We start from the raw sequence: 54,989 nt of genomic DNA on the forward strand, positions 1-54,989 counted from the left end.
CGGCGGTGCCGAGGGAAAGAACGAGGAGCGCCGCCAGCGCGGCGCTCCCCAGTATTTGTGCGATGCGTGAGTTCACGGTGCGTGCTTACCAGTCTTCCGGGTTGGTGACGTCTTCGCCGAACCACTTGCGGGAGATTTCACCCATGGTTCCGTCGGCGATCATGGCGTCGATGGTTTCCTGAATCTTGGCGCGCAGGGCGTTGTCTTCCATGCGGAAGGCCACGCCGAAGGCTTCCTTGGTGATGTAGCCGGGCAGTGCGCGGAACTTGCCGGGGCGGGAAGCCATATAGTAGCGGCCGGTCACGTTGTCCACCACCACGGCGTCGAGGCGATCGGCTTCGAGGTCCAGAAACGCCTTGGGGTTGGTGTCGTATTCGCGAATCTCGGAAGCAGCCTTGGGCAGCTTCTTTGCGGCTTCCAGAGCCGGGGAGCCAGCCTGCACGCCCACGATCTTTCCGCCGAGGTCTTCGTGCTTCTTGATGTCGGCTTCATCCATGCGGACCGCGGCGATCTGGCCGTCCATGATGTAGGGCTTGGTGAAAGCGACCTTTTTCTGGCGTTCCGGCGTGATGGTCATGCCGTTCCAGATGCAGTCGAATTTCTTGGCGTAGAGGGAGTTGATCACACCCTTCCATTCGGTGGGCTGCCAGACGATGTCGATGCCGAGGCGCTTGCCGACCTCTTCGGCCGCGTCCACGTCGAAGCCGACGATTTCACCGTCATCGTTGCGGAAACCCATGGGCGGGAACGCGTCGTCGAGACCGATGGCGAGTTTTCCGGCGTCCTTGACGCGCTGCCAGGAGTTGTCCGCGGCAAAGGCGGAGGCGGCGCTCAGGCACATGACCATGACCAGAACAGCAGTGATAAGACGTTTCATCCCAATTCCTCTCCTGTGTTTCAAAAATGGTAAATATCAGTGAAATGGGGCTTACAGGAAAGATTGAAGCTTGGCAATATGAAATAAAAGCAATTTATTTCAATGTCTTGAAAGTGCTTAATAAGCTCTGAAATGTATAGTCATTCCGCATTTCGAGCAAAAGCGCACTGATTTTTCGGAAAACGAGCCTGAAGCTCAAGAGGGTGGGGGATGTCGTAATCAGGTGATGTAGCGGTACATCACAATGTAATGACATGCGCTGCCAGCCATGACGAAGACATGGAACAGCTCGTGGAATCCGAAAACCTTGGGGAAGGGGTCGGGGCGCTTGAGGGCGTAGATGATGGCGCCAATGCTGTAGGCAAGGCCACCTGCGAGCAGCCAGAGCAGGGCACCGAGCTGGAGATTCTGCACCAGAGGGTAGACCCCGAAGATGACCATCCAGCCCATGCCGAGATAGAAACCTGTGGAGACCCAGCGGGGGGCGTGCATCCAGAAGAGTTTTACCGCGATGCCGAGGACGGCAAGGCTCCATACTGCGCCGAAGATGCTCCAACCCCAGGGGCCGCGCAGGGGGATCAGGCAGATGGGGGTGTAGGTGGCCGCGATATAGATGAAGATCATGCAGTGATCTATCCGCCGCATCATCGCGAGGGCTTTTTCCTTGAGCGGCAACCAATGGTAGAGCGTGCTCGTGATGTACAGCAGGATCATGCCGCCGCCGAACACGGAGAAAGTTACGATGTGCCACGGCTGGACGGGGGACACGGAGCGCAGGATCAGCATGACCGTTCCCCATACGGCAAGGGCCGCGCCGATGCAGTGCGTCAGTCCGCTGAGTGGATCTCTGAGGATGTTGGTCATGATGCCTCCCTAGTACACGGACATAATGCTGCCGCGGGAAGGTGATGTCAAATGCCTGTTTCCCGTTTTACTATTCACTCGGCGGCGCGGAGTGTCTGCAGGTCTGCACCCGTTATGGCTTCGAGATTTCTGGTGATTTTTTCGATGTCCCAATTCCACCAGCGAATCTTCAGCAGTTCTTCGACAACTTCCGGGGCAAACCGTTTTCGAGCTTCTCTGGCCGGGTTGCCCGCAACCACACTGTATGGCTCCACGTCCTTTGCGACCACCGCTTTGGCCGCGATTACGGCTCCGTCGCCGATGGTCACGCCCGGCATGATGGTGGCGTCGTGGCCTATCCAGACATCGTTGCCGATGATGGTGTCACCTTTATACGGAAGTTCGTCCGGCGCGGTGTGTTCCCAGCCTGCGCCGAAGATGAAGAAGGGGTAGGATGAGAACCCGTCCATGGCGTGGTTTGCGCCGTTCATTATGATATGGGTTCCCCGTGCGATGGCGCAGAACTTCCCGATCTCCAGTCGGTCTCCGATGAAATCGAAGTGGTAGAGGATGTTTCGGAAGAAGCTTTCAGGGTCATCCGGGTCGTCGTAGTACGTGTATTCCCCGATCTCTATGTTCGGGTTCGTATTGAAATTCTTTATGAAAGTTATTTGGGGAAAGCGTTTTGCCGGATACTTGGAGTTGGGGGCTGGTCCATTCATTGAGAGAGGATACAGGAAGGAGTGGTGCGCGGTAAACCAAAAGAAAGAGGCATTCGTTTTTCATCGAATGCCTCTTTACGGAAATGTGGTAGCGGGGGCCAGATTTGAACTGACGACCTTCGGGTTATGAGCCCGACGAGCTACCGTACTGCTCCACCCCGCGTCACCATGGAAATTTTTGCTGAATCCGGAGGTGCGACCGTTCGGCCTTCCGGTTTAATGATCGATGGTAGCGGGGACAGGATTTGAACCTGCGACCTTCGGGTTATGAGCCCGACGAGCTACCGTACTGCTCCACCCCGCGTCATTTCTTGATGTCTGTCTGCCGATTCAGCGTCGGCGCTTCCCGTTTTTAGGGAAAAAAGAAACCCGCTCGAGAACGGGTCTCCGTTAATGCTATGGTAGCGGGGGCCAGATTTGAACTGACGACCTTCGGGTTATGAGCCCGACGAGCTACCGTACTGCTCCACCCCGCGTCACGTTGCGAAGAGGTAACTAGGCTTTCTGCTGCCGACTGTCAAGCCTCTATTTACAACTTTCTCCAAATTCCGTATTTCTTTTCGGCTATGCAAAACAACGACTCCTTCACCGTGGTCCTGCCGGTTTTCAATGAGCAGGACAATCTCGACGCGCTCTTCCGTGAGATTCGAAACGCCGCGGAAAGCACCGGGAAGAAATGGCAGGCCCTGTTCGTGGACGACTGCAGCTCCGACGGCAGCCTCGACGTCATAAAGAAAATAGCCGACGAAAACCCCGAAACCGCACGCTACGTGACATTCATGGAGAACCGCGGCCAGTCCGCGGCTTTTTGTGCCGGGTTCGACGCCGCCGAGACGCCAGTGGTCATCACCATGGACGCGGACGGCCAGAACGACCCGGCAGACATCCCGGCAATGCTGGACGAATTCTGCCGCGGATTTGACATGGTGGTGGGGTGGCGGGCGAACCGCAAGGATACGCTCTCCAAGCGCATCGCCTCCAAGCTCGCCAACAAGGTCCGGGACGCGTTCACTGCCGACGGCGTTCGCGACACGGGCTGTTCCCTCAAGGTCATGCGGCGCGAGCTGCTTCTCAAGCTCCCGCGCTTCCGGAACATGCACCGTTTTCTGCCCGCGCTCATGCGTCTGCAGGGCGCGCGCATTTCCGAGGTCAAGGTCAACCACCGTCCGAGAGTCACCGGTGTTTCCAAGTACAGCAACTGGGAACGGGGCGTTCAGGGCATTTACGATCTGATCGGCGTGCGCTGGCTCATGAGCCGCAACCTCGAATACTCCATACGGGAACGCAGATAGCATGGTCCTGCCCGCGTACTGGTGGCTTCTGCTGCCTGCGATTCTCGGGCAGTCCGCATTTTTCCTGCTCTCCGGGGCTTTGCTGCCGGGCGAAAAAACGCTACAAGGCGGCCCGTGGCTGCTGACGGTCCTCGCGGCGTCGCTTCTGTCCGGCCTTGCCTACGGAGCGGTGCAGCGCGACCCTGTGTTTATTACCGCCCAGTTCTTTCTGGCTGCGACAGTGTTCCGGATATGGAGAAAACAGTGATGAAAGGTCCAGACCGCGCGGAGAGAAGCGGCATACGATCGGCCGTCAAGGGCGTGATCATGCTCTGCATCTTCGGCGCGGGCGTTTGGATGGCGAGGAGCTCCGGGCTGGAAGGCCTGCTGCGGGATACCGCGTGGTTCGACTCCCACGTGCTGGGCTCCGGCCCCATGTCCTGTCTCATCTTCATGGGCATCACGGCCTGTCTTACCGCGCTGGGGCTTCCGAGGCAGCTTTTCGGCTTTCTCGGCGGTTTCGCCTTCGGTGCGGTCGGCGGAACCCTGTTGACCACCCTCGGTTGCGGCCTCGGCTGCGCGCTGGCCTCCCTTTACGGCCGATTCTCGGGCCGCGACTTCGTCGCCCGCAAGTTTGGCCACCGTCTGGGGAGGCTCGATGCGTTTCTCAGCGGTCAGCCGTTTCTCATGGCGCTGGCGATTCGCCTCTTCCCGCTGGGGAGCAACCTGTTGACGAACCTCGCGGCGGGCGTGAGCAGTATCCCGCTGTTGCCGTTCGTGCTGGGGTCTTCTCTCGGCTACATTCCGCAGAACTTCGTGTTCGCTCTTTTCGGAGCTGGAATGAACGCGGAGTCCACTCAGGGCGTGGTGATAGCTGTGAGCGTAAGCGTCGTGCTGCTCATGATTTCCGGCTGGCTCGGTGTGGTGATGTACCGCCGCTACAGGGCCGAAGCCCTGCTTGAGGACGAACTTTCAGCGGAGTAGTGAGCGGAGCGCCGCCGGGATCAGGGCTGGTCGTGAGTCACCCTTTCGACCGGCGGAGCACGGCCGGATTCACGAGTCTGCTCCATATAAGCCAAACGGTCAGCGCGACCACAACGCCGAAGAGCCATCCCATGAGCACGTCCAGCGGATAGTGCTTTCCCAGGTATACTCTTGAGTAGCCCACCACGAGGGGCACCACGAACATCCACCGGCGCGCGGCTGGCCAGAGCAGGCCGACCAGAATTGCCAGACACATGGTGTTGGCCGCGTGTGCGGAAGGGTATGAGGAGCCGTGCTCCTTGGTCTGCACGAAATCCGGCCCCCGCTGCTGCCATTCGCCGTCCTCCACGAAGTGGGTCCCAGCGATGGCGTTGAGCGGACGCACTCGTCCCACGCCGTCCTTGACGAAGTTTGTCGTGAAGTCGGCCATCCCAAGCCCAGCGACGAGTACGAGGAAAAGCACGAGCTGCCTTGGTCCGCGTCGATACACGAGCAGCGCGATAATCGGTATCAGAATGAATATGAGCGTCTTCATGTCCGAAACGACGGGCATGAGCAGGTCAAGGAACTCGTTACGCCACTGGACGTTGATGAGTCTTTGCAGGGTCAGGTCGAATTGCGGGGTCTGAAAGAACATGGGGACTCCGTCAGGTATATTGCAGAAGCGGCAGCTGTGCCTGTGGTGAGCCCGTCAGGCTGGTGGCTTCGGGGTCGTGCCTGCGGTGGTTTTCGGCGGAGCGGCCGAAGTCCGCGTTGGCGTAGCAGTAGAGGCACCCGTGAGTGCAGGTGTCGTAGGCGCCGATGTCCTTTGAGCGGGTGCAACGGCACCTCGGCCTCTGACCGCCGTCCTTATTGCATGGAACCGAGGTCTTGAAAAGGTGGTTGATGCGCTCGCCGTCGATGCACGGGGCGTTGTCGATGCCCAGTACGGTGATCGCCTCCGGCTGGGAGCAGCAGGAAATCTCCATGCCGTGCCGTGAGGCCGTGTCTGCGAATCCTTTCATTATCTCGGGCAGGTCCGGGGCATTAAAGTTCGGCGCGAGGCCATGTGGATCGAGCCGTGCAAGCCTGCTGCGGTTGCCGGGGTAGTCCTCGGCAACGCTGATGATGCAGCGTTTTGTTGCACCGTCCAGTCTGTCTGAAAGCATCGCGAAGCTGTTGAGGTGGCGCTCCATGTCAAAGGTCCGGGAGATGACGACAGGATCGTACCGCCAGATGACGCGTTCCGGTCCGAGACGGGCCGCGAGCTCATGAAAGGTGCGGATGCGCTCCTCTTGCGGGGGAAGTCCCGGTTCCATGGTTTCGGGGTAATCCAACAGGGTGAACAGAAATACGGAATTGCCCAGCCCGAGCCTCTCAAGTTCAGCCAGATACGGAAGCAGCGGGGCCGGGTTGCGTGTCCAGAAAACCAGCGCGTCCACATCTGCCGGGCGCAGGGACACGGTGTCATGGGTTTTGCGGTCCCTCGGACGGGGCACTGTGCAGAATCCGGCCCGGACCCTGTTCATGAACCACTCCGGATACAGGGCCGGGATGTCTGTCCGGCGACTGGCGCTGATGATCAAGGTGAAGTTCTCCCGTTCGTGTCGGTTTGCCGCAAAAAATCTTGCGGTCTCCAGCGATGCCTGTCAATCTTCCTCCGTGACTGACAAAACTGCAAGAATTGCCGTCGTCATGCCCCGTCTGAGCCGCTACGGCGGCGCCGAGAGCTTTGCCTGGAGGTTTTCCGGGGCTCTTGTCGAAAAAGGGTATGACGTCGATTTCATATGCGCCAGATGTGAGACCGAGCCGCCCGAAGGCGTGCGCCCTGTTGTACTTGGTCGGTTCGGGCCGTTCAAGTGGTTCAAGGTGTTGCATTTTGCCCTGAAGGCCGAAGCCGCGAGGAAACGTGGCGGCTACGACCTGAGTTTTGGGCTGGGCAAGAGCCTTGGCCACGACATCATCCGCGTGGGGGGCGGCCCTCAGCGAAATTTCTGGGACCTCTCCATCAACGCTTGGCCTGCCGGACCTCAGCGTTTCATGAAGAGCCTGCGTCGAAGGATTTCGCCTGCCAACCGCATTATCCAGTGGCTCGAACGCAAGCGGCTGGAAAGCGACCCGCTCATCATCTGCGTTTCCGATCTCGTGAAGGGCTGGATGTGTCGGTCCTTTCCGCAGCTTGACCCCGAACGCATCAAGGTCATCTACAACAAGCCCGATCTTGGGCGGTTCAGCCCTGTGGCGGAAGACGAGAGGGCGGAACTCCGTCGTGAAGCCGGTATTGCTCCGGATGAGATGGTCATCTCCACGGCGGGAACCAATTTCGCGCTCAAGGGAGTGCGCACCTTGGTGCGCGTGATGCCGTTGCTTCCCGGTAATTTCAGGCTCAAGGTGGCTGGCGGGCGCAATCCCGAGAAGTATGTGAAGCTCGCGGAAGAGCTTGGCGTGGCGGACAGGGTGGAGTTCCTCGGCAAGGTGGAGGACATGCCTGCGCTGTACCGTGTTTCGGATATCTTTGTCCTTCCGACCTTCTACGACGCGTGCTCCAACGCCGTGGTCGAAGCGCTCGCCTGTGGCTGCCGCGTCATCTCTTCGAGCAGCAACGGGAGTTCGGTCTTTCTGCCCGGAGACATGGTTATGGAAGACCCGGGAGACGAGCATGGCTTGGCCGAGATGGTTTTGAAGGCCGCCGCTGAACCGAGGACGGACGGTTTTCGGTGGCCCGACGATGTCGAGTGCGGCATGGAGCCATACATGGACATCGTTGAGGAGATGATCAGGAAAAAGCCACGTCAGACATGAAGATACTGTTTCTCACCCCGGCGGATGAAAGACTTCCGGCCGTCCGGTTCCGGGCGCGTCCGTTTGCCGAGCGCGGCTCGGCCAGAGGTCATGACGTACATCGGATGGGCCTCTCCTTCAGCGCGGCGCTGCGAATGCCGAGGATGGCGACAATGCCTGAGGCGGACATCTGCGTTGTTCAGCAGCACCTGCTCTCGCCTTGGGAGCTTCGGCTGATAAAGCGTCGTTGCGGTGCCCTGGTCTTCGATTTTGATGAAGCCGTGTGGACGCTGCCGGGGGACGGTTCCGGCCGACACGCTGGAAAAGCGGCCACCCTCGGCCGTCGCTTTGCGGCGCAGGCCGGAGCGGCCGACCTCTGCGTGGCGGGCAATGACAGGCTCGCGGCAGGGGCCTCGGAGTATTCCGCAAACGTGCGGCTTGTCTCCACCGGACTGGACACCTCGGTTTTTGCTCTCGGCTCCCGTAGCGCAGAGTCCGACTGTTTTCAGGTGGGCTGGATGGGAAGTCGCGTCAACATGGCGCTTTTCGAGGGCTGTATGGAGCACCTCCATCGCCATGCGGGCATACTCCAGTTCTCCGTGGTCTCGGATGCGCAGTATCACGGTTGCGGCGAGGATTACGTCTTCTGGTCCAAATGGTCGCCGCGTCAGGAAGTGCGGCAGCTTCAGTCAATGGACGTGGGGCTTGTGCCGCTGGAAAGCGACGAGTTTTCCCTGAGCCGCTGCGGTTCCAGAATCTTGCGTTACATGGCCTGCGGCGCCGTGCCCGTGGCTTCCGCCCACGGCGTCAACACGGAGATCGTCGAGCACGGCGTCAACGGTTTTCTCGTGTCCGATCCCGAAGAGTGGAGCGAGTCCGTCATGCGACTGGCCGCCGACAGGGAACTCCACGGAGCCATGCGTCAGGCGGCTCGTGAGACGGTAACATCGCGTTTTGATCACGGCGTGGTGGGGCAGCAGTTCTGGGAAGCGCTTGAAAGCCTGACCCCCTGACGCGAAAACGCCGGGAATCCCCCGGCGTCATCGCAGTCTCTCTAGGCGTCAGCCGTAAGGGCCTTGAAGTAGTCGATGGTCTTTTTCAGACCGTCGCGCAGCGGTACGGTGGGTTCCCAGCCGATGGCGCTTTGGGCGAGAGAAATGTCCGGTTTGCGCTGCATGGGGTCGTTTTCCGGAAGGGGATGGTGGATAATCTCAGACTTGGAGCCGGTCAGTTCCAAGATCGTCTCCGCCAGCTCCATGATGGTGAACTCGCCGGGGTTGCCGAGGTTCATGGGACCGGTGAAGTCGGCGGGCGTGTCGTTCATCAGCCGGAGCATGCCTTCCACCAGATCATCAACATAGCAGAAGCTGCGCGTCTGGCGGCCTTTCCCGTAGATGGTGATGGGCTCGCCACGAAGGGCCTGCAGTATGAAGTTGGACACCACGCGGCCGTCGTCCAGCGCCATGCGCGGGCCGTAGGTGTTGAAAATCCTCGCGACCTTGATTTCCAGCCCGTGCTGACGGTGGTAATCGAAGAAAAGCGTCTCGGCGCAGCGTTTGCCTTCATCGTAGCACGAGCGCGGACCGATGGGGTTGACGTTGCCCCAGTATTCCTCGCGCTGCGGATGCATCTCCGGGTCGCCGTAGACTTCGGAGGTGGACGCCTGAAGAATCTTGGCCTTGATCCGCTTGGCAAGTCCCAGCATGTTGATGGCGCCGTGGACCGAGGTCTTGGTGGTCTGCACCGGATCGAACTGATAGTGGACCGGCGATGCGGGACAGGCGAGGTTGTATATCTCGTCCACCTCGACGTAGAGCGGAAAGGTCACGTCGTGGCGCAGAATCTCGAAGTGAGGGGAGTCCAGAAGGTGCAGGATGTTTTGCTTTCGCCCGGTGAAGTAGTTGTCCACGCAGAGCACTTCGTTACCCTGTTCAAGCAGACGTTCGCACAGGTGCGATCCAAGGAATCCGGCGCCGCCGGTGACGAGAACGGTTTTTTCTTTCATCACTAGCATGTAACCTGACCATCCGCGAGCCGTCAACTGCCGGGAAGAACTGTTGAAATGTGGAGCTAGGCCTTGCGCTCGTGGTTTCCCCGGAGTAATGTCCGATTGGCGGGACGCGTTAGCCAGCATTACCTTTCGGGAGTTGTTGCAGATGAAAATTGAGATATTGGAAGGTCTTGAAGGGGCCAGAGCCGCTCAGGGGCTGACGGTGGTCATCGATGTGTTCCGTGCGTTTTCCGTGGCCTGCATGGTTGTGGATAACGGTGCCGGCGAGTACCTCGCCGCAGGGTCGGAAGATACCGCCCGGCGTCTGGCCGGAGAAAAGGAGGCCCTGCTCATCGGCGAACGCGATGCCGTGATGCTTCCCGGATTCGACTTCGGCAACTCTCCTGCCGAAATAGAGAATACGGACTTCGGGGGGCGCGGAATCGTACACACCACCAGCGCGGGAACGCAGGGGCTTCTGGCAGCCTCGGGCGCTGCCGAGATCATCACCGGCTCTTTTGTCAACGCCGGGGCCGTGGCCCGTTACATCGAAGCCTCCGGGCACGAGCAGGCCACCCTTGTGGCCCTGGGAACCGCCGGGCGGGAGCGCAGTATGGAAGACACCATGTGCGCCATGTACATCAAGAACGAGGTGGAAGGATATCCCAACAGCTTCGACGCGCTGAAAAAATACCTCTCCACCATTCCTGCCGCGGCCAAATTCTTTGATCCCGAGATGACGCACGCCCCTGAAAGGGATTTCGAACTCTGCACCGCTCTGGACAGCTATGAATTCGTCTTGCGCGCCGAACCCGAAGAGGATGACGCCGTGCGGCTGTCGCGCGTGGACGCAGCGGAGGTGGGGGATGCCTGATGGTATCATGAAAGTGCTGGTGGTCGATGACTCCGAAACCAACCGCGTCCTGCTCGATCACCTGCTGGCGATGGAGGAGTGCAAGGTCGTGCAGGCAGCTGACGGCATTGAGGCAATCGAGCTGGTCAAGAAGAACGACTTTGCTCTCATCCTGCTCGACATACAGATGCCGCAGATGGACGGGTACGAGACCGCGCTGGCAATCAAGGAGATAGACCGCGCCCGCCATGTTCCCATCATTTTCATAACCGCCATTTTTCAGGATCAGGAGAACGTCAATCAGGGATACGCCTCCGGCGCCGTCGACTACCTGTTCCGGCCTGTGGACGTGCAGGCGCTCAAGAGCAAGGTGAACATCTTCCTCGAACTGCACCGGCAGAAGAAGCTGCTGGAAAAGGAAATCGAGGAGCACCGGCGCACCGAGGAGAAGCTGCGTCGCGCAGAAGAGAAGTACCGTTCCATCTTCGAACGCGCCGTGGAGGGCATCTTCCGCTCCACGGTGGAGGGACGCTTTCTCGAAGCGAACCCTGCGCTGATCAAGCTGCTGGGCTACGAGTCGCTCGAGGAACTGCTCAGTGTTGAGGATCGCGCAGCCAGCATCATGGTGGATCGGCAGCAGCGCAGGCTCTATCTGGAGAACATCCGGCGCGACGGCGTGGTCACGAACTACGAATTTCAGGCCATGCGCCGCAACGGTGAAATAATCTGGTGTTCCGAGAGCTCACGCCTGGTGCGGGATGAAGACGGCACCGAGACCATCGTCGGCGTTGTCGAAGATGTGACCGCAAGGAAAAAGGAAGAGAAGGCCCTGCAGGTTCTGGCCACGATGGACAGTCTCACCCGCATCCCGAACCGGCATGTGTTTTTCGACAGGCTGGAACACGCCATAAGCTCGGCAAAGCGCTACAATACGCGCCTTGCGGTGCTGTTTGTGGACCTTGACGACTTCAAGAGCATCAACGACAGCAACGGTCACCAGACCGGCGATGTGGTCCTGCGGCTCGTGGCGGAGCGCATTCAGAAGCGTATTCGCGCCGCGGACACGCTGGCCCGCATCGGCGGCGACGAGTTCGGCATCCTGCTGGAGCGTCTTGAGGATCCGGCCCATGCCGGTGACGTTGCCGCCGGGCTTATCGAGATAGTCTCGCGTCCCTACGTCATTGCGGGCAGAGAGTATCGCGTCGGTGCCACTGTCGGGATCAGCGTCTATCCCGATGACGGAGATGACCCCGCGACCCTTCTGGGCAAGGCCGATGAAGCCATGTACGGCTGCAAACGCCGAGGGGAATGTCCGTATGGCTTCTACGGGGATATCTGACTCCTTTCCGACCGGCCTTAGGCTCCCTCCCCGGCCGACAAGGCTGACGCGGCTTCGTGACGGAACCGCTCTGCCTATGCGTTGCGGCCGATCTTGTGTTATGCTCCCCGAATGAGAAGACAACTTGAGCGTGCGCTGTTAAAGCGCATGGAAGCGTTGATGACCGGAGAGTCTGTACATGAGTGAGTCCCAATCCAGACGGGTGAGCATTTCGCGCGAGGTCGCCATTCCGGACCACCTCAAGGTGGAGCGGTACAGGCGCGCGCCCGAGGTGGGCCCGAGGATACTGTTCTTCAGTGGCGGGACCGCGTTGCGCGATGCATCGCGCGAACTCATACGCTATACCCACAACTCAGTTCACATCATTACGCCTTTCGACTCTGGTGGCAGTTCTGCCGTGTTGCGAGAGGCCTTCGGGATGCCTGCGGTCGGGGATATCCGCAATCGCCTCATGGCGCTCTCGGATCAGACCGTGCACGGCAATCCAGAAATCTACCGTCTTTTCACTTACAGGCTGTCCGCTGAAGAGGACAACGCGGACCTCGAGGCCGAACTGGACGATATGGCTTCCGGGCGACACCGGTACGTGCGCACCATCCCGGACCCGATGCGCAAGATCATCCTGAATCATTTTAAGGATTTCATGGAAAGTATCCCCGAGGACTTCGACCTTCGGGGAGCAAGCGTCGGGAACCTCATACTGGCTGCCGGGTACCTTGCGAACCGGCGACAAATGGATCCGGTGGTGTATCTTTTTTCCAGACTCGTACAGGTCTGCGGGACCGTGACTCCCGTTGTAAACCGGGACCTGCACCTTGCGGCGCGACTTCGCGGCGGCAGGGTGGTCGTGGGACAGCATCTGCTTACCGGCAAGGAGACTGGGCCGCTGGAGGAGCCTGTGGAGTCTCTTTGGCTCACGGAGTCCCTGAACAGCGAAGGGCTTACCGAAGCCGTCGCGGACAAGAGTGTGCTGGATGCTTTGTCCGAAGCCGAACTGATATGTTATCCAGTCGGCAGTTTTTATACGAGCGTTGTGGCGAACCTGTTGCCGCGCGGCGTTGGAAGGGCCATTGCGGCCAATCCGTGTCCCAAGGTCTTTGTGCCCAACACGGGACACGATCCGGAAGCCCTCGGCATGAGCGTGGCGGATCAGGTGAAGAACCTTGGCGAATATGTCCGCGCCGACGGAGTAAACGGACAGGCCATACCGGACCTGGTGATCGTGGATACCCGTCGCGGGGATTACAGGACCCCTTTTGACGCAACAGAGGTGGAGAAGCTCGGGGCGAAGGTCGTGGACTGTGAGCTGGTGAGTGACGAAAGCGCACCGCTCATAGACGGACGCCGTCTTTGTGAAGTGCTCCTCTCCCTCACCTGACACCCCCCCGAAAGACAGAAGGAGGGCCCTTTATGGAAAAGAACAAGGTAAAGTTCAAACAGGTTATCTCTCGGGATGAGGCCGTGACCTATCTGGAAGACATGCTGGACAGCCTCAAGTCCGGCAGTCTCGTTGTTCAGCGGGATGACGACCAACTGGTTCTGAAGCCTTCGGAGCGCTTGGAGGTCGAGGTTGAGGCCAAGGTGAAGAAGCACAAGCGCAAATTCTCGCTGGAGCTGTCATGGTCCGAGGATCAGGGGGCAGACCTTTCCATCACTTCCGAAGAAAAGGCGGGAGAGGATGAGCGCGCCTCTGAAAAAGTCCCGGCCGAGGTCCCCGGAGACGGTGAGGTCAGGCCCACCGATGAGACGCCCCCCGCGATAAAACAGGAGGCCAAGGCGCCTGCCAAGAGCAGGAAGACCCCGCCTGCCAAGACCTCCCCTGCATCGCGAGGCACCGGAAAGGGCTGATAGTCACGGAAGTTGACACTTGTTCAAACAGAAACAGGGCTCCGATCCGTGGATCGGAGCCCTGTTTCGTGTGGGCTTGGGTTTTACGGTGTTGACCTGTTGCACTGTTTGTCGGTCGGCACATCGTTTCGGTGTTTTTGGGGTCGCAGGAGCAGACCGGCTATAACGGCGGTGGCCGGGGCGACCAGGAGCAGGCCGATGCTGCCGATGAGTACCCGAAAGATTTCAGCAGCCACCAGTTTCATGTTCACTATGCGCGAGGCACTGGTTCCCTGTGACACGAAGACCATCAACATGGTGAGGTAGCCGCCGGAGTAGGCCAGAAGCAGGGTGGTGGCCATGGTGCCTATAACCTGCCTGCCGATGGTGAAGCCGGAGCCGATGAGTTCTGCCGTGCCGATCTCGGGCTTTTTGCACTTGATCTCGTTCATGGAGGCGCTGATGTCCACGGCAATATCCATGGCGGCGCCGGAAGCGCCAAGCAGTACGGCGGCGTAAAAGATGTGCAGGAAGTTCAGGTGGTACGCTCCCTGTACAAGCAGGGTGGTGGAGAACGGAGTGGTCATGCCTGCAAGGTTCAGCTTGTCACCGAAGAACAGCGTCAGCCCCAGCGTTGCGCCCAAGCCACAGACAGTTCCGAGGAACGCGGCCGCGCCGTGTCTCGTGAAACCGGTCACCGTGAAGATGATTACAAGCGAGAGCAGCACGAGCATCGCAAGGCTCAATGGCAGTGCGGGAAGGCCGTCCAATAGATTCGGGATGTAGAAATACCAGAGCGCACCAAGGGCGGCGACGAAAGAGCAAAGCGCTTTGATGCCGATGAACCTCGCATAAAGGACAAGGGCGACGGCGAAAACCGCGAACAATGTCAGTTCCCAGTTCTGCCGGTAGGTGTTGATGGTTCGGGCTCCGGTTATGCGCTCCCCTTGAACCTGTACGGCCAGCAGGATGCGGTCTCCGGCTCGGTATATCTCGTCCATGTCCAACTGGCCGTTGAGGTGGTTGGAGGCGGTGACCCGGGTCCCTTTCCACTGGCCTTCGTCAATGAGCACGTCCGCCCTTTGGAGGCCGAGGGTGCCGGCGCCTGATCGGACGATGCCATCGTTGTCCACGGAAACGACAACGCCGCTCAACTCGTGAACGTTTTCTGGCGCACTGGTCGAGTCGGGGTGTGACGCAAGGCTGGCACACGGTGCAAGAATGGTCATGGCGAGCGTCAGCAGGAGCGTTCGCAGGTTCGGCATTTCCTCTCCGAATAAAGAGGGGGACGGCCTGAGGCCGTTCCCCGGACTGTGCTAGTTGACGGTGGTCCCGTAAGGAATCTTCGAATACTTGGCGTTGGGCGGCAGGGTCTTTCCGAGCAGGGCTCTGGAACGGGTGCGGTCCATGCCGGACAGTTCCACGCCTATGGCCCGGGCCATGATCCGAGGCAGGTCGGTGTTGTCCTTGAAACCCGTGAACCGCTGTGCTTCGGCGCCGACGGCGGACAGGGCGATGACCGACGCGGTGTGGACGTAGGAGGTCCAGCTGATGCGGGCGCGTTCGGAAATCAGATGCGCAACCGCGATCATGGTCGGCGTGTAGGAGTAGCCGTAAGTGGTGCGCTTGTCGGAAGCCAGCTTCTGGTTGTTGTCTTCCACGCTCATGGCGTTTTGAAGAATGCCCTGTTCGCGCGGGTTCAGGTCGGTCAGACCGTAATTTTCGGCCACGAAGGCGAGGTAGGCCTTGTGCCGTTCGTCCACGTTGTCGTGTTTTTCAACCAACTCCGGGTACTTGCTCCAGAGTACGTCTTCAACGGACGCCTTGACCTTGAGCAGTTCGTCCAGCTTCAGGAAGTAGCCCTTGGAATCAAGGCTTATGCCCATGGCCATCCCGCCGGTTTCGTGGTCGGCGGCGATGACGATGAGCGTTTCCTCGGGATGCGCTTCGTAGAACTCGTATGCCTTGGCAATGGCGTTATCCAGCGCCAGCGTGTCGTAAATGGTGCCGACGGGGTCGTTACAGTGAGCCGCGTGGTCGATGCGTCCGCCCTCGACCATCATGAAAAACGGCTTTTCCTGAGCCTGAAGCACCTCAATGCCCTTGGAGGTCAGCTCCGCGAGCGAGGGCATGGCGTTTTTGTTCGATGCGGCGTTGCGGCGGTCGATCTCCATTCCCAGATGGCTGTATGCCAACGGGGCCATGACCTTGTCGCCCTTGTTCGGGGAGAAGCCGCGGAATGCGTCACGAGCGCTTTCTCCCACGAAGGTCGTGTATCCGTTGCTCTTGAATTCGGCGATCAGGTCACGATCATCTTTGCGTTTGGACTTGAGCCCGTCGGCGTTGTCCTTGCCGACGAAGTGGCGATACCCGCCCCCGGCGAGGTATTCGAAGCCGCATCCTGCCTGGTCTTCAGCGATACCGTTTTCGTTGCCGCGATCCATGTCATGGGCCGAGAATGCGGCCGGGGTGGCGTGCGTGATGCGCGTGGTAGTCGCAAGTCCCACGGCGTAACCTGCGTCGTGGGCGGCTTCCGCGATGGTCTTGGTGTCAGTGCCGTCGGGCAGCTTGGAGACAACGCCGTTGGTGGTCTTGAACCCTGCGGCAAGCGCGGTTCCACCTGCGGCCGAATCGGTGATCAACGTGTTGTCGGAGTGGGTGGTGACCACTGCGGACACCGGAAGCCGGTTCATGATCAGCTCCGCTTCGGGGTCGTTGACCTCGAGTTTGTGGAAGTATTCTGCGCACTGGCGTTGGGCCGGCCCCATTCCGTCGCCGATGAAGTAGAAAATGTACTTCGGTGTGGCGGCAAGAGCGATGCTGGACATCAGCACCATGATGGCCGAAAGAAGAATCGAGCCAACCAATGTTTTCCGTTTCAGACAAATCTTCATGCAATCTCCTCGATTTATATTAACAGGCATGGAGCCTCAGTCGCGATTTGCGCATGACTGTCCGGAAGGGCGGGAACAGTTTTGTTACATTTCTGTTACAGCCTTGTAGGGGGTGTATAAAGAAAAGGTCAAGTTTTTTATCAAAAAATGACTATCTTGGATTTTCTGAGGATAGAATTGCCGATTCAAGAGCGCTCCCGCTTCCGAGTTGGCGATGATTCATGTCAGAATGATTGTTTTGAGCATGACGCGTTGTTGCCGCGGGAGTGTGTTCAGCGGAGAACTGTGCCCATTGTGATGAGCGGACTATTGCGCTCCGTAAAGGCTCGGCGTTCAGGAGAAGAGGGGGATGCGGTGATATCCGGCTATGCGGAAATAAAGCAAAAAGAAAAGGTTGCGGCCTGAGCCGCAACCTTTGTTCTTTTTATGGTGCCGAAGAGAAGACTCGAACTTCCACGGGATTGCTCCCACATGAACCTGAATCATGCGTGTCTACCAATTCCACCACTTCGGCAGGCGAGAGAAGTGTTTATCTGTTCACCGTCTCTTATGCAAGCATTTTTTTATCCGTAAAGGATTTTCGGCCCTGCATCCGCGATGGTGGCGCAACCGGTGAGCACCATGGCCTGCATGAGCTGGGCCTTGAGAGCCTCGGCGAAGGTTTCCACCCCTTCCTGAAGGCCGCCAAGGGCTGCCACGGAGAAGGGCCGGCCGACCATGACGCCGTCTGCGCCGAGGGCGATCAGTTTGAGGACGTCCACCCCGTCGCGCACGCCGCCGTCGGCGAGTACGGTCACGCGTCCCTTGACCTGTGCGGCGATGTCGGGGAGCACCTCGGCGGTGCCGGGACAGTGGTCCAGCACCCGACCGCCGTGGTTGGAGATGACGATGGCGTCTGCGCCGAGGTCCGCGGCCTGAAGCGCCTCGTCAGGAGTCATCACGCCCTTGAGGATGAATTTGAGGCCCCAGTCGTGCACGGTGTCCACGATGGTGTGGATTTCGTCGGCGGTCTTGGGGGAGACCGGACGGCCCATCTTGCGAAGTGTGATCAGCCCGGCGGCGTCGATGTCCATGCCGATGGCCGGACAGCCCGTGACGTGGGCCTTTTCGAGTTTTTCGTGCAGCTCGCCGCCGTCCCACGGTTTGACAAACGGGATGCCGTGCCCGCCATTGGCGCGAATGGACTCGTTACCGCATTCGTGGATGAACGGAGGGACGCCGTCGCCGGTGCAGCCGATGATGCCCTTGCTGCGGCAGCCGCCCACGATGGCGTCGGTGTATTCGTTTTCCTCGACTTCACCGCCCATGTTGAAAGACACGCCGCCGATGGGCGCGGCCATGACGGGCATGTCGAGGTTCAGTCCCAGCAGGGATGTGCCGGTGTCGGGTTCGACTGCGTCGTGAATCAGGCGCATGTTCAGGCGGACCTGCCTCAGGGCCGTCACGTTGTTCATGAACGACGAGCCGGTGCCGAGGCCGCCCATTCCGGGGACTTCGCCCGCGCAGGCCTTTCCGTCGCACACCTTGCAGACGCGGCAGTATCCTTTCATCAGTTCACGTGCCTTGTCGCGAATTTCCTTCATGGCTGTCTCCTTGTTTTAGAAAAGACTCCAGAGCATCTTGCTGCCCACGAGAAAGAGCAGCAGAGCGAAAATCTTCTTGAGTTTGTCAACCGGCAGACTGTGCGCCAGCTTTGCTCCGAGCGGAGCGGTGAAAATGCTCATGCTGACGATGCCGAGCAGGGCGGGGAGATAAATGTATCCCGCCGAAAACTCCGGAAGGTCCGGGTTCCCGAGACCGCGGACAAGGAAGCCCGCCGACCCGGCAATGGCGATAGGCAGTCCGATCGCCGCCGCGGTTCCGATGGCCTGATGAATTTTGACGTTGCACCAGGTGAGGAATGGAACCGAGAGCGTCCCGCCGCCGATGCCCACCAGCGCGGAAAAGATTCCTATACCGTTGCCCGCGCCGAACATCCCGACCGTGCCGGGGATGGTTCTTCCGGGCTTGGGCTTCTTGCCCGTGAGCATCTGGAAGGACACATAGTACAGGAAAATACCGAAAAAGCCCTTGAGAAATTCCGTGGGCAGAGAGGTCGCGATGACCGAGCCCAGAAAGGTGCCGGTCAGGATTCCGGGCGTGATGGTCTTGAAGACGTTCCAGAGCACTGCGCCGCGACGGTTGTGCGCCATGAAGCTGGAGATGGATGTGAAAATGATGGTGGCGAGCGAGGTGCCAAGCGCCAGATGCATCATGACGTCGTGCGGCACGCCCTGCGCCGTGAAGCAGAAGTAGAGGATGGGGACGATTACGAGACCTCCGCCGATTCCGAGCAGTCCGGCGAGCACTCCGGCCAGCGCGCCCATGAGCATGTAGGTGATGAAGACGGTGAGCATTTCGGGTCTCCGGTTATTTCATGACGGTCTGTTCAATTCTGGAAAGATGGTTTTCCATTGCCTTGCGAGCGGCATCCGAGTCGCCCTGCTCCAGTGCCTCGATGATGGCGTGGTGACCCTGCACCGACGCAAGGCCACGCTCCCGATCCCGAAGCGGCGCGCTTCTGGTGTCGCACAGCAGCTCGTGGACGGCGTCCAATACTTCCAGCACGGCGCGGTTGCCTACGGCTTCCGCAAGGATGCGGTGGAACTGGTCGTCGATGCCGGACTCGTCTTCTTCCGCGAGTACGGCCCGATGCTGATCGCAGACCAGAGCCTTGAGCTTTTGCAGGTCGTCGAGCCCGATGCGTCTCGCGGCGAGTCCGGCAATCTGGGGCTCCAGCATGTGGCGCAGTTCGAATATCTCGGCAATGCGCTGCTTGTGGCGGCTCACCGCCTTGCCGATGTGCTCGGAGGCTTTGGAGGTGTCCGGGCCCTCGAAGTAGGTCCCGTCGCCGCGCCGGCTTCGGATGATGCCCGATTCGGTCAGCGAACGCAGCGCCTCCCGGATGCAGTTGCGGGATACCCTGAAGCGTTCCGCCAGAGCGCGCTCTGGAGGCAGCTTGTCTCCGGGCGCGAACTCCTTGTCGCGGATGAGTTCGAGTATCCGTTCGGCGATGAGTTCATATTGAGGAAAGTTCGGCATATTGGTCCAACCAATTTAGAGTTTGGCCGTACCAATACTGCAGGACGAAACGGGTCGCAACCCCTTTTTTCATGGGCCATGGTTGCGTAGAGTGGAAAAAAAGGTGATATAGCGCAGGATACTTGCCATGGGAGGATGTCATGCATGAAACCAGTCTGGGCGGCACGCTCAGGGATTACCTGACGGGCGAAGAGATCGAGGAGACCACCTACGAGGAATTTCGTCAGGCGCTCGCCAAACTTTTGGTGGAGGAGAAGGGGTACCCAAAGGACCGGCTCAAGGCCAAGGTCAATCTCGAGTATGTCATAGACGGCGAGAGGTATGACCGGCCCATCGATCTGGTGGTGTACGACGAAGACGACAACCCGATCTTCGTCATTATTTTCTGTTCCGGGGACATCGGCAGCTATGAGCGTGAGACCGTCTGCGCGGCTCGGCTCATCGGCGACCTGCCGGCTCCCAACGCGCTGGTTACGGACACCATGGACGCCTCCCTCATGGACGTGAAGACGGGCGACTGCATTGCAGGGGGCATGCAGGCGGTGCCTTCATGGGATGAACTGAAGAAAATGGCCGCCGGTGCGGAACGCGCCGCGCTGACCGAGGAGCAGCGGGAGCGTCAGACCCGCATATTCCATACATACAACGGATTCCTCTTCGGGAGCTGCTGCAGCGAGTCCTGCCCGGCCCCCAAAAAAAACGGGGACTAGCTCTCGTCTTCGAGGAAGATGCAGTCTCCGGGGCAGCAGGCTGCCGCCTCCGCGATCTCTTCGCGGGTGGCCTCCTGCCTGATGAGGAACGGTCGCTCGGAATCGTCGTCCCACCCGAATATTTCGGGGTTGAGGTCAACGCATCCGTAGCAGCCGTTGCATGCTCCGAGGTCCAGGCCGATGTCGTGTTTCTTGCTGTCGGTCATGTGTCGATAATAAGCGCGCGGGCGACGTTGGCAATGATTCGGATGATAAAATGAGCAGAAACCTTCAGATATACAACTATCTTCAATCCTGCGGCTGGCTGAAAGTGGCCGGGCCGCAAGCCGTGACGTTCCTCGCCGCAGGCGAATACAATGAAAACCATCTCGTGCGGGCGGCGGACGGCGGCCTGTACGTCTTTCGCATCAATCACGGCTCGCAGCTCGGACTTGAAGACCAGATCGGCTACGAGTTCCGGGTGCTTTCTGCGGTGGAGCCCTCGGGCGTGACGCCGAAACCGCTTCAGGTGGACCCGGTTGGGTCGGAGGCGTTCCCACACGGCGTATTGCTCATGGAATACCTGCCGGGTGGCCCGCTGGAATACGAGCGGGACTGGCGGGGAGCCGCAGAGGTCTTTTCGGCGGTGCATGCGGTTCCGGTTCCTGAGGGGCTGGTGGTGCAGGCAGACCCCGTACGGGACATCGCCGCGGAGAGTCTGGAGCTGGTCCACCGCTTCCCGGATCATCCCAGAGCACGCGAACGTGACATGATCCTGCGATACCGCGATACGGTGCTGGAACTGGCCGAGGCTTCGGCTGACCTGTTTGCCTCGGACCCTTTCTGCGTGGTCAACACCGAGGTGAACTCGGGAAACTTCATAGTGGACCGCGAGGGCGAAGGGGCGGGGCAGCGCGTCAAACTCGTGGATTGGGAGAAGGGCGTGATTTCCAGCCGCTTTCAGGATCTCGGCCATTTCCTCGTGCCCACCACGACGCTCTGGAAGACGGACTTTCGTTTTGATGACGAGGGCAAGCGCGCCTTTGTGAGCGCGTACAGGGATTGTGCCGGGCTGGACCTGCCCTTGAACGACTGCCTTCGCGGGGCGGACGTCATGGAACGGACGATCCTGTTGCGCGCCATGAGCTGGTGTTTCATGGCCTGGTACGAATACACCCGCCCGGGAAGACAGCTCAGAAACGAATTCACTTTCGGGCGAATTCAACGCTATCTGGATGAAATGGAATGTTTTTTGGCGTCGAAGAGCTGACAAAGACCTACGAATCCGCTCCGGTGCTGGAGAATGTCAGTTTCAGCATGGAAAAGGGGGAGATGGTTTCGATCATCGGGCCGAGCGGCGCTGGCAAGACCACGCTGCTCAAGCTGATTGCGGAACTGGAGCGGCCCACGTCCGGCAGAGTGGTCTTCCAGAACGAGCCCTCCCGGGACAACCCGGTGATAATGGTCTTTCAGGACTATGTGCTCTTTCCGTCCATGAGCGTCTTCGAGAACGTGGCGTTCGGTCTTCGGGCCAGGCGACTCTCGGGAGGCGAGGTCCGGCGCAGGGTCATGGAGGTCTTGGACTACTTCGACCTCGTGCCCAAGGCCGACGCCTATCCTGAGCATCTCTCCGGCGGACAGCGGCAGCGCGTTGCCATCGCAAGAGGGCTGGTGGTGAATCCCATGATGCTCCTGCTCGACGAGCCCTTCGCCAATCTCGATCGGAACCTCAAGCTCCAGACCGCCGAGTTCATACGTGAAACGCAGCGAAATTTCGGGGTGACCACGTTGAGTGTCACTCATGATCTTGAAGAGGCCTTCGTCATGTCAGACCGTATCGGACTGGTCATGGACGGGCGGCTGGTGCAGTTCGGGGAGGCCCGTGATGTGTATTTCAACCCGGTTCACGAGGAGGCGGCGCGGTTTCTCGGTCCGCTCAACGTGTTGGAAAGCGGAGTGCTGGCGCTGATGGGCTGCAAGGGAGCCCGGCGCAGGGCCGTGCGTCCGGAGTCGCTGCGACTGACACCTCGCGGGGACGGCGCGGGACGCGTGCTTGGCGCGGATTTCGCCGGGCACTTCACGAAATATCTTGTGGAGGTCGGCGATACTGTTATAACCGTCTACGGTACCAATTCCGCCCTGCGTCGCGGAGACAGGGTGGCAATCGAAATAATCGAATGAAATAACGGGGGGAGTTGATGGCAAGGCGTCTTGTCTCGGCGGTGTTTGCCGCCTTACTGGTATTCATGACGGGGTGCGGAGGACCCGATATCGCGGACGAGGACTGGCTGGAGAAGGACTTTGCAGCCGCCCGGAAAGCCGCGGAGGGCAGTACCGTCCGGTTTTACATGTGGGGAGGGTCGGCCCAGATCAACGAATGGGTGGATACCTACGTTGCGGGCGAGGTCCGCGAACGCTACGGCATCACGTTGGTACGCGTGCCCATGGATGCCTCGGTGTTCGTCAATAAACTGCTGACGGAGAAGGCCGCCGGCAGGGATAGGGGGACCATCGACCTGCTCTGGATAAACGGCGAGAATTTCAAGGCCTGCAGGGAAGCCGACGCGCTCTTCGGACCCTATGCGGAAAAGCTGCCCAACTACAGGCAGTATGTCGACAAGGAACTGGCCGCGTACGATTTCGGCTTTCCGGTGGACGGGTATGAAACACCGTACGGAAAGGCCCAGTTCGTCTTCGAATATGATCCCGCACGCGGCGTTGACCACCCCGCCGGTTTCGCCGAGCTTGAGCAGTGGGTCAGGGAACATCCCGGAAGGTTCACCTATCCTCAGCCGCCGGACTTCACCGGCTCCGCCTTCATCCGTCAGGCGTTCTATGCGGTTACGGGTGGGGTGGATCAGTACCTGAAAGGCTGGGACAAGGAGCTTTTCGAACGCAACGCCCCAAAGCTCTGGGAGTATCTGAACCGTCTTGAACCCTACCTGTGGCAGGAAGGACAGAGCTACCCCAAGGACGTTGCCGCGCTGGATACCCTCTTTGCCCGCGGTGAAGTGGATATCAACATGAGCTACCATCCGATGCATGCACAGAACAAGATCATGGAAGGGCTGTATCCCGAATCGGTGAAGACGTTCGTCATGAAGGAAGGGGCGATCTTCAATCTTCACTTCAACGCGATTCCTTTCAACGCCTCGAACAAGGCCGGCGCCATGGTGGTTGCAAACTTCCTGATGAGTCCCGAGGCGCAGCTGTCCAAACTCCGTCCGGAAAACTGGGGAGACTTTCCCGGCATCGACGTGAGCCGATTGGGCCAGGGACAGCGGGCCGCTTTTAGTGGAGTGGATCTGGGAGACGCGACCCTCGGCGCCGAAGCGCTGACCAATGCCGAAGTACCCGAAGTGGCGGCTGAATACGTCGAGGCGTTGGAGAAGGGCTGGGAGGAGAATGTCCTGCGCTAGCGCCGGGGCCGGGCGGACGCTCCTGAAGCTTTCGCCGCTGCTCCTGCCGCTGGCGGTGCTTTTTGCCGGAGGACTGGTGCTCGCCGCAGCCCAGTCCTTCGGCTTTCTGTTGCCATTTCCTTACGATGGCGGCGCCTTCGATGCCTACCTGAATCTGTTGGAGCCGCACTATCTCGCGTCCGCGTGGCAGTCCTTTTTCGTGGCGCTGACCTCAGCGGTGATATCGGTTGCCGTTGGGGCGGTGGTCGCCTACCTGATATGGCGGCTGCCGGAACGGCTGGAGCGGGCCGCCGTGATCTATAAGGTGCCGCTCATTCTGCCACACATAGCGGTAGCCTTCATCGTGCTTGTCTTCTGGAGCCGGTCGGGTGTCATCAGCTCCATCGGATACCACCTCGGAGTTGTCGAGACGGTCTCCGAGTTCCCTTCGGTGCTGTTCTCCGGCAACAGCTTCGGGATGATACTGGCCTACATCTACAAGGAGATTCCCTTCACGATCCTTCTTGCCTACGCCGTGCTCAAGCGGATGAATCCGCAACAGGTCCAGACGGCGCGCATGCTCGGGGCCGGAGAGTGGCGCATCTTCACCCGAGTCGTGGTGCCACACATGGCCCGCACCCTGCATACGGCCTTCATCATTCTCTTTCTCTACTCCTTCGGGGCCTTCGACATCCCTTTTCTGCTCGGAGAGAGTTCGCCGGGCATGTTGTCCATCGAGGCCTACAACCTGTACTTCAGGCGTGAACTCTCGGACCGGCCGACAGCCATGGCGATTCTTACCTGCATGTTCCTGTTCTCGCTTGGCTTCATCTGGCTTTACACGCGGGTCGCGGCATCCATGAAGTCGAGGGAGCGCAAGCTGTGACGAATCGGCTGGTGTTTCTGTTCATAGCGTTTTTCGCGCTCTTTCCGCTGGCCGTACTGGCGGTCTATACGGTGGCACCGGGCTGGACGTGGCCGCAATTGGTCCCGGAGGAGCTGTCCTACAGGGGGCTCGTCTATCTCGCGAACCACGCCTCGGACATAGGCTCCAAGCTGCTTTCATCCATGGCCTACTCCTTCTGCACCGTTTTGCTCTCTCTGATCCTATGCATCATGCCCGCGCATCACTTCGCGCGTTGCCGGTTTACGGGGAAGCGCTTTCTGGAAGGGCTCTTGCTGGCTCCGGCGCTGGTGCCGTCCATGACGTTCTCCATGGGGGTGCATGTCATGTTCATCCATGCCGGGCTGGCCGACACGTTCCCCGGCGTGGTGCTTGTGCTCACGCTCTTCAGCTATCCCTACATGCTCAGGGCGCTGGTCGCCGGGTATCAGGCCGTCGGTCCCGAATACGAGCAGTGCGCGGCAAACCTCGGAGCATCCCCGCTGCGGATTTTCCTGAAGGTGGAGCTGCCGCTTTTGATTCCCGCCGTCGTGGCCGGAGCGTCCATCGTCTTTCTGGTGGCGTTTTCCGAATATTTTCTGGTCTTCCTGATAGGCGGTGGAGCCGTGGACTCGTATACCGGGTATCTCTTTCCGTTTCTCAACTCATCCGACCGCAGCGTGGGATCGGCTTTGACGCTGCTGTTTCTTGCGGTGCCGATATCCCTGTTTTTCGCTGTTGAATACCTGACGGCCCGGGTATATCGTGGACGCGGAATGTATTGAACGGGAAACCCATGACTGAAGATACCTTTACCATCACCCCTCTTTCCGACACCGCCGACGTTGTTCAGGCGTGGAACGACCTTGTGTTGTTCACCGACGCGTCGGGGATGGTCACCTGGGTGGAGGGAGAGAGGCTGGACTATCTTCCGCGTTCGGGTAAGTCGGGTATTCCCTTCTGGGAAGCGCTGGCACTCAAGGCAACCTCTCTCAGAGAGGTGCTCGAGCGCTTCCCTCCGCAGACCATCCATGAAATTTCCTGCTGCGACGGCAGGAGCTTCGTGCTTCGGATCATCAGTCTGGGGCGGGAACGGGGCGACGGGTATATCGTCATCGCCACGGACAACCGGCCCATGGAAACGCTTTACGAGAGTTATGAGGAAAGGCTTGAGGACAACATTTCAGCCTGGTCCGACTCCATCACGCTTTTCAACGCCCTGTTCGAAACCGCCAAGGACGCCACCTTTCTCATTGACGAGCAGGGGGTTATCCTCGCCGCCAACGCCGCAGCAGCGGATCAGCACGGCGGGGCGGAGCGCAGTCTGACAGGGCTTGACTGTCTGGACCTGGTTGGCAACCGCTACCGTTCGCACCTCAGGCAGGCCATGAAGAATGTCAGGGCTCGTCAGGTCTGGACGGAAAAGCTCGCCGGGGTGGACGGCACCGGGGACAGCTTCCCGGCCGAAGCCATCCTGCGTAAAGTTCAGTTTTCCGATTACAGTCTCTACCAGCTCATCCTGCACGACCTCTCCAAGCAGATGGAACTGCGAGAGGACCTGCGTGACAAGGAAGCGGAGATTGAAAAGATGGGCATAGCCCTGCGGCAGGTGATTCGCAGCGTGGAAGAAGAACGGCAGGAACTGCGCGACCAGATCACCAGTCAGGTGAAAAAGCAGGTGCTGCCCGCTCTTGAACGGATAGCCCGTGAAAAGGCTCCTGAAATACGCGAAGGCTATAGATCCGTTATCGAAGAGCAACTCGTGGACATGACAGGCGACAGTACTGGCGAACTTGATGCCGAGCTGTTGCGGTTGTCCCCACGTGAAATGGAAGTCTGCCAACTTGTGCAGATTGGAAAAAGTGGTAAGGAAATAGCTGAGTTGCTTAACATGTCTTTCGAGACGGTCCAGACGCATCGCAAGAATATTCGCCGCAAGCTCGGCCTTCGCGGAAGCCGCACGACCCTTTCCGGGTACCTTCGCCACAAGCCCTCCCTGATGTAGTCTTCGGGTATACCCGAGTACCCGACGTATCCCCCTGGTACCCCCTTGTTATGTGCGGCAAATGCTGCTCTTTTATTTACGCATCGGGCGTAGGGTCCGTTCTGCAGAAATAGGCAATGAAAAAACGCCCGTAATGCAGAATTTGATGTTTCGAAAGATGTTTTGAATGCATCTTTCATACGAACGGACTTTCCATGCTTCTTTCCCAAGGGGCTGTGTTGTTCACCGCTGGTCAGGACTTGATTTCAGGTTTTGAGACCATTCAAAGGTGGAGGGCAAAACCCCTTAAATAATCCGGAGTTGTTATGAAGTTTAGTCTTCGCTTTCTGGCCGCTGTGCTGGCCTCTCTCTTTGTTCTCTCTCTTGTTGGCTGTTCCGAAGAAAAAGTTGATTCCCTGAGCCGCGTCGAAAAGGCGGGCGAGGTGAGCTTCGCCATGAGTGGCGGTTATCCTCCGTTCAACTTCTACAACACCGAAAATCAACTTGTCGGATTCGATGTGGACGTGGCCAAGGAAGTGGCCAAGCGCATGGGCGTGGAGCTTAATCCCGTGACCACCGAATGGAGCGGCATTATCGAAGGGCTGCGCTCTGGCGCCTACGACGGCATTCTCGGTAGTATGGCGGTTACCCCCGAGCGCCAGAAGGTCGTGAATTTTTCCGATCCCTATTACTACTCCGGCGCACAGCTGATCGTTAAGAAGGGTGCTCCGTTCGAATCTCCGGAAGACATCAAGGGCAAGATCGTTGGCGTCGTGACCGGCACCACCTTCGCCGATGACGCAGAGAAGCTCGGTGCCGGTGAGGTGAAGCTGTACAAGGACGATACTCAGACTCTGACCGAGCTGGCCAGCGGCGTTGTCAATGCCGTCATCACGGACCGCGTGGTGGGCGTGAACGCCATGAACTCCGGCAAGTTCGACATTGCACTGCTCGGCGCACCGCTGCGCAGCGAAGACATCGCCGTGGCGTTCAAGAAGGAAGACGACACACTGCTGAAGAAGGTTAACGAAGTTCTCGCTGAAATGCATGAGGACGGCACCCTGACGCACTTCAGCCGCAAGTGGCTCAATACCGACATCACCACCAAGTAGCCCCGACCTCTTTACGACGACATGCGCGGGTGCGGCTGCGGCCGCACCCGACTCACACTACCTGATACATACGGACAACAACCATGTACTTCGACATCACCGTGCTCCCGAAGTACCTGCCCTATTTCCTGCCGGCGGCATGGATGACCCTGAAGGTCACCACGCTGGGCATTCTTCTGGGGCTGGGACTTGGACTCGGGACATCGTTTCTGCGCATCTCCGAAAAGCGGATGCTCAATCTTCCCGCGCGGGCCTACATCTACCTGATTCGCGGAACCCCGCTTCTGCTGCAGCTGCTGTTCATCTACTTCGGTCTCCGCAGTCTCGCGGGCCTCAGCGCCATAACCTCGGCGGTGCTGGCGCTCGGTATTCACAACGGGGCCTATATCGCGGAAATATTCCGCGGCGCGATAGTATCCGTCTCCAACGGTCAGATGGAGGCGGCCCGCAGCCTCGGGATGCCGTACTCGAAGGCCATGATCCGCATCGTGCTGCCGCAGGCCTTCAAGCGCGCCATTCCGTCCTTGGGCAACCAGTTCATCATCGCGCTGAAGGACTCCTCGTTGGCCAGTACCATCACCATCAACGAGCTGTTGCTCAAGTCCCAGCAGCTGGCTTCGTCCAACTTCATGATGATGGAAATGCTGTTCATCGCGGCGCTGTTTTATCTTTTCTACACCGCCATCTTCAGCTGGCTCTTCAGTCGCATGGAAGCCAAGCTGGATGTGAGCAACGCTTAGGAGAAAATGATGCAGGAATCTCCGGTCATTGAAATATCGGGCCTGAACAAGTGGTTCGGTGAGAACCACGTCCTCAAGGGGATCGACCTTGATGTGAACCCTTCCGACGTCGTCGTTGTCATCGGCGCGAGCGGTTCCGGCAAGAGCACGCTGCTTCGCTGCGTCAATCATCTCGAGACCTTTCAGGAAGGACAGATTCTGGTCAGCGGAGAGCTGGTCCGCGACGATGAACGTTTCATCAACGCCCTGCGCGCCAAGGTGGGCATGGTGTTCCAGCATTTCAATCTTTTTCCGCACATGAACGTGCTGGGAAACGTCATAGAAGGTCCGACGCAGGTTCGCGGCATCTCCAGAAAGAAGGCCAAGGAAGTTGGCCGTTATTATCTGGACAAGGTGGGAATGGCGGAAATGGAAGAAGCCTACCCCGAAACGCTCTCGGGCGGTCAGAAACAGCGCGTGGCCATCGCCCGCGCACTGGCAATGGAGCCCGAAGTGATGCTCTTCGACGAACCCACCTCGGCGCTCGACCCCGAACTGGTCGGGGAAGTGCTGTCGGTCATGCGACAGCTCGCCGAGGACGGCATGACCATGATGGTCGTCACCCATGAGATGGGATTCGCCCGTGAAGTGGCGGACTCCGTGGCATTCATGGAGGAAGGCGTCATCCTGGAGAAGGATTCCCCGGAAAGGATCTTCGACGCCCCTGTCGAGGAACGCACGAGGGAATTCCTGGGCCAAATCTTATAACAGGAGGAAATACAATGAAAATATTCACTAAGCATCAGCAGGAACTCGCAGAGAACATCGGTGAGAACGCCTCCAGGTCCGACTGGACCGACTGGAAATGGCATATCCGCAATTCCATCCAGAACGCGGAAGATTTCGAGCGTGTGCTCGGCATCAATTTCACGGACAAGGAAAAGCGCATCTACGAAAGGACGTTGCGCAAATTCCCCATGTCCGTGACGCCGTACTACCTCTCGCTCATTGATGCGAGCGACTACAAGAACGATCCTGTCTTCCTGCAGTCCTTTCCGTCTCCGGAGGAACTGAAGATTCGTCGCCACGACATGTCCGACCCCCTGCACGAGGACGAGGACAGCCCGGCACCGGGCATTACGCATCGGTATCCGGACCGTGTGCTGCTGCATGTGAGTAATACCTGTTCCATGTACTGCCGCCACTGCACCAGAAAGCGCAAGGTCGGCGACGTGGACTCCGTCCCGTGCCGCGACGAACTGGAGCAGGGTATCGAATACATCCGCAACACGCCGCAGGTGCGCGACGTGCTGCTCTCGGGCGGTGACCCGCTCATGCTCTCCGACAAACGTCTGGACTGGATCCTGACTCAGATCGGCGAAATCGAGCACGTGGACGTGATCCGCATCGGCACCCGCATGCCCGTCGTGCTCCCGTACCGCATCACCAACGAGCTGGTGGAGATGCTCAAGAAACACCACCCGCTGTGGATCAACACTCACTTCAACCACCCGCGCGAGCTGACGGCTTCCTCCCGCCGCGCTCTCAAGCGTCTGGCGGATGCCGGTATCCCGCTCGGCAACCAGACCGTGCTGCTGGCCGGCGTGAACGACTGTCAGCGTCTGATCAAGACCCTTAACCAGAAGCTGGTGAAGAACCGTGTGCGCCCGTACTACATCTACCAGTGCGACATGTCCGAGGGCCTGACGCACTTCCGCACGCCTGTGGGCAAGGGCATCGAGATCGTGGAAAGCCTGCGCGGCCATACCAGCGGATTCTCCGTGCCCACTTACGTGGTGGACGCGCCGGGCGGTGGCGGCAAGATTCCCGTCATGCCCAACTACGTGGTGTCCTGGGGCGCCAACAAGGTGGTTCTCAGGAACTACGAGGGTGTCATCACCACTTACAACGAACCGGAGTCCTACGAGGCGAACTACTGCGACCGCGAGTGCGCCAAGTGCAACCTCCAGCTCAAGGAGGAGGACGCCGAGGAAAAGGCCATCGGAATCGAAAAGCTCCTTTCGGACTGGGACGATACCACCAGCCTGACTCCTGAAAACAACGAGCGCATGGAGCGTCGTGACGATGTTGCCTGATACGATCATGAAGATCGGTTTCTCGCAGGTCCAGCACGGGCCTGCGAGTGACCGGGTCTACCTCATGAAGCTAGACGAGGCCGACATGCCCGGCATCGTGGACAGGCTTGACGATCTGGCCAATGAGATGGGGTATACCAAGATATTCGCCAAGATTCCGGCCGGAGCCCTGCCGTGGTTTCGTACGGGTGGCTTCGTGACCGAGGCCTATGTCCCGCGCATGTATCGGGGCGAATCCGCAGGCTGCTTCATGAGCCGCTATCTGGCCAAGGACCGCGCCGTCCCGGGCAATGAAAAGCTCATCTGCGATGTGCTCGACGTGGCCGAGGACAAGGCCTGCTCCCCTTTGGCCCCCTCCGTGGACTGCTCGGAAGTGCGCAGGATGAGGCCCGAGGATGCGGAGAGGATGGCTGAGGTCTATGCCGAGGTCTTCGAGTCCTATCCGTTCCCCATCACCGATCCCGGATTCATCCGTGAGTCCATGGAGGACGATGTGGCCTTTTACGGCGTGATGTCGGAGCGGGGTATCGAGGCGTTGGCATCGGCGGAAAAGGATCCGTCGTGGCTGTGCGCGGAAATGACCGACTTTGCGACCCTGCCGGGAAACCGGGGCAAGGGGCTTGCCGGAAAGCTGCTGGCGCGAATGGAGAGTGATCTTGCCCAAGAGGGATACCGTACCGCCTACACCATCGCACGCGCCTGGAGCTTCGGGATGAACGCGGTTTTCGCCCGGGCCGGTTATCGACACGCAGGGGTTTTGCCCAACAACACGCAGATCGGCGGTACGCTGGAGAGCATGAATGTCTGGCACAAGCAGATCGCCGCTCGGTAAAGGCCCGACGTTCCGGTTTGACTACACCTACTCGGTATGGTGGAACCTGCTGCTCATCTCAGTGGGTTCCGCCATTGTTTCGTGGGGCGTCAAGAGTCTCGCCAACCCGCATGAGTTCATCCCCGGCGGCATGTTCGGCCTGTCCTCCCTCATGTACTACTGGACGGGCTGGCTCAATCCGGGCCTGCTGTTCTTCATCCTGAGCGTCCCCATCTTCCTGATGGCGTGGGTTAAGGTCAGCAAACGCTTTTTCCTCTATAGCGCCTATGCCACGTTCGCCGCCACGGCGTTCTACGAGATCATCAACATCCCCATCCCGGTGCAGAACCATGTTTATGCCTGTGTCTCGGCAGGGGTGATGATCGGCTTCGGGGCCGGGATAGTGCTCCGCTCGCTCGGTTCCAACGGCGGACTGGACGTGGTGGCCGTGTATCTCTATCAGCGCTACAACATCGGCATCGGCAAAGTGTATCTGACCTTCAACTCCATCCTGTTCGTCACCAGTATGGCGCGCGTTTCGCTGGATACCATCGTGGCGTCCATCATCATGGTCTTCATCACGGCCATGACCGTGGACCAGACCCTTTCCATGTTCAACCAGCGGAAGGTCGTGTTCATCATTTCGGATATGGCTAATGAAATCAGCGACTGCATCCTGACCGAACTCCGGCAGAGCGCGACCTTTCTTTACGGATTCGGCGCTTATACGCGAAAGGAAAAGAATGTGCTCATGACCGTGGTCAACAACGTGCAGCTCAAGAAACTTGAGGAAATCACCTTTTCCAACGATCAGAACGCGCTGTTCATCGTGGAAAACACCTTCTCCGTACTCGGGTCCAGTTTCTCGCGACGCAAGATTTACTGATCCGCCCGGTGCGAGGGTGTGCAAAAGAGCCATTGCGGTCCGGCTTCCGATGAAATGCTCCTGAGTCGGCACCGGACCAAAATGATAAGGGCGATCCCCGTGGGGATCGCCCTTTCCTTTGCATATCGACTAACGCCTGAGCGTTATCGGTAGTACAGGTTGCGGCCGCCGATGGTCAGGAAGGCCTGATGCAGGTTCTTCCGTGCGTCGCGGCGGTCCCAGATGCCCTGAATATGGCCCCGGGAGAGTGCCCTGAAGCAGTTGTGATAGTCCGGCGGTATGTCGAGGCCGGTGGTCTCCTTGATGACGCCGGGGCCGGCAAAGCCGAGGCGCGAGGAGCGCACGGCGTACTGGTAAGGGGAGCAGCCGAGGAAGCTGGCCACCGGTCCGGCGTAGGAGTTCGTGTCGTAGAGGACGACGTAGAGACCGCCCGCTTCGATGTAGTTGCGCACCGCCATGGTCACGCGCGGCATCTGAATGAGGCCGTTGACGCCTTCCTGAATGCGGATGCCGGCGGTGCCGTGCACGTAGGCGAGGAAGGGTTGGTGCTTTTTCTGCGCCAGTTCAAGGGCGCGGATGAGCTTTTCACCTTCCGCCGCGCCGACGGAACCGCCCCTGAACGGGGCCGTGAGCATGCCGCAGGTCAGGCGCATGCCTTCCAGTTTTGCGTGGAAGGTTACGCAGGAGCTCTGCAGGCCGGTCTTTTCCTTGGCTGCGTCGACGCGTTCGTCGAAGTTCGGGAAGTCGGTGGGATTGCCCGCGGAGATGTTCTCGTTGAATTCCACGATGGAGTTCTCGTCGAAAACGTTGGCCAGAAACCACTGGTACTCCATGGGGAAGTGGTATCCGCAGTGCGGGCACACGCCGCCGTAGTCGTTGAACAGGTCGCGGGCCCAGATGTCGAGGCAGCCGCGTTTTGCGGCGTGCGGGCAGGAGACCTCGCGGTCACTGCGTGCCTGTGGGCTGATGTATTCGCGGGTGGTCTCGATGATGGTGGCCGGCTTTTCGGGTTCGGAAAGGCCGGTGAGCTCCTTCTCCACCTGACTGTCGCCGCTCTTGCTCACTCCGGCCATGCCCCGCAGGCGATTGCCGATGGAGGTGAGCTTGCCGGTGACCACGTGCACTTCGTCCGTGACCTCCTCCACCAGACGGCCGACCCGGTCCTGCAGCGGCTTGATGATGCCGTAACGCATGACGGAGTAGGTGTTGGAGATGAACCCGGAGCGCGCGGCGCTGAGTTTTTCCAGCATGGTGCGCTGGTCCTTGTAGGCGTGCTGCGCCATGCGGCGGTACTTTTTGTAACGCCGCTGGACCAGCCGGTGCCGGGCGCGCTCGCTCAGGTCCCAGCGGACGATGATGTCCGGATCCTTGCGGTACAGGCGCATGGCCAGCCCGCGAAGAAGACGGATGCCGCGGACGTTCAGGGCCACTTCGTCGGTGGCGCGAATCACGCGCTGGCGCAGGGACTTGTAGAAGTCGAAGCATTCCGCGCGGGCGCCGAGGGGCGGCTCCTGAATGATCTCGTCGATGTATCCGTTACGCAGGTTGTCCTGCGCAGTGATCTGCTGGGCGGAGGCGCACTTCTCGATGAGCTCGCGACTCGCGCGCTGGGGCGGACGAATGCGGCCTTCGATGGCTGCGGCGCCTTCGGGGGAGATGACCGAGTAGTAGCCGTGGGAGAACATCAGGCGCTTGTCGGCCATGCCGATGGCCTCGGCTCCGCCGGAGCCGCCTTCGGAGAAGACGGCGATCACCGGGACGGTGAGGCCGCACATCTCGTAGATGTTCTCGGCGATCTGCTGGGCCGCTCCGGGGAAGTCCTCCACCGGGTAGGAGCCGGGGGTGTTCACGTAGGCGTGCACGGGGATATTCTCCCGCGCGGCGACCTCCATGTACTTGAGCGCCTTGTAGTTGCCCCACGGTTTGATGGAGCCGCCGTTGCGGAACTCCTCGCCGTGACCCTTCTCCTGTCCCACGACCATGACGGGCTGGTTGATTACCTTCTTGCCCTTGCGTCTGGTGACGTAGGCCCGGGCGATGACCATGCCGGGGTCGATGGAGTGTTCGTCCTGACCGCCGATTTCGTTGTAGTTGTCGTAAACGTTCTCAAGGATGTCCTTGAGGCTCACGCGCTGCGGATGGCGCACGATGCGCACCTTGTCCATGGCCGTGAGCTTGCCGTCGTTGAGCTCCTCGAAAGCGCCGAGACGCCGTTCGAACCCTTCAAGCGCTTCCACGGCCTTCTCCTCGGAGAGTCCGGGGTTCAGCTCGTTGAAGCGGGTGATCTTGTCCAACAGGGCATCGAGCTCCGGCAGGTCTCTGCCTTCGAATATCTCTCTTGCGTAGCTGGCGCGCTGCTGCAGCGCCTCGCGTTTCTTCTCTGCGTTCATCGGATCAGAATTCCAGAAGGTTTTCCGTCTTCCCGAGCAGGAAGGGGATGTTGGTCTTCATGGGCTGGCCGGAAGCGTCGACACCTTCAAGCGTCAGATTCTTCAGGAACTCCACGCCGCGTTTCTTGGCGTGCTCGAGGTCCTCGCCCCAGATGATGGCCAGCGCGAGGTTTGGGTCGTATTCCGTGGGAATCTGGTAGTGCCGGTCGCGGGGAACGTGGGTGTGCATTTCCACCCAGTCGGCCTCCTTCCAGTCGAATTTTTCGATGCGGCCCACCCAGGGGGCGAAGCCGTTTTCGGTGTCCTCGGCGATGATTCGATACTCGATGCACACGCCGTCGAAGCCGACGTTGTCCTGCGAGTATCCGAGCGGTTCGCCAAGGCCCACGCGAATCTGTTCGCGGATCAGGTTCACGTCGCGGTTGCCGTCCACATCGGCGATGCAGGCGGAGACGCCGTTTTCAACCTGAATCCGGGTGTTGACTTCCATGAGGAAGGGGTCGCCCGAGGGGGTGACGATCCATTCCCATGTGCCGACGTTGTCGTAGCGAACCTCTCTGGCGATGCTCAGGGAGTGGCGCACGATGTCGTCGAGCACCTTGTCCGCGTCGAACGCGTACCCGATGTCCGTGGAGCGGAAGCCGGGGGCCACTTCGATGCGCTTCTGGAGGCCCGGGCTCTGCACGGAGCAGTTACGGGTGCCGAAGTGAACCGGGGCCTTGCCGTCGCGGTCCGCGATGACCTGTACTTCGAGGTGGTTGAAGTCGAAGATGCGCTGCTCGATGAGCACTCCCTCGTCGTTGAAGGTCCTGAGCGAGTAGTTGCGGATGCGGCGGTAGGTCTGCCGGAAGCGGGCCATATCCTCGACTTCGTCGATGCCCATTCCGCCGCCGCCGGCAGAGGCCTTGACCAGAACGACAGGCCGCTTGACGCCCATCTTCTCCTGAAAATCGAACAGGCTCTGGGCGATGGTTTCTGCCTCCAGCTCATCGTAAATGGGCCGGTCGGAACCGGGGACCGTCGGAACGCCGAGCTTTCTGGCGATGCGCTTGGTGTTGATCTTGTCGCCCAGGTCCCGGATGACGTGCCAGCTGGGGCCGATGAAGGTCATGGGCCTGTCGCGTTCGGTCACGCGGCGGGCGAAGCGGTAGTTTTCCGAGAAAAAGCCGTAGCCCGGATGGATCGCCGTGGCGCCGGCCTTGTCGGCGACGGAGAGGATGTCCCCTGCGTCGATGTAATTCTGAATGCGGTAGACCGCGTCGTCGCCGCCCAACTTGCGTGCCATTTCCACATGGCCGGAGGCTTCGTCCTCGGCGGTGTAGACTGCCACGCAGGGGATTCCCAGATCGTTGCAGGCCTGCATGATCCTGACGGCGATTTCGCCTCTGTTGGCTATGAGTACTTTATGCTTATCTTCCATAATCTCAAAGGGATTGGGTTCATGATGCCAGTGCGGAGATTGACGAGCTTGATTTGATATCTCTTATCAGCGATTCTGGCAAACTTTTTTGTGGTTTGAAACAGTCATTTCATTCAGCTTTTTCCAAACGGTAACCGATGCAGGTTCTGCAATCGTTGATGAAACTCTGGACTGGAGCCATTGTGAATCGCAGTGGTGGGAAATGTCTTTTAAACGGGAAAAAGTCAAGCCGCCCGGGGCATCCCAATGGATGAACAGGTGTTGGAAAAGTCTTTTGAAGCGAGGGAGTGGAGGACCTGTGTGCGCACTGAAAAAGGCCGCCCCGCGGGGGCGGCCTTGGTTGTTGGAATGACAGGGGCTAGTTGAACATGCCCTCGAGGCCTTCCTTGGCGTCCTTCATGAGGTTGCCGCCCTGTTCGGTTCCGCTCTTGAGGGCATCGCTTCCCTTCTTGAAGGCTTCGGCACCGCGCTTGAGCGCCTCCTGAGCCTTCTTTCCGATTTCCTGCGCAGCACCGGAAACGGAGCCGCTGACCTTCTGGCTAAGAGTCCTGAGGATGCGTTGCACCGCTTCAGCCGGGGTAGTGCGCTTGTCCTTGCCGATGTCGCGCATTTCAATGTCCGGCACCGGAATGGAGACACCCTTGTCACCGAAGACCTTGGTCAGGCCGCCCGCAACGGTGACGGTGGCGTTCTTGACCAGCAGGTGGTTGATCTGGATGGCCTTGGACGGCTTCTTTTCGCCTTCCTCGGTTTTCGCAGGCTCCTGCTTGTCTTCGCTGGCCACGGCCTTTTTCACGTTGGCGATGATGGCCTTGAAGTTGTCGGTCTTGCCCTGTTTTTCGTAGGTAATGTGCGGAGAAAGCACCACCACATCCTCGACGATGATCTTGTCCTTGGTGAGGGACTCCTTCTTCACCTTGATCTTGATGGTGTCCACCGAGAACGCTTCATCGGAAGTGAAGCCTTTCGGGTTGCCGAGGAGAAAGTCGTTCAGCTCGCCGGAGCCCGAAAGGAAGGAAATGTCGGCTGATCCGAGACGAACATCGGTTCCCGTGAACTTGGGGCCGAATTCCTCGGTGGCGGTCTTGATCAGCGTGCCGAGGTTGAGGATCGCAAGGACGACGAGGACAATGATGGCGAGCACCGCTCCCGCCGCGCCGTAAGTGATGAATTTTTTCATGAGGACTCCTTTTTACTGCGAATTGGTTGCGGTATCATAGCCCCTGCCAATAATCTTGGCAACATGGCTTTGAAAAAAACAGGGTTAGTTTTCGTCCGGCAGCCGGACAAGGGCGGGTTCGCGAAAGTGTGCCATTGTCTGAGGTTGATCCGAGGGAAGGCCGGTATCGAGGTTGGGTCCGACCCTGTCATGCAGCGTGCTGTCCGTTTCCATGGCTGTCCAGAGCTCCAGCGTGTCTTTCTTGGCCTTTTCCAGGAGGTCAGAAAAACGGTGGATTCTGGCCTGACCGGTAACGGGGTGAACGTACCCCACTGCGCCGGAAACCGCCTCGCGCTGCCGCAGCAACTGAGGGGAGCGAAGTAGGGTGGTCACCTCTCGAACGGCGTCCGGTAACAGCTTCCAGAGGGTATGTGTCAAGCGTGGGAGCAGGGGAGCGACGGTCATTCGCTGGATCAGCGCGTACGTCCTCAGACAGTCGTCCACCCAGCCGCGGAGTGTCTCTCCATCGACCTCGCACCAGCCGCCGAGCACATCGGATGCCCACGTCGAGTGAAAATCCGAATCGAACGAAGCGACCAGGCTGCCGAGCATGTCCGCCTTTCCCGGTTCGCGGGCAAAACTCATGTCCAGCAATGTCTCAAGCGCCCTGTGCCGCTGTCTCGCCTTGGAGCGCCGCTTCGGGTCCTGACTGTCGTAATTGCCGGTGACACTCCAGATGAAGGGGTGCGTGGCCGCGTCGAGACAGATGTGCGAGGCCATGCCCGCCAGCAGCGCGAGTCCTTCGGGAGTCCCGGCCTGTTGCACGTGGGCTGCCTGCACCCTGAGCAGCTCGAACGAGTCCGCACCGTTTTTGCCGTGGAGAATTCCGGCAAGCCGGGTGGCCTTCCGATGGGCTTCCTCATCGCGTCCTTTGCGCATATAATACAATATATCATGGAAAACGCTGCCGAGCATGAGCGCTTCGGGGTGCGAGCGTGCAGCCTCGGCGATGGGGCCTGAACCGGATCGGGCGGCGTCGGTCGCCAACTGGAAGTGAAGCATTTCCTTGGGCATTCAAACTCCTCTTTACGCAGGCACTGTAGCTGTTTACAAAAAATGTCGCAAAGAAAACAATGGAGGACGACCATGGTCGATTTCATCAGAAAGAAATATGAAGTGGAAGCGCCGGATGAGAAGAAGGTCTTTGGCAAGGGTGAGCGCCGCGAAGATTACGAAGCGGCATGGAAGAGCTCTTCACGCCAGTTTCTCGTTGGACTGCCGGGCTCCGGACGCAGGGAACTGGCCCGGTTGATGGGTGAAAGGCTGGAAGTGCCCGTGACAGATGCTGCGGATGCCGACTCCGCAAAGCAGGCGTGCGAGGAAGGCTCGGCCGTGGTGGTCGTGGAGCCGGGCGTTTTCGACGATCCAGAGGCCGCAACCCGGATGAACGGGTGCGGCAAGGTGTTCTACCTGATGACCGACGCCAACACGCTGGCGCGGCGTCTGGCGGCTCGAGGGGATGCTGCTGACGAAGAGGCTGTCTGGCAACAACTCTGCTCGGATCTGGAAAAGTACGAGCCGCTGTTTATGGGCAACTTGCATTTCATCCTTCAGGGCGTCGCCGACCCCGCCGATCTGCTGGATGACGCGCTCGAAAAGGTCTCGTGGTAGACTAGCTCCCGTGCCGTTCGATCTCGATATCGAGTGAGCGCAGCGTGATGCGCATGTCTTCGAGCAGCCAGAACAGGGACATGATGATCGCCACCAAGCCACCGATGAAGCATATCTCCACGAGGGTGGTCAGACCGAGGCCGAAGATCTGTTCCGCGAACAGGAGCAGCGTCACGGCGCATATGAGGCTGATGGCGAGCAGGGCCAACGCGATGGCGCGTCGGAGAATGGTGCAGCGGCGGCGCAGGACCGTTATCTGGCTTTTGAGAAAGTCGCGGTCTTCGCCTTCGGCTTTGTCCATTTCGGCCAGCAGCTTGCGGATGAGGTCCGTGGGGCGGCCAATGCGGTTCGTCATGGAGAGCACCAACAGGCCGATGCCGGAGATGAGCACGAAGGGGGCTATGGATGCCTGAAGAATCGGGATGAGTGTCGTGATGTCCATGGCCGAGGTAGTTATGCCTGGTCCGCAGCTTCGTCAAGAAATAAAGAGCCTCTGAGTCATACCCTTTTTCCTGTGCCTCTCGAGGGGGGTGACGGGAGGGTGGGTTTCAGTGTATTGGAGCCGGATACCATTAGTAAGCGAGGTCTTGAATGCCCCAGAAACCTTTGCGTGTGGAACTGCTGTCGCACACGCCTGAGCCATTATCATTAATATATGCCTCTTTCCGTCAGTGCTATCATGCCGGGTTCGTCGCCGACATGTGGCCCAAACTGCTGGCCGGCGAGATCGAGCGGGAGAAGCAGGCCAGCTTCGTGAGTTCGGTGCTGGAGTCGGGTCACGACAGCCCGGTGGAGCACGTCAGCTTCACCTTTGCGGTGGAAGGTATCTCCCGCGCCTGTTCGCACCAGATAGTCCGGCACCGGATCGCATCCTACTCTCAGCAGAGTCAGCGGTACGTGACGGATACCATGGACTACGTGATTCCGCCCGCCATCGAGAAGATCCCCGAGGCCAGAGCGCGGTTCGAGAAATTCATGGACGATGTATCGGATGCGTACGCAGACCTCCGCGACATTCTCGTGGAGCACGGTCGTGAGACGAAGGCAAATGAAGATGCGCGCTTTGTGCTTCCTCAAGCCGCGGAAACGAAGATCGTCATCACCATGAACTGTCGTTCGCTCCTGCATTTTTTCAACCTGCGTTGCTGCACCCGGGCCCAATGGGAAGTCCGCAAGGTTGCCGATGCCATGCTGCGCGAGTGTCGCGAGGCGCTGCCGGCCATATTCGATACCGCCGGTGCCCGCTGCGAACAGCTCGGCTATTGCCCCGAATCGGAGCGGTTTGCCTGCGGGAGGTATCCGACACGGGCAGAGCTGCTGGGCAGGGACTAGTTTTTCACCTTCCAGATGAGCGTCAAGCGGTTTCCTCGTTCGAGGGAGCCGCTTTTTTCATATTGGAGAAAATCGAAGCAGGGTGTGGAAATTTGAGGTGCCAACTCGCTATGAACACGGAATGTAGACAGATGAAGGGGTTATACTTGCAAGGAAGAAAATGAGAATCATGTGACGTCTAAGTGATAATGCTTTTATTTCAATGGTTTGTCCGTTTATAAAAAATTTAGAAAAGCAGGTGTCAAGGGGGTTGTGTCCATAAAAGACCATTCGGCTCTGAGAAAAAGAATCTGAGAGTGAGATATTCGAAGAAAAATGAATCTTGGTATGTGGAAAAAGTTTCCCAATCGTGTTGGTTCGAGCTGGGGGATTTTCCCGTCACATTGCGGAAACCCTTGCGCTCAGGGCGTTTCACAGGGTTGTGACAAAAGCCTTGAGCCACAAGGGTTGAAGCGTTTGTATCAAAGATTTCAGATTGTTGCGTGGATGTGGGGTGCTGTAGATAATCTTTTCCCGTTCCGGTGCAGGGCGATGCTCACCGTTGTTGCCCGAAGGTGATGTCTAGCCTAATACCCATCTCCATGATGACGACTGCGTGCAATCAAATCCTTCACAATCTCGAGAAGAACCTCACTCCGAGCGTATTTGAGCTATGGGTGAAGCCCTTGTCCTGCGATGTTGAGGACAAGAAGCTGCGCCTGACCGCTCCCAACGCTTTTGTGGCCAACTGGGTGCGTGACAAGCTGATGAAGGATGTCCGGATTGCTGCCGTCGATGTGCTCGGCGATGATGCCGACGTAGAGGTTCTGGTCCGCAAGAAAGCGGACAAGCCCAAGACCGAGTCCAAGCCCAAGCAGCTCGGTCTTCCCATTGTGCATGTGCCTGAGACGAAAAAGACTCAGGCCCACAACTGGCGTTTTTCCTTCGACGAATTCGTAACCGGACCATCCAATCAGCTCGCATGTGCCGCCAGCCAGACCCTTTGCGACACCTCGTTCGACACTGAGAATCTTTTCCTGCATTCCGGTCCCGGCCTCGGCAAGACCCACCTGCTTCAGTCCATTGGCAGGCGTCTTTGCGAAGTCTCCAACAAGAAATCCGTGAACATCGCCTGTCTCTCGGGCGAAGAGTTCGCAAACCGGCTCGTTCTGGCCCTTCGCGCCAAACGCATGGACGAGTTCAAGGCCCGCTTCCGCGAAAAGGCCGACGTGCTGCTGCTTGAGGACGTGCACTTCTTCCAGAACAAGGAGAAGATGCAGAACGAGCTGCTCGGAACTGTCAAGGCGCTTCGCGAGCGCGGCTGCAAGGTGGTGCTCACCAGCTCTTTCCGCCCCCGGGAGATGAGCAATATCGACGACCAGCTGCTTTCCCGGTTCACTTCCGGCTTCGTGGCCTCCATCGACAAGCCGGACTTTGAAACCCGTCGGCGTATTGTGGAGCACAAGGCTCGGAACATGAGCGTGCAGGTGCCCGACGATGTCTCCGAACTGCTGGCCGAGCGTATCGTGTCTGATATCCGTCAGCTCGAGAGCGCGCTGAACAACCTTGTGTTCAAGGCGCGTCTTCTGAACACTGGCGTGAGCACCGACATGGCTTGGGAGGTCCTCGAGAACTACGCCATCGAGAACCCTTCCCCGGACTACGATTCCATCATCAATTTCGTGTGCCGCTACTACGGCCTGTCCGACCTGCAGCTCAAGTCGCGCAGCAGGAAGCGTCAGATCGTGACCGCGCGCAACACCGCGTTCTACCTTGCCCGAAAACACACCGACATGTCTCTGAAGGACATCGGCGAACGTCTTGGGCGCAGGCACTCCACGGTGCTCAAAGGTATCACCAACGTCGAACGCGAAATCTCCGTCCAGACCCCTCTGGGCCGCCAGATCGAAAAGGCGGTCACCACCCTGACCAGCTAGGCTGAAGAGCCCCTCTCTACTCGTAACGGTGAAGGTGCCTGCGTGCCTGATCCGGGTCCATGCCGCGTTTTTTCGCGATGATTTCGAGGTTTTCCTCGGCGTCGGACTCACGGATGTAGAGGGGGGCTATGTCCTTTTCGTCAAAGGACGCTTCCGAGGCTGCTTCAAGCATTGCCTGCGGCGCGGGGTAGTCGTGGACAGGCGAAAGGATGGAAACGCCTGCCTGTGAGAGCTGCCCGAATGCTTCCGGGTTTTTCCTGACCCCGCTGCCACAGAGAGAGGCAGGGCCGGAGGAAGCGATTATCGCAGCCGCGTCGGTCGCCTTACAGGCAGCGGCAGGGGCGATGGCATGGCCATTCCGGAAACTTTGCAGATATACCTGCCCTCGACGGGCATACGTGGTAACGTGGATAGTTTCAGTCAGTATGGAAACCAGCGGCCGCGCGATGAGCGGGAGCAATTCCAGACCGGCGACCGGCAGGTTGTTGCCTGCGGCAAATCCTGCGGCGGCGGCCAAGGTGAGTCTCAGCCCAGTGAAGCTGCCCGGTCCGCGGACGCTGGCGATTCCGGAAATATCTGCCGGAGCAAGGTTCAGCCCCTTGAGCATGGAGTCGATGGCCGGGGCGATGAAGCCCACGGATCGACCGGGCACCGTCCACTCCTGCGAGGCAAGAAGGGTGGTGCCGGTTTCCTCAGTAGTGCCGATGGCAATCTGCAGTCGTTCTTCGCACCCGTTGAGCACGAGCACGGGGCCACGTCGATTATGAGAGCAGTCTGCGGATGTCATTGAATATCGCGAAAGCCATGAGGGTCAGCAGAAGGAGCAGCCCCACTCGGGTGGCTGCGGCGCGCCAGCGCTCATCAACAGGTTTGCCTTTGATGATCTCCAGTATGAAATACACAATGTGGCCGCCGTCCAGCACCGGTATGGGCAGCAGGTTGATGATGCCGAGGTTGATGCTGATGAAGGCCGTCAGGTAGAGCAGGTACTCCAGTCCGGCCTTTGTGCCCTCGTGCACCGCCTGAACAAGGAAGATGGGACCGCCGATGGTCTCTGCGGGCAGGATTCGCTCCACGAGCTTTACGAAGCTGGTGACGACGAGGTTCATCTGTTCCCAGGTGATTGCGGCGGCTTGAATCGCTCCCGTGCCCTCCACGGGCAGGTACATCTGCTCGCCGGCGGCGGCGACGCCCACCAGCGGGACGCTGACTTCTTCGCCGAACATGGTCTTGATGGTCCGAACCTTCGGCGTCATGGTGAACCTGAGCTGTTCTCCCTCGCGATCGACCGTCAGGGTCACCGGCTCTTCTCCGGACTCACGGATGTGGCCCGGCAGCTCGTCCCATGTGCGGATTTCCATGCCGTTGATGGAAAGAACGCGGTCCCCGGCTTCCAATCCCGCCACCTTGGCAGGCGTATCGTCCATGACCTGTCCGATGACCGGAGCCATGGCAGGTTGGCCTTTGGCGAGGAGCAGAGCCCAGAAGATCAGGAATGCCAGAATGAAATTGAAGACCGGTCCGGCGCCGACAACCAGAATACGCTGCCACGCTGGACGTTCGCCGAAAAGGGTTTCCTCCGGAAACTCTTCTTCGTCTTCCTCTTCTTCGGATTCACCTGCGAGTTGAACGTATCCGCCAAGCGGCAGTGCCGAAAGTTTGTATTCTGTCAGTCCTTTGCGAAAACCGAAGAGCTTGGGGCCGAAGCCGAGAGAAAAGGTCTTCACGCCCATGCCGAAAAGGCGGGCGATGAGAAAGTGGCCGAGTTCGTGAAAGAAGATCAGGCCGCCTAGGATGATGATGACTGCGATGAAACTGGTTGCCATAATAGTAATGATAGCCGTTTCGAGAGCCGGGGGCTAGTCCCGGGCGAGGAGTTTCTTGCGGATTTCCTCGTCGAGCCCCAGGGCCGCCTCGGGGGTGGATACGTCCACGGGCTCGTGCGCCGCGAGCGAACGCTCGATGAGCGAAGGAATGTCCAGATAGTTGATCTGTTCTTTCAGGAAAAGGGAAACCGCCACTTCGTTGGCGGCATTGAGGACGATGGGATGGCTTTCCCCGGCCGCGAAGGCGTCAAAGGCCAGCTTCAGGCAGGGGAATGCGGAGAAATCCGGTTTTTCGAAGACGAGGTTGCCCACATCGGCGAGGTTGAGGCTCGGCAGTTGCAGAGGTACCCGGTCCGGAAAGCAGAGGCAGTGCGCGATGGGGACGCGCATGTCCGGCAGACCCATATGGGCCAGTTGGGAGCCGTCCACGTACTCCACCAGCGAGTGGACGATGCTCTGCGGGTGTACCACCACATCCACCTGTTCGGCAGGAAGCCCGTACAGATGGCAGGCCTCAATGACCTCAAGCCCCTTGTTCATGAGCGTGGAGCTGTCGATGGTGATCTTGGCCCCCATGTCCCAGTTGGGATGGTCAAGCGCCTGTGCAAGCGTGACTTTTTCGAGATCCGCGCGGCTCCTGCCCCGGAAGGGGCCGCCGGAGGCCGTAAGGATCAGGCGGCTTATCTCGCGGCTGTCGCCGTGCCCCAGCAGACCCTGAAACAGCGCGTTGTGCTCGGAGTCAACCGGAAGAATCAGCGCGCCGGATTTGCGGCACGCTTCCCGGATGATGTGCCCACCGAGAACGAGCGACTCCTTGTTGGCCAGCGCGATCATCTTGCCGGCTCTGGCCGCCTCGAGGGTCGGTCGGAAACCCGCTGCGCCTACGATGGTGGACAGCACGAGGTCGACTTCCGCCAGCGCCGCCAGTTCGCAGTAGGCTTCGGGGCCGGTGAGAATATCCGGTTCATAGTCAGGAGGGAGCAGTTCCCTCAACTTGATGGCGGCAGTATCGTCAATGACTGCCAGAAAGGGTGGCCGAAATTCGGCGGCCTGTTCTGCGAGCTTGGGAGCATTGGTGGCCCCGGCGAGGACCTTGACATCGAACCGGGCTGGGTGCTTGCGCACCACATCCAGCGCGCTGACCCCGATGGAGCCGGTGGAGCCGAGAATGCAGAGCCTGCGGGGAGTTTCCGGGAGCCGGGCATCCGAGGGCCACTGTGAAATGTAGGTGTGCACTGAAACGTCCTGAGGCCTTAGTTGAAGAAGGGGAGCAGCATCCTGGCCAGACCGTATACCGGCAGAACGAACAGCAGGCTGTCGATGCGGTCGAGCAGACCTCCGTGTCCGGGGAGGATCGAGCCCGAATCCTTGACGCCGAGCGTGCGCTTGAGCGCGGACTCGAAGAAGTCGCCGAGCTGGGCGGCAATGTTCAGGGCAGCGCCGAGCAGGACCCAAGCCCAGATCGGTGCGTTGCCGAAGGAGAGTCCGTATGTGACGGTGACGAGGATGCACGCGCCGAGGCCGCCGAAACTGCCGGCCCACGATTTCTTCGGGCTGACGGTGGGCCAGATCTTGCGTTTGCCGAACATGGATCCCGTATAGAATGCCGCCGTGTCGGATATGGCTGCTGCAAGGATAACCAAAGCGCACTCGAACCTGTTGAACTGCAGGAAGAAGTGCAGGTTCAGCGGGATGTAGGCCATGCCGAGCAGGAAAATGAGCGGTTCGCGCGGTTTGACCTCCTCGGGGTGTCGACCGTAGCTGAACAGGAAGGTCATGGCGGCGGCCCAGAAAGCACCGATCATGGCCATGGCGGTCCACTGGCTGTTGGGAGCCACGTGAAAGCTCAGGAGCAGCAGCAGGGTGAAGGCGCAAGCGAGCAGCTTGTAAGCTTTGGCGTTGCGCATGGGCCGGAACATGTCTAGATATTCCATGAACGCCAGACCGCCGAACACCGTCAGTGCCAGAAAGAGAACCCAGCCTCCGAGCAGAATGCCCAGGGCGGGGATGAGTGCCAGCGCCAGTCCTGTGGCGATCCTTTTTTTATGCGTGCTTTCCATGTATTTCGTGCGTGATTGTAGGTCTTCCGCCTAGTGTTACCCGATCGGGAGTCTGCGGGCAACCGAAGTGGATCAGGATTGGCTCTCGAGTTGTTCGCCGGTCTTGCCGAAGCGGCGCTGGCGGCCGGAATAGTGCTCCAGCGCCTTGTCCAGCTCTTCGGGGGTGAAGTCGGGCCAGTATACGTCGGTAAAGTAGAATTCGCTGTAGGCTGCCTGCCAGAGCAGGTAGTTGGAGAGGCGCAGCTCGCCACTGGTGCGGATTATTAGATCAGGATCCGGCTGTCCCGCAGTGTAGAGCCGGCCGGCCATGGCTTCTTCGGTGATCTCCTCGGGACCTAGACCGTCGCGGACCATGCTTTTGCAAGCGCTCAGGATTTCGTCTCGGCTCGAGTAGTTCAAGGCGAGATTCACCGTCAGGCTGGTGCAGTCGGCGCTTTTCTTCATGGCATGTTCCAGTGCCTTTCTGGATGCCATAGGCAATCCCTTGATATCCCCGAGTACCTTGAGCCTGATGTCCTGCTCCACAAGCTGGCCCAGCTCGCGGTTGAGAAAGCTCACCAGCAGATCGAAGATGGTGCTCACTTCCTCTTTGGGACGAGACCAGTTCTCGCGTGAAAACGTGTAGAGGGTAAGATGCCGGACGCCTATCTCGCGGCAGTGTCGTACTATGGCGCGGGCCGCCTCGGTACCGGCCTTGTGGCCTTTGCTCCGGGACAGCCCGCGCATGTTCGCCCATCTTCCGTTGCCGTCCATGATGACGGCGATATGAGCGGGAATGATGAAGTCGGAGGACATGCGGTCCCTATATCTCCATGATTTCCTTTTCCTTGGCTTCGAGGAGTGCGTCGCACTTTTTCACGAAGTCGTCGGTCAGGGCCTGGACGTCGTCCTGCCCCTTGCGCAGGTCGTCCTCGGAGATTTCCTTGTCCTTTTCGAGCTTCTTGAGCTGGTCATTGAGGTCGCGGCGGACGTTGCGGATGGCAACCTTGGAGTCCTCGGTGTACTTCTTGGCGACCTTGACCAGCTCCTTGCGGCGTTCTTCGGTGAGCGGCGGAATGGAGATGCGGATGATCTTGCCGTCGTTTACGGGGTTCAGGCCCAGATCGGATTTCTGGATGGCCTTTTCCACGTCGGAGAAAGCGCCTTTGTCCCACGGCTGGATCGTGAGAGTACGGGCATCGGGAACGGAGACCGAAGCGAGCTGGTTGAGCGGGGTCGGAGCGCCGTAGTATTCCACGGTCAGCTCGTCCACCAGAGAGGTGCTCGCGCGTCCAGTGCGCAGTTTGGCAAAGTCATTCTCCAGATTGGAGATGGTGGCGCCCATGCGTTTCTTGCCGTCTTCCAGAACCGTTTTCATCCTTAATCTCCTCCTTGAACGGTGGTACCGATGTTTTCGCCTTCTGCCACACGCTTCATGTTGCCTTTCTTGAAAAGGTCGAAGACAACGATGGGCAGTTCATTGTCGCGTGCCATGGAAATGGCTGTGGAGTCCATGACTCCGAGCCTCTTTTCCAGTGCCTCAAGGTAGGTGACGTTCTCGTACTTGACGGCGTCGTCAAATTTGACGGGGTCCTTGTCGTATACCCCGTCCACCTTGGTGGCTTTCAAGATGGCATCGCACTTGAGTTCCAGCGCACGCAGCGCGGCAGCGGAGTCCGTGGTGAAATACGGGTTGCCGGTGCCTGCGGCGCAGATGACGACACGGCCCTTTTCCAGATGGCGTACGGCCCGCCTGCGAATATACGGCTCGGCCACTTCCTTCATGGTGAAGGCGGTCATCACGCGGGTGTCGCATTCATTTTTCTCAAGCGAGTCCTGAACGGCAAGTCCGTTCATGACGGTGGCCAGCATGCCCATGTAATCGGCCTGCGCGCGATCCATGCCCTTGGCGCTGCCCGCCACACCCCTGAAAATGTTACCTCCGCCGATGACCAGAACGACCTGGACTCCGGCGCTTACTACAGAAGCGATTTCCTTGCTGAATCTGTCGATAGCCTCCGGATCCACTCCGAATTGCTGATCGCCCGCGAGGGCTTCGCCACTGAGCTTGATGAGTACCCGCGAAAACCGCACTTTGTCCATATTCTCCTCATTCTGTCAATAGGTTGTGACAATGGGGTCTTGCCCCGCCCAAAAAAAACGGGCCGTGCGGCCCGTTTTTGCTTTCCTAGTCTTCGGCGTCATCCCCGAGTTCGAGTCGGATAAAGTCGCCGACAGTGCCGGCGCCTGCGTCCTTCAGGTATTGTTTGACGCTCTTCTTGTCTTCCTTGATGAAGGGCTGCTCCACAAGGCAGACTTCCTTGTAGTATTTGTTGATGCGGCCCATGACGATCTTTTCGGCAATCTCTTCGGGCTTGCCTTCGTCCATGGCCTGCTTCAGGTAAATGGCCTTTTCCTTGTCGATGTTCTCCTGCGGGAGCTGATCGGGGGTGGTGCACAGCGGGCTGGTGGCGGCAACCTGCATGGCCACGTCCTTGGCGGCTTCCGCGTTGTCAGAGCCGTTGATGGACACGAGGGTGCCGATCTTGCCGTTGGAGTGGATGTACAGACCGATCACGCCGTCGGCGGAGAGCTTGGCGAAGCGGCCGACCTGCATGTTCTCGCCCAGCTTGGCGATGATGTCGGCGACGTCGACCATGTCTTCGGGCAGGTCTTCAGCGTTGCCGGCGGTCACTTCGAGACCGGCGACCTTCTCAGCCAGAGCATCGGCAAAAGCCTGGAATTCTTCGTTCTTGGCCACAAAGTCGGTTTCGCACTTGAGTTCCACGAGCACGGCGTTCTTGCCGTCGGCGCTCACGTAGGAACCGATGCGACCTTCGGAGGTGGCGCGGCCGGCCTTCTTGGCGGCCTTGGCGAGACCCTTCTCGCGCAGGTAGATGATGGCCTTTTCCTCGTCACCGTCGGATTCGACCAGAGCTTTCTTGCAGTCCATCATTCCCGCGCCGGTTTTCTCGCGCAGGTCTTTGACCATGGAAGCGGTAATAGACATATCTCAATTCCTCCTGGAAAGCCTTGTTTTAGGCTTCGGCCTTTTCTTCAACTTTTTCCGCGGCCTCTTCCTTGTCGCCGCCGTCCTTGGCACGGGCGGCGCCTTCGATGCAGGCTTCGGCCATGTGGGTGGAGAAGAGCTTGATGGCGCGGATGGCGTCATCGTTGCCCGGAATCACGTAGTCGATCAGGTCGGGGTCGCAGTTGGAGTCGGTAACGGCGACTATGGGGATGCCGAGGCAGCGGCATTCCTTGACGGCGATGTGCTCGCGCTTGGGGTCGATGATGAAGGCTGCCGCCGGAGGTTCGGTCAGGTCCTTGATGCCGCCCAGGGACAGGTTCAGCTTGTTCACTTCGCGGCTCATCTTGACGATTTCCTTTTTGGGGAACTTGTTGATGGAGCCGTCTTCGAACATGGTTTCCAGGTTCTTCAGGCGGTCGATGGAGCGCTTGATGGTCTGGAAGTTGGTCAGGGTGCCGCCCATCCAGCGGTTGGTCAGGTGGAACATGCCGGCGCGCTCGGCTTCCTGCTTGATGGAATCCTGAGCCTGACGCTTGGTGCCGATGAAGAGCACCTTGCCGCCGTTGGCGACGGTGTCGGAAATGAAATCGTGGGCCTTGCGGTAGAGCTTGACGGTCTGCTGCAGGTCCATGATGTGAATGCCGTTGCGAGAGCCGAAGATGTACGGACGCATTTTCGGGTTCCAGCGGCGGGTCTGGTGACCGAAATGAACACCGGTCTCCAGCATCTGTTTCATGGTAACGTAAGACATAAATCCTCCAGGTTTTTTTCCTCCATCCCTCTTCCGAACCCCGATCGCGGGGCACCCGGTTGCCGAAGGATGTGTGATATTGAAGTCGGGGGTCAATACGTCATTTTTGACCGCTTGGCAAGTTTGATGGCCTGAAAATTTCGCATGAAATCATTTTACGCTGATGTCGGCCCGGATGCCGTCCCTCTCCGCAAGGGCAAAGGCCATTCTCGGCGTGTTGTGGGCAAAGCCGTATCTGCCGTCCGGGGAAATGCAGATGAGTCCTCCGTATCCCCTGCCTTTCTTGTGAAGAATCTCCAGCGCGCGGTCGGCGGCTGCGGCAGGGCCACGATCTGGAATCAAGTCGCAGGCCGTTTTGCAGAGTACAACCCGCATGATCGTCTCTCCATATCCTGTGGAAGAGGCTGCGCCGGTGTCGTTGTCGGCGTATCCGCCCGAGCCGATGACAGGAGAATCGCCGACGCGGCCGGGGTGCTTGCGAGGCGTGCCGCCGGTGCTGGTGGCGCAGGCGAGGTTTCCGTTCTCATCCAGCGCCACGGCTCCGACCGTGTCGGAGCGTCCGGAGAAGGCTTCGATCTGGCTGAAGGAGTCATCGCTTTTGATGGAGTGGAAGAACTGCAGTTCCCGTTCGGTCAGCAACTCTTCGGGCGGCAACTCGCTGAAACCCATTTCTCTGGCGAAGCGCATGGCGCCGTCGCCGACGAGAAAGCGAAAATCCTTGGAGTTCATGACCTTTCTCGCGACGGAGACCGGGTGCAGCAGGTTGCGCATGGCTGCCACGCAGCCGAAGTCGAGGGTCGCTCCGTCCATGATCATGGCGTCCAGCTCGATGTTTCCCTCGGCGTTCAGGAACGCGCCGCGTCCTGCGTCGAACGTCGGGTCTTCCTCCAGCAGGTTCACGGCGCGCTCCACTGCTTCCAGCGCGGTCATGCCCTGCCGAAGCAGCGGGGCGACCGTTTCTGCCGCATGGCGAACGCCCCTGACGTGATCCGAAACGTGCTTGTCCGGGATGTCCCACGCGCCGCCGTGAACGATGAGTCTGGGTTCCATCAGGCCACTCCTTTTCCGTTGGCGATTCTCTGAGCCCGGCGCAGCCGCCGGACGCTGTCGAACGTATATACTGCCAATGCCGTCCAGATGCACAGGAAGGTGATAATTGTGTTGGTCGTCAACGGTTCGTCGTAAACGAAAGCCCCCACGACGAAAGCCAGGCTGGGCGCAAGGTACTGCAGAATGCCGAGCGTGGTGAGGTTCAGCTTTCGCGCTCCGTTGGCGAACCCCATGAGCGGAAGGGAGGTGGCCGCGCCCGCGCCGATGAGCAGCAGGTCGATGCGCCATCCGGAGCTCAGGAAGGACGCGTCTCCGTTCCACCCGAGCCAGAGCAGGAACCCTCCGGCCAGCGGGGTGAGCACGGCAGTCTCAATGAACAGGCCGGGGATGGCGTTGACCGAGGCTGTTTTGCGCAGCAGTCCGTAAAAGCCGAAGGACACTGCCAGCGTTAGTCCTATCCACGGCAGCTCGCCGTATCCGATGAGGGACCAGAGGACGCCGAATGCGGCGATGGTTACCGCCAGAATCTGCATGGGCCGCAGCCGCTCGCGCAGGAAGACGAATCCCAGCAGCACGTTCATGAGCGGCGTCATATAGTATCCGAGGCTGGTCTCCAGAATTCGGTCGGAGTTGACTGCCCAGATGTAGAGCAGCCAGTTGCATCCGATGAGGCAGCCCGTGAGGCAGCAGACGGCGAAGACGCGCGGCTTGCCGAGCGGTTCGAGCGTTTCCCGCCAGCGGCGTTGTATGGTGATGATCAGTGCCACGAAAGCCATGGACCAGACGATGCGGTGGCAGAGTATTTCGACAGGCCAGACTGATTGGACGGATTTCCAGTAGACGGGAAGCAGGCCCCAGCCCGTGAAGGCGGCCAGAGCGGAAGTCAGTCCTGAAGCGGTGTTCTTGTTCAATTCGTTTTCCTTCTTGGACCTTGGCGGTACGGCCGGAAGGATAGTGATTTATGCCGGGAAGTAAAGCGCTGTGAAATCAGCGGCCGAAATGGCTGTGGCGACCCGGGGAAGGGCCGCCACATCTTGAGGGGTGAGGTAACGGAGAATGTTCTCTCGTCAATCCCGAAGAGTGGTGCGGAAACTTCGGGACGATATTTAATTACCACACCTGCATTAACGGTCAACACTCGGCGCGTTATAATCACCTCTCGACGACGTCTTTCGGCAACGGCCCCGGTCCGCTGACGGCTTGGCCCGATGCTGTCCAGTCATCTTCGAGTCTCTCCAGCAGCCCGTTTCGGCGGCTTTCGAGAATGAACCGGTTGAGCTTGTCCAGAAGCTGTTCCTGTCCTTTGCGGACAAGGATTGACAGGTCGAATTCATAGAGCGGTTCGTCAATGACCCGCACTGCGTCGCGGGACAGCCCGGCTCTTCTTAGGTGGTAGGGCAGCGAGTGGCGGTTGGCCACCACCGCGTCCAGCCGGCCGTGGTGCATCATCTGCAAAAGGGTATGGGAAAAGATGGCGTAATACTGGCGGAAAAGACCTTCTTCCGCAGCCCTGTCAAGGTAGGCATAGTCATTTCCATGGAGAAAACCGATTGTTTTCCCGCGAAGCTCGTCGAGTGCCGTCGATTCGATTGACGAATCCTCGGGAACGACAAGATGGTCCGACGTTGTCCAGATGTTTTTGCTGAAGGCGTAGTCCTGCCGCTCTCGAGGAGTGAAGAACAGTGGGGAGCTGAGGGAAAATGCCTGAGCCCGTCCGTCCTCGAGCCACGCGTCCATGCGTTTGCGCGGGAGGCTGACCATGCGAAACTCGATGTCCGGATGTTTTTTGTGGAAGTTGTGCAGCAGGTCTATGAACATGCCGTGCCCATCCGCTTCCGTGGAGGCAGACTTCGACATCCAGTAAAATGGAGGGTAACTGGCCCCGAAGACCATAACGTACTCTTTTGCCGATGCGGTTGCAGTCAGCAGAAGAAGCAGGGTCGCCGCGATGAGTATGCGTTTCATTGATTCATATGCGTATGCTTAATGGTAACTGTTTTGCATTGGTATCAGTTTGGCTATAAATCTACGCTTGCCGGGAGCATTGGTCAAACAAAAAGCCCCCTGCCAAGGCAGGGGGCTTTCATTATTCCTGAGTTGCGCTCTTGCGCTTTCTTTTCGACTTGCTTCCTGAGAAGCGTTTGACGTCGATGCCGTATTTTTTGACCTTGTAGTTGACTATCCGGTACGACACCCGGAGGTCTCTGGCGGACTGGAGCATATTGCCCCCGGTCTTTTTCAAAGAGTCCACAAGCAGCTCCTGCTCGAATTTCGCGACCGCCTCCCCGAAGCTGAGGTTGGTGCCGGTGGCGGAACTCTCTGCAGTCTGCAGTGTCGGAGGGAGGTGATACGTGCGTATGACCTCCTCTTCGCAGAGCAGTACGGCCCGCTCCATGCAGTTCCGCAGTTCCCGTACGTTGCCGGGCCAGTGATACATGGTCAGCAGTTCGATGGCCGGGGTGGAGATGCGTTTGACCTGCTTGTTGTATTCTCTCGTGAAATCCATGAGGAAATGTTCGGAGAGCGGCAGGATGTCCTCGCGGCGCTCCTTGAGGGGCGGGATGAAGACCGGAAACACGTTGATGCGGTAATAGAGGTCTTCGCGGAACATGCCCTTCTCAAGCAGCTCCTCCAGCGGTTGATGCGTGGCGCAGATGAGGCGGACGTCGACGGTGATGGTCTGCTCGCTGCCCACGCGCTGGATTTCCTTCTCCTGAATGGCGCGAAGCACCTTGGCCTGCGCATCGAGGGAGAGCTCGCCGATTTCGTCAAGGAACAGGGTCCCCTGATCCGCTATTTCGAAAAGGCCGCGCTTGGTCTGAAAGGCTCCGGTGAACGCGCCTTTCTGATGGCCGAACAGCTCGGATTCGATCAGCTCGGACGGCAGGGCCGCGCAGTTGAGCTTGATTAGCGGCTTGTCACCCCGCGGGCTTGCGGAGTGGATGAACTCGGCCAGCAGCTCCTTGCCTGTGCCCGATTCGCCCCGAAGCAGGACCGTGGCCCGGCTCGGCGCGACCTGCGTACCCTGACGCAGGACCATGCGCATGGCCTTGCTGGCGGCAACAAAGTTTGCCGGGGGAATGGGCTCCCCGCTGGAAGAGACGCCTTGGGCCAGCATGTGGTTCTGCATGGCCATCTCTTCCTGAAGCCTGGCCACGTGATAGGCGATGAACCCTGCGACCACCTCCAGAAACTGCCTGTGTCCTTCCATGTCATCCATGGGAATGAGCGGCACGTCCACGGAAAGGGCACCGATGACTTCGGTGCCGTCTCCTTCCATGGCCCTGTTGAACACGGGAACGCAAATGAAGCCGAGCTTCTTCAGTTCCTCTTCGCTCCGGCCGAAGGCCTTGTTGAGAAACGCAGAGTCGTCCGACATGCGTGGGACGATCTCAGGGCTCCCCGACTCGAAAACGCGGCCCACGATACCCTTGCCGGGCGCATAGGTCACTTCGTCGACCATGGCCGGGCTGTACGTCAGGGAGAGCTTCAGGTTTTCGGACTTGGGGTCCATGATGACCAGAAACGCCCTGACGTAGCCCATATCCTCGGCCAGCGTCTTGAGCAGGGCGTTGAGGCTCTCTTCGAGAGGAGCCTCGCTGCCCAGTTCATCCTGAATCTGTTTCAGTGTGGTCAGGTACGCCACGTCGGGCGCATCCTGATGGTGAATCGCCATGTTGTTCCTCGCTAGGCGCCTTGGGCGGCGCCGAGTTCGAGTGCTTTAAGGTTGACGTCGACAATCTTGGGTTTCATGGACTTGCGGATGGTGTCCGCAAGCGCCTCCACGGTGATCGGGGTCTTGCCGGAAGCGGCCATGGCGCCCAGCAGGGCGATGTTGCCCGCCTGAACGGCTCCGGCCTCGATACCCAGCGTCTGGCAGGCCAGGAAGCGGTAGTCGTCGGTGCAGGCCTTCACGGCCTCTTCGACGGCGGACAGCTCCGGGCAGCTTTCACGGCCGGTGGCCACGGAAAGCGGCAGCAGGTATTCCGAGCTGGAGAAGATGGTGCCGCCGGACTTCAGATATGGCAGTGCACGCATGGTTTCCGTGGGCTCGAAGCCGAGCATTACGTCGGCTTCGCCGTGACCGATCTTGGGGCTCTTGCACCCGATGAGAACCGTGGATTCCACCACGCCGCCTCGCTGTGCCATGCCGTGAATTTCGCCGGAGGTGACAGGCAGCTCCAGAGAAAGCGCGGTACTGGCAAGCAGGTTGGTCGCGGTCAGGGTCCCCTGTCCGCCGACACCGGTCATGAATATGCGGATGGGCTTGATATCGTTCATGTTAGCCCCTTTTCTTCGCTTTGATGTTGGGACAGATCTGCAGGCAGAGCATGCAGCCGGAACACAGAATCTCGTTCACCGCGGCCCTGTTGTCGCCATCCTTG

59 protein-coding genes and 4 tRNA genes (2 of these 63 cut by a window edge) are annotated in these 54,989 nt (G+C 59.3%); 26 read left to right on the plus strand and 37 right to left on the minus strand.

Going from position 1 to position 54,989, the window contains the following annotated elements; translation table 11 throughout:
• The 7 genes from BR24_RS10335 to BR24_RS10365 form a co-directional block, all read right to left on the minus strand.
• A protein-coding gene (locus BR24_RS10335; RefSeq protein ID WP_496541407.1) for an ABC transporter permease subunit crosses the window boundary here: on the minus strand, positions 1-76 show its 5' end (the start). It extends 944 nt beyond the left edge of the window; only the first 76 of its 1,020 coding nucleotides appear in the window; the start codon lies at positions 74-76; its stop codon lies beyond the left edge, outside the window.
• A gap of 9 nt (positions 77-85) precedes the next feature.
• Positions 86-877, minus strand: a complete 792-nt coding sequence (locus BR24_RS10340) for an amino acid ABC transporter substrate-binding protein (RefSeq protein ID WP_496541408.1) — start codon at positions 875-877, stop codon at positions 86-88.
• Positions 878-1,096: 219 nt separating this feature from the next.
• Entirely contained in the window at positions 1,097-1,741 is a 645-nt protein-coding gene (trhA, locus tag BR24_RS10345; protein ID WP_496541409.1) for a PAQR family membrane homeostasis protein TrhA, read from the minus strand.
• A gap of 74 nt (positions 1,742-1,815) precedes the next feature.
• Positions 1,816-2,442, minus strand: coding sequence for a Vat family streptogramin A O-acetyltransferase (locus BR24_RS10350; RefSeq protein ID WP_496541410.1), 627 nt, complete (start codon positions 2,440-2,442; stop codon positions 1,816-1,818).
• Positions 2,443-2,528: 86 nt separating this feature from the next.
• A tRNA-Met gene (locus BR24_RS10355) sits at positions 2,529-2,605 on the minus strand.
• 64 nt (positions 2,606-2,669) lie between these two features.
• A tRNA-Met gene (locus BR24_RS10360) sits at positions 2,670-2,746 on the minus strand.
• A gap of 95 nt (positions 2,747-2,841) precedes the next feature.
• A tRNA-Met gene (locus BR24_RS10365) sits at positions 2,842-2,918 on the minus strand.
• A 90-nt stretch (positions 2,919-3,008) separates the two neighbouring features.
• Between BR24_RS10365 and BR24_RS10370 the strand changes: the two genes are divergently transcribed.
• From BR24_RS10370 to BR24_RS10380, 3 genes are read left to right on the plus strand one after another with little or no spacing between them, the layout of a single operon-like run.
• Positions 3,009-3,734 (plus strand): glycosyltransferase family 2 protein, encoded by a 726-nt coding sequence (locus BR24_RS10370; RefSeq protein ID WP_496541411.1) that lies wholly within the window; start codon positions 3,009-3,011, stop codon positions 3,732-3,734.
• A gap of 1 nt (position 3,735) precedes the next feature.
• A complete protein-coding gene (locus BR24_RS10375) occupies positions 3,736-3,981 on the plus strand; it encodes a lipid A biosynthesis domain-containing protein (RefSeq protein ID WP_496541412.1) in 246 nt (81 codons plus the stop codon).
• The gene (locus tag BR24_RS10380; RefSeq protein WP_496541413.1) at positions 3,981-4,697 is read left to right on the plus strand and encodes a TVP38/TMEM64 family protein; all 717 of its coding nucleotides are present in this window, start codon (positions 3,981-3,983) and stop codon (positions 4,695-4,697) included. Before BR24_RS10375 ends, BR24_RS10380 begins: the two co-directional genes overlap by 1 nt.
• A 37-nt stretch (positions 4,698-4,734) precedes the next feature.
• Here the strand turns inward: BR24_RS10380 and BR24_RS10385 are convergent, their stop codons facing one another.
• Together BR24_RS10385 and BR24_RS10390 are read right to left on the minus strand one after the other, a co-directional pair.
• Complete coding sequence (locus BR24_RS10385) at positions 4,735-5,334, minus strand: phosphatase PAP2 family protein (protein ID WP_496541414.1); 600 nt, start codon at positions 5,332-5,334, stop codon at positions 4,735-4,737.
• 10 nt (positions 5,335-5,344) lie between these two features.
• Positions 5,345-6,262, minus strand: coding sequence for a DUF1848 domain-containing protein (locus tag BR24_RS10390; RefSeq protein ID WP_496541415.1), 918 nt, complete (start codon positions 6,260-6,262; stop codon positions 5,345-5,347).
• A gap of 109 nt (positions 6,263-6,371) precedes the next feature.
• Between BR24_RS10390 and BR24_RS10395 the strand changes: the two genes are divergently transcribed.
• Together BR24_RS10395 and BR24_RS10400 are read left to right on the plus strand one after the other, a co-directional pair.
• Positions 6,372-7,478, plus strand: a complete 1,107-nt coding sequence (locus BR24_RS10395) for a glycosyltransferase family 4 protein (protein ID WP_496541416.1) — start codon at positions 6,372-6,374, stop codon at positions 7,476-7,478.
• A complete protein-coding gene (locus BR24_RS10400) occupies positions 7,475-8,470 on the plus strand; it encodes a glycosyltransferase (RefSeq protein WP_496541417.1) in 996 nt (331 codons plus the stop codon). The genes BR24_RS10395 and BR24_RS10400 overlap by 4 nt, the downstream gene beginning before the upstream one ends.
• A gap of 41 nt (positions 8,471-8,511) precedes the next feature.
• Here BR24_RS10400 and BR24_RS10405 read toward each other — a convergent pair whose 3' ends face one another.
• Positions 8,512-9,471 carry a UDP-glucuronic acid decarboxylase family protein gene (locus tag BR24_RS10405; protein WP_496541418.1) on the minus strand — a complete coding sequence of 320 codons (960 nt, stop codon included), beginning with the start codon at positions 9,469-9,471 and terminating at the stop codon, positions 8,512-8,514.
• Between the two features lie 142 nt (positions 9,472-9,613).
• Here BR24_RS10405 and BR24_RS10410 point away from each other — a divergent pair, with 142 nt between their 5' ends.
• From BR24_RS10410 to BR24_RS10425, 4 genes are all read left to right on the plus strand, one after another.
• The gene (locus BR24_RS10410; RefSeq protein ID WP_496541419.1) at positions 9,614-10,321 is read left to right on the plus strand and encodes a 2-phosphosulfolactate phosphatase; all 708 of its coding nucleotides are present in this window, start codon (positions 9,614-9,616) and stop codon (positions 10,319-10,321) included.
• On the plus strand, positions 10,314-11,639 hold the full coding sequence (locus tag BR24_RS10415; RefSeq protein ID WP_496541420.1) for a diguanylate cyclase domain-containing protein: 1,326 nt from the start codon (positions 10,314-10,316) through the stop codon (positions 11,637-11,639). The genes BR24_RS10410 and BR24_RS10415 overlap by 8 nt, the downstream gene beginning before the upstream one ends.
• Positions 11,640-11,817: 178 nt before the next feature.
• Positions 11,818-13,017, plus strand: coding sequence for a GAK system CofD-like protein (locus BR24_RS10420; protein ID WP_496541421.1), 1,200 nt, complete (start codon positions 11,818-11,820; stop codon positions 13,015-13,017).
• A gap of 32 nt (positions 13,018-13,049) precedes the next feature.
• On the plus strand, positions 13,050-13,487 hold the full coding sequence (locus BR24_RS10425) for an amphi-Trp domain-containing protein (protein ID WP_496541422.1): 438 nt from the start codon (positions 13,050-13,052) through the stop codon (positions 13,485-13,487).
• An 83-nt stretch (positions 13,488-13,570) separates the two neighbouring features.
• Here BR24_RS10425 and BR24_RS10430 read toward each other — a convergent pair whose 3' ends face one another.
• On the minus strand, positions 13,571-14,731 hold the full coding sequence (locus BR24_RS10430; protein ID WP_496541423.1) for a YibE/F family protein: 1,161 nt from the start codon (positions 14,729-14,731) through the stop codon (positions 13,571-13,573).
• 51 nt (positions 14,732-14,782) lie between these two features.
• Entirely contained in the window at positions 14,783-16,360 is a 1,578-nt protein-coding gene (locus tag BR24_RS10435) for an alkaline phosphatase (protein WP_496541424.1), read from the minus strand.
• Positions 16,361-16,507: 147 nt separating this feature from the next.
• Between BR24_RS10435 and BR24_RS10440 the strand changes: the two genes are divergently transcribed.
• Positions 16,508-16,765, plus strand: a complete 258-nt coding sequence (locus tag BR24_RS10440; RefSeq protein ID WP_496541425.1) for a hypothetical protein — start codon at positions 16,508-16,510, stop codon at positions 16,763-16,765.
• Positions 16,766-16,787: 22 nt separating this feature from the next.
• Here BR24_RS10440 and BR24_RS10445 read toward each other — a convergent pair.
• The 4 genes from BR24_RS10445 to BR24_RS10460 form a co-directional block, all read right to left on the minus strand.
• Positions 16,788-16,874, minus strand: a tRNA-Leu gene (locus BR24_RS10445).
• A 49-nt stretch (positions 16,875-16,923) separates the two neighbouring features.
• Positions 16,924-17,943 (minus strand): alpha-hydroxy-acid oxidizing protein, encoded by a 1,020-nt coding sequence (locus BR24_RS10450; RefSeq protein WP_496541426.1) that lies wholly within the window; start codon positions 17,941-17,943, stop codon positions 16,924-16,926.
• Positions 17,944-17,958: 15 nt separating this feature from the next.
• Positions 17,959-18,756, minus strand: coding sequence for a sulfite exporter TauE/SafE family protein (locus BR24_RS10455; protein WP_496541427.1), 798 nt, complete (start codon positions 18,754-18,756; stop codon positions 17,959-17,961).
• A 13-nt stretch (positions 18,757-18,769) separates the two neighbouring features.
• Positions 18,770-19,441: a FadR/GntR family transcriptional regulator gene (locus BR24_RS10460; RefSeq protein ID WP_496541428.1), complete on the minus strand. Its 672-nt coding sequence runs from the start codon at positions 19,439-19,441 to the stop codon at positions 18,770-18,772.
• A gap of 140 nt (positions 19,442-19,581) precedes the next feature.
• Between BR24_RS10460 and BR24_RS10465 the strand changes: the two genes are divergently transcribed.
• Positions 19,582-20,151, plus strand: a complete 570-nt coding sequence (locus BR24_RS10465) for a type I restriction enzyme HsdR N-terminal domain-containing protein (RefSeq protein ID WP_496541429.1) — start codon at positions 19,582-19,584, stop codon at positions 20,149-20,151.
• On the opposite strand, the gene BR24_RS10470 is transcribed toward BR24_RS10465, so the two are convergent.
• Positions 20,148-20,357, minus strand: coding sequence for a ferredoxin (locus BR24_RS10470; protein WP_496541430.1), 210 nt, complete (start codon positions 20,355-20,357; stop codon positions 20,148-20,150). The genes BR24_RS10465 and BR24_RS10470 overlap by 4 nt on opposite strands.
• Before the next feature lie 50 nt (positions 20,358-20,407).
• Between BR24_RS10470 and BR24_RS10475 the strand changes: the two genes are divergently transcribed.
• The 12 genes from BR24_RS10475 to BR24_RS10530 all read left to right on the plus strand — a co-directional run bounded on the left by BR24_RS10475 (position 20,408) and on the right by BR24_RS10530 (position 32,019).
• Positions 20,408-21,400, plus strand: coding sequence for a phosphotransferase family protein (locus tag BR24_RS10475; protein ID WP_496541431.1), 993 nt, complete (start codon positions 20,408-20,410; stop codon positions 21,398-21,400).
• Positions 21,376-22,311: an ABC transporter ATP-binding protein gene (locus tag BR24_RS10480; RefSeq protein WP_496541432.1), complete on the plus strand. Its 936-nt coding sequence runs from the start codon at positions 21,376-21,378 to the stop codon at positions 22,309-22,311. The genes BR24_RS10475 and BR24_RS10480 overlap by 25 nt, the downstream gene beginning before the upstream one ends.
• A 65-nt stretch (positions 22,312-22,376) precedes the next feature.
• The gene (locus tag BR24_RS10485) at positions 22,377-23,549 is read left to right on the plus strand and encodes an ABC transporter substrate-binding protein (protein WP_496541433.1); all 1,173 of its coding nucleotides are present in this window, start codon (positions 22,377-22,379) and stop codon (positions 23,547-23,549) included.
• Positions 23,536-24,414 carry an ABC transporter permease gene (locus BR24_RS10490; RefSeq protein ID WP_496541434.1) on the plus strand — a complete coding sequence of 293 codons (879 nt, stop codon included), beginning with the start codon at positions 23,536-23,538 and terminating at the stop codon, positions 24,412-24,414. The genes BR24_RS10485 and BR24_RS10490 overlap by 14 nt, the downstream gene beginning before the upstream one ends.
• The gene (locus BR24_RS10495; RefSeq protein ID WP_496541435.1) at positions 24,411-25,196 is read left to right on the plus strand and encodes an ABC transporter permease; all 786 of its coding nucleotides are present in this window, start codon (positions 24,411-24,413) and stop codon (positions 25,194-25,196) included. Before BR24_RS10490 ends, BR24_RS10495 begins: the two co-directional genes overlap by 4 nt.
• Positions 25,197-25,207: 11 nt before the next feature.
• Complete coding sequence (locus BR24_RS10500; RefSeq protein WP_496541436.1) at positions 25,208-26,416, plus strand: LuxR C-terminal-related transcriptional regulator; 1,209 nt, start codon at positions 25,208-25,210, stop codon at positions 26,414-26,416.
• 305 nt (positions 26,417-26,721) lie between these two features.
• Complete coding sequence (locus tag BR24_RS10505) at positions 26,722-27,507, plus strand: ABC transporter substrate-binding protein (protein ID WP_496541437.1); 786 nt, start codon at positions 26,722-26,724, stop codon at positions 27,505-27,507.
• 83 nt (positions 27,508-27,590) lie between these two features.
• The gene (locus BR24_RS10510) at positions 27,591-28,247 is read left to right on the plus strand and encodes an amino acid ABC transporter permease (RefSeq protein WP_496541438.1); all 657 of its coding nucleotides are present in this window, start codon (positions 27,591-27,593) and stop codon (positions 28,245-28,247) included.
• 9 nt (positions 28,248-28,256) lie between these two features.
• Entirely contained in the window at positions 28,257-28,994 is a 738-nt protein-coding gene (locus tag BR24_RS10515; RefSeq protein WP_496541439.1) for an amino acid ABC transporter ATP-binding protein, read from the plus strand.
• A 14-nt stretch (positions 28,995-29,008) separates the two neighbouring features.
• Positions 29,009-30,322: a lysine 2,3-aminomutase gene (gene kamA / locus BR24_RS10520; RefSeq protein WP_496541440.1), complete on the plus strand. Its 1,314-nt coding sequence runs from the start codon at positions 29,009-29,011 to the stop codon at positions 30,320-30,322.
• Positions 30,323-30,329: 7 nt separating this feature from the next.
• Positions 30,330-31,154, plus strand: a complete 825-nt coding sequence (gene ablB, locus BR24_RS10525) for a putative beta-lysine N-acetyltransferase (protein WP_496541441.1) — start codon at positions 30,330-30,332, stop codon at positions 31,152-31,154.
• Positions 31,123-32,019, plus strand: coding sequence for a YitT family protein (locus BR24_RS10530; protein WP_496541442.1), 897 nt, complete (start codon positions 31,123-31,125; stop codon positions 32,017-32,019). The genes ablB and BR24_RS10530 overlap by 32 nt, the downstream gene beginning before the upstream one ends.
• Positions 32,020-32,162: 143 nt before the next feature.
• Here the strand turns inward: BR24_RS10530 and BR24_RS10535 are convergent, their stop codons facing one another.
• The 4 genes from BR24_RS10535 to BR24_RS10550 all read right to left on the minus strand — a co-directional run bounded on the left by BR24_RS10535 (position 32,163) and on the right by BR24_RS10550 (position 38,062).
• Complete coding sequence (locus tag BR24_RS10535; RefSeq protein WP_496541443.1) at positions 32,163-34,409, minus strand: carboxyl transferase domain-containing protein; 2,247 nt, start codon at positions 34,407-34,409, stop codon at positions 32,163-32,165.
• A gap of 4 nt (positions 34,410-34,413) precedes the next feature.
• Positions 34,414-35,829, minus strand: coding sequence for a biotin carboxylase N-terminal domain-containing protein (locus BR24_RS10540; RefSeq protein WP_496541444.1), 1,416 nt, complete (start codon positions 35,827-35,829; stop codon positions 34,414-34,416).
• 358 nt (positions 35,830-36,187) lie between these two features.
• A complete protein-coding gene (locus BR24_RS10545) occupies positions 36,188-37,009 on the minus strand; it encodes an AsmA family protein (RefSeq protein ID WP_496541445.1) in 822 nt (273 codons plus the stop codon).
• An 84-nt stretch (positions 37,010-37,093) separates the two neighbouring features.
• A complete protein-coding gene (locus BR24_RS10550; protein ID WP_496541446.1) occupies positions 37,094-38,062 on the minus strand; it encodes a zinc dependent phospholipase C family protein in 969 nt (322 codons plus the stop codon).
• A 72-nt stretch (positions 38,063-38,134) separates the two neighbouring features.
• On the opposite strand from BR24_RS10550, the gene BR24_RS10555 reads away from it, so the two are divergent.
• On the plus strand, positions 38,135-38,659 hold the full coding sequence (locus BR24_RS10555) for a hypothetical protein (protein WP_496541447.1): 525 nt from the start codon (positions 38,135-38,137) through the stop codon (positions 38,657-38,659).
• A gap of 1 nt (position 38,660) precedes the next feature.
• Here the strand turns inward: BR24_RS10555 and BR24_RS10560 are convergent, their stop codons facing one another.
• Positions 38,661-39,101, minus strand: a complete 441-nt coding sequence (locus tag BR24_RS10560; protein ID WP_496541448.1) for a DUF2721 domain-containing protein — start codon at positions 39,099-39,101, stop codon at positions 38,661-38,663.
• A 149-nt stretch (positions 39,102-39,250) separates the two neighbouring features.
• Here BR24_RS10560 and thyX point away from each other — a divergent pair, with 149 nt between their 5' ends.
• Both thyX and dnaA read left to right on the plus strand, forming a co-directional pair.
• The gene (gene thyX / locus BR24_RS10565; protein WP_496541449.1) at positions 39,251-39,991 is read left to right on the plus strand and encodes an FAD-dependent thymidylate synthase; all 741 of its coding nucleotides are present in this window, start codon (positions 39,251-39,253) and stop codon (positions 39,989-39,991) included.
• Between the two features lie 581 nt (positions 39,992-40,572).
• Positions 40,573-41,907, plus strand: a complete 1,335-nt coding sequence (gene dnaA, locus BR24_RS10570) for a chromosomal replication initiator protein DnaA (protein WP_496541450.1) — start codon at positions 40,573-40,575, stop codon at positions 41,905-41,907.
• 16 nt (positions 41,908-41,923) lie between these two features.
• On the opposite strand, the gene tsaB is transcribed toward dnaA, so the two are convergent.
• The 15 genes from tsaB to iorA form a co-directional block, all read right to left on the minus strand.
• Entirely contained in the window at positions 41,924-42,694 is a 771-nt protein-coding gene (gene tsaB, locus BR24_RS10575) for a tRNA (adenosine(37)-N6)-threonylcarbamoyltransferase complex dimerization subunit type 1 TsaB (protein ID WP_496541451.1), read from the minus strand.
• On the minus strand, positions 42,669-43,733 hold the full coding sequence (gene rseP, locus BR24_RS10580; protein WP_496541452.1) for an RIP metalloprotease RseP: 1,065 nt from the start codon (positions 43,731-43,733) through the stop codon (positions 42,669-42,671). The genes tsaB and rseP overlap by 26 nt, the downstream gene beginning before the upstream one ends.
• 33 nt (positions 43,734-43,766) lie before the next feature.
• Positions 43,767-44,969 carry a 1-deoxy-D-xylulose-5-phosphate reductoisomerase gene (locus BR24_RS10585; RefSeq protein WP_496541453.1) on the minus strand — a complete coding sequence of 401 codons (1,203 nt, stop codon included), beginning with the start codon at positions 44,967-44,969 and terminating at the stop codon, positions 43,767-43,769.
• A gap of 17 nt (positions 44,970-44,986) precedes the next feature.
• A complete protein-coding gene (locus BR24_RS10590) occupies positions 44,987-45,793 on the minus strand; it encodes a phosphatidate cytidylyltransferase (RefSeq protein ID WP_496541454.1) in 807 nt (268 codons plus the stop codon).
• 72 nt (positions 45,794-45,865) lie between these two features.
• Positions 45,866-46,588, minus strand: a complete 723-nt coding sequence (uppS, locus tag BR24_RS10595; protein ID WP_496541455.1) for an undecaprenyl pyrophosphate synthase — start codon at positions 46,586-46,588, stop codon at positions 45,866-45,868.
• Positions 46,589-46,595: 7 nt separating this feature from the next.
• Positions 46,596-47,150, minus strand: coding sequence for a ribosome recycling factor (gene frr / locus BR24_RS10600; RefSeq protein WP_496541456.1), 555 nt, complete (start codon positions 47,148-47,150; stop codon positions 46,596-46,598).
• Positions 47,151-47,152: 2 nt separating this feature from the next.
• On the minus strand, positions 47,153-47,875 hold the full coding sequence (gene pyrH / locus BR24_RS10605) for a UMP kinase (protein WP_496541457.1): 723 nt from the start codon (positions 47,873-47,875) through the stop codon (positions 47,153-47,155).
• An 85-nt stretch (positions 47,876-47,960) separates the two neighbouring features.
• Entirely contained in the window at positions 47,961-48,782 is an 822-nt protein-coding gene (gene tsf, locus BR24_RS10610) for a translation elongation factor Ts (protein ID WP_496541458.1), read from the minus strand.
• 28 nt (positions 48,783-48,810) lie between these two features.
• Entirely contained in the window at positions 48,811-49,554 is a 744-nt protein-coding gene (rpsB, locus tag BR24_RS10615; protein ID WP_496541459.1) for a 30S ribosomal protein S2, read from the minus strand.
• Positions 49,555-49,704: 150 nt separating this feature from the next.
• Positions 49,705-50,604: an isoaspartyl peptidase/L-asparaginase gene (locus BR24_RS10620; RefSeq protein ID WP_496541460.1), complete on the minus strand. Its 900-nt coding sequence runs from the start codon at positions 50,602-50,604 to the stop codon at positions 49,705-49,707.
• A complete protein-coding gene (gene rarD, locus BR24_RS10625) occupies positions 50,604-51,515 on the minus strand; it encodes an EamA family transporter RarD (RefSeq protein WP_496541461.1) in 912 nt (303 codons plus the stop codon). The genes BR24_RS10620 and rarD overlap by 1 nt, the downstream gene beginning before the upstream one ends.
• Positions 51,516-51,756: 241 nt before the next feature.
• Complete coding sequence (locus BR24_RS10630) at positions 51,757-52,569, minus strand: substrate-binding periplasmic protein (protein WP_496541462.1); 813 nt, start codon at positions 52,567-52,569, stop codon at positions 51,757-51,759.
• Between the two features lie 121 nt (positions 52,570-52,690).
• Positions 52,691-54,280, minus strand: coding sequence for a sigma-54-dependent Fis family transcriptional regulator (locus tag BR24_RS10635; protein ID WP_496541463.1), 1,590 nt, complete (start codon positions 54,278-54,280; stop codon positions 52,691-52,693).
• 11 nt (positions 54,281-54,291) lie between these two features.
• Positions 54,292-54,885 carry an indolepyruvate oxidoreductase subunit beta gene (locus BR24_RS10640; protein ID WP_496541464.1) on the minus strand — a complete coding sequence of 198 codons (594 nt, stop codon included), beginning with the start codon at positions 54,883-54,885 and terminating at the stop codon, positions 54,292-54,294.
• A 1-nt stretch (position 54,886) separates the two neighbouring features.
• Positions 54,887-54,989 carry the 3' end of an indolepyruvate ferredoxin oxidoreductase subunit alpha gene (gene iorA, locus BR24_RS10645; protein WP_496541465.1) on the minus strand. It continues 1,736 nt past the right edge of the window, so 103 of the gene's 1,839 nt are visible here — the last part of the coding sequence; the start codon falls outside the window, past its right edge; it ends in the stop codon at positions 54,887-54,889.

Source organism: Pseudodesulfovibrio halophilus DSM 5663 (assembly GCF_059568665.1).

Bases quoted from the DNA above. Each gene is read 5' to 3' on its own strand.
- thyX (WP_496541449.1), top strand. From the start codon at position 39,251: ATGCCCCAGAAACCTTTGCGTGTGGAACTGCTGTCGCACACGCCTGAG.
- BR24_RS10490 (WP_496541434.1), top strand. From the start codon at position 23,536: ATGTCCTGCGCTAGCGCCGGGGCCGGGCGGACGCTCCTGAAGCTTTCG.
- BR24_RS10530 (WP_496541442.1), top strand. From the start codon at position 31,123: ATGTCTGGCACAAGCAGATCGCCGCTCGGTAAAGGCCCGACGTTCCGG.
- rseP (WP_496541452.1), bottom strand. From the start codon at position 43,733: ATGGCAACCAGTTTCATCGCAGTCATCATCATCCTAGGCGGCCTGATC.
- BR24_RS10415 (WP_496541420.1), top strand. From the start codon at position 10,314: ATGCCTGATGGTATCATGAAAGTGCTGGTGGTCGATGACTCCGAAACC.
- dnaA (WP_496541450.1), top strand. From the start codon at position 40,573: ATGATGACGACTGCGTGCAATCAAATCCTTCACAATCTCGAGAAGAAC.
- BR24_RS10340 (WP_496541408.1), bottom strand. From the start codon at position 877: ATGAAACGTCTTATCACTGCTGTTCTGGTCATGGTCATGTGCCTGAGC.
- kamA (WP_496541440.1), top strand. From the start codon at position 29,009: ATGAAAATATTCACTAAGCATCAGCAGGAACTCGCAGAGAACATCGGT.
- BR24_RS10350 (WP_496541410.1), bottom strand. From the start codon at position 2,442: ATGAATGGACCAGCCCCCAACTCCAAGTATCCGGCAAAACGCTTTCCC.
- BR24_RS10440 (WP_496541425.1), top strand. From the start codon at position 16,508: ATGACTATCTTGGATTTTCTGAGGATAGAATTGCCGATTCAAGAGCGC.
- BR24_RS10410 (WP_496541419.1), top strand. From the start codon at position 9,614: ATGAAAATTGAGATATTGGAAGGTCTTGAAGGGGCCAGAGCCGCTCAG.
- BR24_RS10590 (WP_496541454.1), bottom strand. From the start codon at position 45,793: ATGGAAAGCACGCATAAAAAAAGGATCGCCACAGGACTGGCGCTGGCA.
- pyrH (WP_496541457.1), bottom strand. From the start codon at position 47,875: ATGGACAAAGTGCGGTTTTCGCGGGTACTCATCAAGCTCAGTGGCGAA.
- BR24_RS10395 (WP_496541416.1), top strand. From the start codon at position 6,372: ATGCCCCGTCTGAGCCGCTACGGCGGCGCCGAGAGCTTTGCCTGGAGG.
- BR24_RS10455 (WP_496541427.1), bottom strand. From the start codon at position 18,756: ATGCTCACCGTCTTCATCACCTACATGCTCATGGGCGCGCTGGCCGGA.
- BR24_RS10450 (WP_496541426.1), bottom strand. From the start codon at position 17,943: ATGAAGGAAATTCGCGACAAGGCACGTGAACTGATGAAAGGATACTGC.
- BR24_RS10385 (WP_496541414.1), bottom strand. From the start codon at position 5,334: ATGTTCTTTCAGACCCCGCAATTCGACCTGACCCTGCAAAGACTCATC.
- BR24_RS10550 (WP_496541446.1), bottom strand. From the start codon at position 38,062: ATGCCCAAGGAAATGCTTCACTTCCAGTTGGCGACCGACGCCGCCCGA.
- BR24_RS10435 (WP_496541424.1), bottom strand. From the start codon at position 16,360: ATGAAGATTTGTCTGAAACGGAAAACATTGGTTGGCTCGATTCTTCTT.
- BR24_RS10635 (WP_496541463.1), bottom strand. From the start codon at position 54,280: ATGGCGATTCACCATCAGGATGCGCCCGACGTGGCGTACCTGACCACA.
- BR24_RS10500 (WP_496541436.1), top strand. From the start codon at position 25,208: ATGACTGAAGATACCTTTACCATCACCCCTCTTTCCGACACCGCCGAC.
- uppS (WP_496541455.1), bottom strand. From the start codon at position 46,588: ATGTCCTCCGACTTCATCATTCCCGCTCATATCGCCGTCATCATGGAC.
- BR24_RS10475 (WP_496541431.1), top strand. From the start codon at position 20,408: ATGAGCAGAAACCTTCAGATATACAACTATCTTCAATCCTGCGGCTGG.
- BR24_RS10630 (WP_496541462.1), bottom strand. From the start codon at position 52,569: ATGAAACGCATACTCATCGCGGCGACCCTGCTTCTTCTGCTGACTGCA.
- BR24_RS10370 (WP_496541411.1), top strand. From the start codon at position 3,009: ATGCAAAACAACGACTCCTTCACCGTGGTCCTGCCGGTTTTCAATGAG.
- BR24_RS10400 (WP_496541417.1), top strand. From the start codon at position 7,475: ATGAAGATACTGTTTCTCACCCCGGCGGATGAAAGACTTCCGGCCGTC.
- frr (WP_496541456.1), bottom strand. From the start codon at position 47,150: ATGAAAACGGTTCTGGAAGACGGCAAGAAACGCATGGGCGCCACCATC.
- BR24_RS10640 (WP_496541464.1), bottom strand. From the start codon at position 54,885: ATGAACGATATCAAGCCCATCCGCATATTCATGACCGGTGTCGGCGGA.
- tsf (WP_496541458.1), bottom strand. From the start codon at position 48,782: ATGTCTATTACCGCTTCCATGGTCAAAGACCTGCGCGAGAAAACCGGC.
- BR24_RS10430 (WP_496541423.1), bottom strand. From the start codon at position 14,731: ATGCCGAACCTGCGAACGCTCCTGCTGACGCTCGCCATGACCATTCTT.
- BR24_RS10510 (WP_496541438.1), top strand. From the start codon at position 27,591: ATGTACTTCGACATCACCGTGCTCCCGAAGTACCTGCCCTATTTCCTG.
- BR24_RS10555 (WP_496541447.1), top strand. From the start codon at position 38,135: ATGGTCGATTTCATCAGAAAGAAATATGAAGTGGAAGCGCCGGATGAG.
- BR24_RS10545 (WP_496541445.1), bottom strand. From the start codon at position 37,009: ATGAAAAAATTCATCACTTACGGCGCGGCGGGAGCGGTGCTCGCCATC.
- BR24_RS10470 (WP_496541430.1), bottom strand. From the start codon at position 20,357: ATGACCGACAGCAAGAAACACGACATCGGCCTGGACCTCGGAGCATGC.
- BR24_RS10375 (WP_496541412.1), top strand. From the start codon at position 3,736: ATGGTCCTGCCCGCGTACTGGTGGCTTCTGCTGCCTGCGATTCTCGGG.
- BR24_RS10380 (WP_496541413.1), top strand. From the start codon at position 3,981: ATGAAAGGTCCAGACCGCGCGGAGAGAAGCGGCATACGATCGGCCGTC.
- BR24_RS10465 (WP_496541429.1), top strand. From the start codon at position 19,582: ATGCATGAAACCAGTCTGGGCGGCACGCTCAGGGATTACCTGACGGGC.
- BR24_RS10505 (WP_496541437.1), top strand. From the start codon at position 26,722: ATGAAGTTTAGTCTTCGCTTTCTGGCCGCTGTGCTGGCCTCTCTCTTT.
- BR24_RS10560 (WP_496541448.1), bottom strand. From the start codon at position 39,101: ATGGACATCACGACACTCATCCCGATTCTTCAGGCATCCATAGCCCCC.
- BR24_RS10405 (WP_496541418.1), bottom strand. From the start codon at position 9,471: ATGCTAGTGATGAAAGAAAAAACCGTTCTCGTCACCGGCGGCGCCGGA.
- BR24_RS10460 (WP_496541428.1), bottom strand. From the start codon at position 19,441: ATGCCGAACTTTCCTCAATATGAACTCATCGCCGAACGGATACTCGAA.
- BR24_RS10515 (WP_496541439.1), top strand. From the start codon at position 28,257: ATGCAGGAATCTCCGGTCATTGAAATATCGGGCCTGAACAAGTGGTTC.
- ablB (WP_496541441.1), top strand. From the start codon at position 30,330: ATGAAGATCGGTTTCTCGCAGGTCCAGCACGGGCCTGCGAGTGACCGG.
- tsaB (WP_496541451.1), bottom strand. From the start codon at position 42,694: ATGACATCCGCAGACTGCTCTCATAATCGACGTGGCCCCGTGCTCGTG.
- rpsB (WP_496541459.1), bottom strand. From the start codon at position 49,554: ATGTCTTACGTTACCATGAAACAGATGCTGGAGACCGGTGTTCATTTC.
- trhA (WP_496541409.1), bottom strand. From the start codon at position 1,741: ATGACCAACATCCTCAGAGATCCACTCAGCGGACTGACGCACTGCATC.
- BR24_RS10620 (WP_496541460.1), bottom strand. From the start codon at position 50,604: ATGGAACCCAGACTCATCGTTCACGGCGGCGCGTGGGACATCCCGGAC.
- BR24_RS10485 (WP_496541433.1), top strand. From the start codon at position 22,377: ATGACGGGGTGCGGAGGACCCGATATCGCGGACGAGGACTGGCTGGAG.
- BR24_RS10540 (WP_496541444.1), bottom strand. From the start codon at position 35,829: ATGGAAGATAAGCATAAAGTACTCATAGCCAACAGAGGCGAAATCGCC.
- BR24_RS10535 (WP_496541443.1), bottom strand. From the start codon at position 34,409: ATGAACGCAGAGAAGAAACGCGAGGCGCTGCAGCAGCGCGCCAGCTAC.
- BR24_RS10420 (WP_496541421.1), top strand. From the start codon at position 11,818: ATGAGTGAGTCCCAATCCAGACGGGTGAGCATTTCGCGCGAGGTCGCC.
- BR24_RS10425 (WP_496541422.1), top strand. From the start codon at position 13,050: ATGGAAAAGAACAAGGTAAAGTTCAAACAGGTTATCTCTCGGGATGAG.
- BR24_RS10480 (WP_496541432.1), top strand. From the start codon at position 21,376: ATGTTTTTTGGCGTCGAAGAGCTGACAAAGACCTACGAATCCGCTCCG.